The sequence below is a fragment of the Streptomyces longispororuber genome (assembly GCF_014656095.1).
Lineage (GTDB): Bacteria > Actinomycetota > Actinomycetes > Streptomycetales > Streptomycetaceae > Streptomyces > Streptomyces longispororuber.
Genome location: NZ_BNBT01000055.1, coordinates 1 through 49,154 on the forward strand (window position 1 = coordinate 1; position 49,154 = coordinate 49,154).

The window sequence follows — 49,154 nt, forward strand, 5'->3', positions numbered from 1 at the left end:
AACCAGGGGGCTCCGCCCCCTGGACCCCCGAAAATCGCGCTGACGCGCTCGTCCTCAAACGCCGGACGGGCTGAAGATCTCCAGCGCGGCCACGGCTGAAGATCTCAGCCGCGCTCGGCGGAAAGTTCCAGCCCGTCCGGCGTTCGAGGACGAGGCGCGGAGCGCCGAAAAGGCGGGGTGGGGCGTACAACAGGCCCTAACGCGTCTGCGGCCACGGCCTTAGCTTCTCCGGGTTGCGGACCACCCAGATCCGGGCGACGCGCCCGTCGACGACCTCGAACGAGGCCACGGTCACGACGGTGCCGCCCTGCCGGGCCACCAGGCCGGGGGTGCCGTTGACCGTCCGCTCCAGGAGTTCCAGGCCCGGGGCCCGGTCGGCGAAGGCGACCATGTACGGGGCGATGCGCGCGCCGCCCTCGACCGGGCGCGGGACGGCTCCGGCCATGCCGCCGCCGTCGGCGGTCATCACGGCGTCCGGGTCGAGGAGGCCGAGCAGGCCCGCGATGTCCTTGGCCTCCCAGGCCTCCTTGACCCGCCGCACCACGTCACCCTGGCCGGCCGCCGGCCCCGGGGCGCGCGCGGCCTCCGCCCGCCGCCGGGCGGACGCCGCCAGTTGCTTGCAGGCCGCCGGGGTCCGGCCGAGCACACCGGCGATCTCGGCGAACGGGTACCGGAAGACGTCGTGCAGGACGAACGCCACCCGCTCGGCGGGCGTCATCGACTCCAGGACGACGAGGAAGGCCATGGTCACCGACTCGTCGAGCACGATCTGGTCCGCGGGGTCGGACGTGCCCCCGTGCCGCCACTCGGCGCGGTCCGGCAGCGGCTCGGGCAGCCACGCGCCGACATAGCGTTCGCGGCGGGCCCGCGCCGAGCCGAGCAGGTCCAGGCAGATGCGGCCGGTCACCGTCGTCAGCCAGGCCCCCGGGGAGACGATCTCCCGCCGCCTGCTCCGCGACAGCCCGTACCAGCGCGCGTACGCGTCCTGGACGGCGTCCTCGGCCTCGGTCACCGAACCCAGCAGGCGGTAGGCCACGTTGAGCAGGTGGCGCCGCTCGCCGATGACCTCGCCGGCACCGTCTCGCCCGTCCCCCACGCCCCGGCCACCCCCTCGCCTTACCTTTCGCGGGCCTGCGTCGTCGGCCTGGTGAGACCTTATCGATCTCCCGCCCGCGGGCGGGAAGAGGGGACGACGCCATGGCCACCGAGGTGACACCGAACGCGCGACGCGGCCCGCGGTTCCTGCGGGCCGCGGTCGGCCTGCAGACCCTGACCATATTCCTCCAGGCGGTCTCCGCCGGACTGCTGCTGACCTCGTCCTACGGGGAGGCGCTGCACAGCGTCGGAGCCCGGGTGATGTACGGGGCGTCGATGCTGTACCTGCTGGTGGCGGTGGTGGCGTGGAAGCCGGGCGGCGGCTCGCCGCGACCCGTGGGCTACGCCACCGGGTTCCTGGTGCTCGCCTCGGTCCAGGTCGTGGTGGGCATCGCGCACGTGCCGTCCGTCCACCTGCCCCTGGGGGTCCTGATGTTCGGGCTCAGCGTGCTGGCGCTGGCCCGGCGCTGAGGTGCGGCGCGGCCCGTACGGGGCATTGACCTTGGTCGCAGCAACCGCTTACCTTCGGGCAGCAGCCGCGCGCGGCCGCGCGGCCGCGCCGGACCGTAGGAGGTCGTGCCCGTGCGCCCCACCGTCCCCGCCCCTCTCCTCCTCGCAGCCGTCCTCGCCGCCGGAGCCCTCACCGCGTGCGGCGGCGGCTCCGGCGACGACCCGGACACCGTGAAGGTGTCGTACAAGCAGTCCATGGACAACCAGATCCGGGTGATGGACGACTACCTGGAGTCGGTGAAGAAGCAGTTCGAGAAGGCCCACCCGGGGAAAAAGGTGAAGCTGGTGCCCATCAAGGCGCCGGACGCCGAGTACTACACCAAGGTGCAGCAGATGCTGCGCTCCCCGAAGACCGCGCCCGACCTCGTCTACGAGGACACGTTCCTCATCAACTCCGACATCACCAGCGGGTACTTGAAGCCGCTCGACCCGTACCTGGACAAGTGGTCGGAGTGGCCGAAGTTCCTCGCCACGGCCAAGCGGGCGGCGCGCGGCGAGGACGGCAAGACGTACGGGGTCCCGGACGGCACCGACACGCGCGGGCTGTGGTTCAGCAAGGACGTCTTCAAGAAGGCCGGACTGCCCGCCGACTGGCAGCCCAAGGACTGGGACGACGTGCTGGACGCCGCCAGGACCGTGAAGAAGAAGGTGCCCGGCGTCGTCCCGCTGAACGTGTACACCGGCAAGCCCGGCGGCGAGACCTCGGCCATGCAGGGCATGGAGATGCTCCTGTACGGCACCGGCAAGGACCCGCTGTACGACCCGAAGGCAAAGAAGTGGGTGGTGGGCGGCGAGGGGTTCAAGGACGCGCTGCGGTTCGTCGAGACGGTCTACAAGGAGAAGCTCGGGCCGGACGTGTCCGACGCGCTCGACCCGAACATGGCCACCCGCGTCCGCGGCGAGTTCCTGCCCAAGGGCAAGCTCGCCATCAACCTCGACGGCTCCTGGCTGCCGCAGGACTGGCTGGAGGGCTCCGGCCACGAGTGGCCCGAGTGGTCCGAGGAACTGGGCCTGGCCGCCATGCCCACGCAGCACGGGCAGCCGCCCGGCAAGGTCAGCATGTCCGGCGGCTGGACCTGGGCGATCCCGGCGAAGGCGGCCCACCCCGACCTCGCGTTCGACTTCATCAAGACGATGCAGACCAAGGAGAACGCGAAGAAGTGGTACATCGCCAACTCCGGCATCTCGGTCCGCGAGGACGTCGCGAAGGACCCGGAGTACATCAACGCGCAGCCCGGCATCCGGTTCTTCACCGGGCTCGTCCCCGTCACCCACTTCCGGCCCGCCTACCCCGCGTACCCGAAGGTCTCCACCGCGCTGCAGGAGGCCATGGAGAAGGTCACCACCGGTGACGGCTCGGTGGACGACGCGGCCGGTGACTACGACGAGGAGGTCAGGTCGGCCACCGACGGCGAGGTGATCGAGAGGTGACGGCCCCGGCGACGGCGCCGCGCAGGACACCGCGGGCGGCCGCCGCGCCGGGCGGCCGCCGGCGCCTGCTCCGGTCCCTGTCCCGCGCCCTGCCCGTCTCCCCCGCCGTCGTCCTCATGGCCCTGTTCCTCGCGGGCCCCATCGGCTACTGCGCGTACATCGCCTTCACCGACCTCCAGCTCACCGGGCAGGCGCGGGAGAGCTTCGTCGGCTTCGAGAACTTCCGCACGGCCTTCGGCGACGAGGACTTCGTCAACGCCGTGTGGCTCACCCTGGTCTTCACGTTCCTGTCGTCGATCGTGGGCCAGAACACGCTCGGCCTCGCCCTCGCCGTGCTGATGCGGCGGGCCTCGAAGCCGGTGCGCACGCTGACCGGCGCGGTCGTCGTCACGGCCTGGGTCGTCCCGGAGGTGGTGGCGGGCTTCCTGCTCTACGCCTTCTTCCGCCGTGACGGCACGCTCAACGCGGTCCTCGACGTGCTCCATCTGCCGTCGCAGAACTGGCTGTTCACGCTGCCGATCCTCGCGGTGTCGTTCGCCAACGTGTGGCGCGGCACGGCCTTCTCGATGCTGGTCTACTCGGCGGCCCTGAGCGAGATCCCCCGGGAGATCACCGAAGCCGCGGAGGTGGACGGCGCGGGTGGCTGGCGCCGCCTGTGGCACATCACGCTGCCGATGATCCGCCGCTCCATCGGCACCAACCTGATGCTCAACACCCTCCAGACACTGTCCGTCTTCGGCCTCATCTGGGTGATGACGCGCGGCGGCCCCGGCAACCGCAGCCAGACCCTGCCGCTGTTCATGTACGAACAGGCCTTCCAGAAGAGCATGATCGGCTACGGCACCGCCGTGGCGCTGCTCCTGCTCCTGGTCGGCTCCCTGTTCTCGGTCGTCTACATGCGTCTGCTGCGCACGGAGGTCTGAGTGTCCGCACGCCGCGCCCGCAGCCGCGCGCTCGCCGCCGACCTGGGCCTGCTCACCCTGGCCGCGGCGTTCGCGCTCCCGCTGGCCTGGGTGGTCCTGTCCGCGCTCGACCCGAAGGCCGATGTCGGCGTGAAGGCCCCGGACGGTCTCACCCTGGACCACTTCGACGCCGTCCTCACCGACGAGATCACCTTCACGCCGATGCTGAACAGCCTGCTGCTGTGCGGCGGTGGCACGCTGCTCACGGTGGTGAGCGCGGCCCTCGCGGCGTACCCCCTGTCGCGCTACTCCTCCCGCCTCAACCGCCCCTTCATGCTGACGATCCTGTTCGCGACGAGCCTGCCCATCACGGCGATCATGGTGCCGGTGTACGCGCTGTTCGTCCGCGTCGACCTCATCGACACGATGGAGGGCACGATCTTCTTCTTCGCCGCCTCCCAACTGCCGTTCGCCATCTGGCTGATGAAGAACTTCATGGACGGCGTCCCCAAGGAGCTGGAGGAGGCGGCCTGGACGGACGGCGCCTCGCCGCTGCAGTCCCTGGTGCGGATCGTGCTGCCGCTCATGGGCCCGGGCGTCGCCGTCGTGACGGTCTTCTGCTTCGTCATGATGTGGGGCAACTTCTTCGTCCCGTTCATGCTGCTGCTCTCCCCCGACCAGATGCCGGCGGCGGTCAGCATCAACGACTTCTTCGGCAGCAAGGGCGCCATCGTCTACGGCCAGCTCGCCGCGTTCTCCCTCATCTACTCGACGCCGGTGATCCTCCTGTACGTCCTGATCGCCCGCCGCCTGGGCGGCGGCTTCGCCCTGGGCGGCGCGGTGAAGGGGTGAGGCGGCCCGGGCGGCGTGCGGCGGCCCGGGCGGCGTGCGGGGCGCACAACGGGGCGCCCCGGCCGCTGTGGCTTCGCATGAGCCCCGGGCTTGGACGAACGCACCGTAGTCGTCCACCCCGCACACCCCTAGCGTGTGCCCCGTGCGACCGAGCCGGCCCACCGGGCCCTTCAACTTTCCCGCCGTGCGCCGACTGCGCGAGGCACTGGGCATGGACCCCGGGCACGTCGCGTACGGCATGCGGGCCGGCTACGGCCTCGGGCACGTCACGCCGGACACCGTCATCGCCTGGGAGCGCGGCCTCGCCACGCCCGACGCCACCGAGCTCGCGGCGCTCGCGGGCACGCTCTGGTGCTCGCCCGGCGACCTCATGGGCGCCGCGACCACCCTGCGGGAGCACCGCCTCGCCCGCGGCCTCGCCCCGGAGGACGTGGCGCGCGGCGCGGGCGTCGAGCTCCAGGCGTACCTGCGGATGGAGGAGACCGGCCGGTGGCGCGGCAGCCCCCGGCAGTCCGCCGACCTGGCGCGCACGCTGCGCCTCACGCTGCCGGACCTGGTCACGGTCACGGGGCGCGCCGACGAGCTCGCCGAGCTGCTGCGCAGCGCGGTGACCACCCGCTGGCAGGGGTACACGCGCCCGGTCAGCAAGCTGCTCGCCGTGGACAAGCGCACCGTGGAGGGTCCGCTGCGCCGGCTGCACGAGACGTACCAGTCGCGGATGGTGCGCACGCTGAGCTGGGGCGGGGGCGCGAGCGCGGACGCCTCCGGGCACGCGGGCCGGGACTTCCTCGACCGGATCCTGGACCACTTCTGGCCGCTGCTCCCGGACGCCTCCTGAGCACCCGGCCCCCCGGGGAGCCGCCCGCCGCCCGGCCGCGGCCGCCGCTCCGGTGAGGGCGTCTAGAAGACCGACTCGGCCTCGTCCATGCGGTCCTTCGGCACCCGCTTCAGCTCCGTGACCGCCTCGGCGAGCGGCACCATCTCGATGTCCGTGCCGCGCAGCGCGGTCATCCGGCCGTACTCGCCGCGGTGCACGGCCTCCACCGCGTGCCAGCCGAAGCGCGTGGCGAGCACGCGGTCGTACGCGGTGGGGGTGCCGCCGCGCTGGACGTGGCCGAGGATGACCGGCTTGGCCTCCTTGCCGAGCCGCTTCTCCAGCTCGTACGCGAGGGCCGTGCCGATGCCCTGGAAGCGCTCGTGGCCGAACTGGTCGATGGCGCCCTTGCCGTAGTCCATGGTGCCGTCGGCGGGGTGGGCGCCCTCGGCGACGCAGATCACCGCGAACTTCTTGCCGCGCGCGAACCGCTCCTCGACCATCGCGACCAGGTCGGCCGGGTCGAAGGGGCGCTCGGGCAGGCAGATGCCGTGGGCGCCGCCCGCCATGCCGGACTCCAGCGCGATCCAGCCCGCGTGCCGGCCCATGACCTCGACGACCATGACGCGCTGGTGGGACTCGGCGGTCGTCTTCAGCCGGTCCATCGCCTCGGTGGCGACGCCGACGGCCGTGTCGAAGCCGAAGGTGCGGTCCGTGGAGGAGATGTCGTTGTCGATGGTCTTGGGCACGCCGACGACCGGCACACCGGCCTCGTGGAGCATCTTCGCCGCGGTGAGCGTGCCCTCGCCGCCGATCGGGATGAGCGCGTCGAAGCCGCTCTTGTCGATCAGCTCCTTGGCGTTGACGCAGGCCGCGCGGAAGCGGGCGCGCTCCAGGCGCGAGGAGCCGAGGATCGTTCCACCGCGGGCCAGGATGCCGCTGACCGCGTTCAGGTCCAGGGGGCGGTAGCGCCCGTCGAGCAGACCCGCGTACCCGTCCTCGAAGCCGATGACCTCGTCGCCGTAGTTCGTGACCGCTCGGTGCACGACCGACCGGATCACGGCGTTGAGGCCGGGGCAGTCGCCGCCCGCGGTGAGAATTCCGATACGCATCGCGCTGAGTCTCCTGCTCGCTGCTGTGACGTGTGAGCCGGTCCGATTGTTCCACGGCGCGCGGAGCGACGCCGCTCGCCGTTGGTCGGGCCGTCATGGGGTACGAGGCCTTTGGCCCTGGTGAACCCAGAGCCATGTCCGGCGGGCGACGTAGCCAGCCGCAGAGGTATTGTCAAGAGGGCACAGCCAACAATATCGGGTGTTTTTCCGGCTCAGCCGCGGCCCATGCCGGGGCCCTCACCTGCGGTGATGCCTGGCACCCGGCCACCGCGACCGCGAGCGGCGCGCACGAGGCCGCCCGCCCCGGCGGCCCTGCCGTCCCGCACGACGTACGACGGACGAGACGTACACGGCGTACGGGGGGCAAGACGTACGGGACGACACCAGCCACCGCAGACACAGCAAGCACAGCAGAGACAGCAAGCACACAGCAGACGTAGGAACGGAGAGCGCGCGTGACCCGCAGCGTGTACGTGACCGGGATCGACCGTGGCGACGGCCGCCAGGTCGTCGAGCTGGGAGTCATGGAGCTCCTGACCCGCCAGGTCGACCGGGTGGGCGTCTTCCGCCCGCTCGTCCACGACGGCCCCGACCGCCTCTTCGAGCTGCTGCGCGCCCGCTACCGGCTCGCGCAGGACCCCGCGTCGGTGTACGGCATGGACTACCACGAGGCGTCCGCGCTCCAGGCCGAGCAGGGCACGGACGAGCTGGTCTCCCGGCTCGTCGACCGCTTCCACAAGGTGGCGCGCGACTACGACGTGGTGCTCGTGCTCGGCACCGACTTCGCCGCCACCCAGCTCCCGGACGAGCTGGCGCTCAACGCGCGGCTCGCGAACGAGTTCGGCGCCTCGGTGCTGCCCGTCGTCGGCGGCAAGAACCAGAGCGCCGAGTCGGTCTGCGCCGAGACCCGCAACGCGTACCGCGCCTACGACGGCCTGGGCTGCGACGTCCTCGCCATGGTCACCAACCGCGTCGCCCCGGCCGACCGCGACGAGATCCACCAGGGCCTCGCGACCCTGCTGCCGGTCCCCTGCCACGTGCTGCCCGACGAGCCCGCCCTGGCCGCGCCGACCGTCTCGCAGATCACGCACGCGCTCGGCGGCGAGGTGCTCCTCGGCGACGACTCGGGCCTGGCCAGGGACGCCCTCGACTTCGTCTTCGGCGGCGCCATGCTGCCGAACTTCCTGAACGCCCTGACCCCGGGCTGCATGGTCGTCACCCCCGGCGACCGCGCGGACCTGGTCGTCGGCGCGCTCGCCGCGCACAGCGCGGGCACCCCGCCGATCGCGGGCGTGCTGCTCACCCTGAACGAGCGGCCCGGCCCCGAGATCCTGCGCCTCGCGGACCGGCTCGCGCCCGGCACGCCCGTGATCGCCGTCTCCGGCGGCTCCTTCCCGACCGCGGCCGAGCTGTTCGCCCTGGAGGGCAAGCTGAACGCGGCGACGCCGCGCAAGGCGGAGACGGCCCTCGGCCTCTTCGAGCGGTACACCGACACCGCCGACCTGACCCGGCGCCTGTCGGTGTTCGGCAGCGACCGGGTCACGCCGATGATGTTCGAGCACAAGCTCCTGGAGCGGGCCCGCGCCGACCGCCGCCGCGTCGTGCTGCCCGAGGGTACCGAGGAGCGCGTGCTGCGCGCCGCGGACGTGCTGCTGCGCCGCGGCGTGTGCGACCTGACGCTGCTCGGCCCCACGGAGACCATCCGCAAGAAGGCCGCCGACCTCGGCATCGACCTCGCCGACTCGCAGCTCGTCGACCCGCACACGTCCGAGCTGCGGCAGGGCTTCGCCGAGGAGTACGCCCGGCTGCGCGCCCACAAGGGCGTGACCGTGGAGCTGGCGTACGACGTCGTGGCGGACGTCAACTACTTCGGCACGCTGATGGTCCAGGGCGGCCTCGCCGACGGCATGGTCTCCGGCTCGGTGCACTCCACGGCCGCGACGATCCGGCCCGCCTTCGAGATCATCAAGACCAGGCCCGCGGCGTCGATCGTGTCGTCCGTGTTCTTCATGTGCCTGGCCGACAAGGTCCTCGTGTACGGCGACTGCGCCGTCAACCCGGACCCGAACGCGGCGCAGCTCGCGGACATCGCCATCCAGTCGGCGACCACGGCCGCGCAGTTCGGCGTCGAGCCGCGCATCGCGATGCTGTCGTACTCCACCGGCACCTCCGGCTCGGGCGCCGACGTCGACAAGGTCCGCGAGGCCACCGAGCTGGTCCGCGACCGGCGCCCGGACCTGAAGATCGAGGGGCCGATCCAGTACGACGCCGCCGTCGAGCCCTCGGTCGCGGCCACCAAGCTGCCGGAGTCCGACGTCGCGGGCCAGGCCAGCGTGCTGATCTTCCCGGACCTGAACACCGGCAACAACACCTACAAGGCCGTGCAGCGCTCGGCCGGCGCGATCGCCGTCGGCCCGGTGCTCCAGGGCCTGCGCAAGCCCGTGAACGACCTGTCCCGCGGCGCGCTCGTCCAGGACATCGTCAACACGGTCGCCATCACGGCGATCCAGTCCCAGTCCCAGACTCAGTCCCAGACCCAGTCCCCCGCCTCGTGACCGGCCCCCGCCCCTCACCAGAAAGCACTTCCTCCGTGACCGCGACCCGCGTACTCGTCCTCAACTCCGGCTCCTCGTCGGTGAAGTACCAGCTCCTGGACATGAGCGACCGCAGCCGCCTGGCGGTGGGCCTCGTCGAGCGCATCGGCGAGGAGACCTCCCGGCTCAAGCACACCCCGCTGACGGGCGGCGACGAGCGGGAGCGCACCGGGCCGATCGCCGACCACGAGGCCGCCCTGAAGGCGGTCGCCGAGGAGCTGGCCGCGGACGGGCTGGGCCTGGACTCGCCCGACCTGGCCGCGATCGGCCACCGGGTCGTGCACGGCGGCAAGCACTTCACCGCGCCGACGGTCGTCGACGACGCCGTGCTCGCCGAGATCGAGCGCCTCATCCCGGTGGCCCCGCTGCACAACCCGGCCAACCTCACCGGCATCCGCACGGCCCAGGCGCTGCGGCCCGACCTGCCGCAGGTCGCGGTCTTCGACACCGCCTTCCACACCACGATGCCGGAGTCGGCGGCCCGCTACGCGATCGACGTGGAGACCGCCGACCGGCACCGCGTACGGCGCTACGGCTTCCACGGCACCTCGCACGCGTACGTGTCGCGGGCCACCGCCGAGCTGCTCGGCAAGGCCCCCGAGGAGGTGAACGTCATCGTGCTGCACCTCGGCAACGGGGCGTCGGCCTCCGCCGTGCGCGGCGGCAAGTGCGTGGACACCTCCATGGGGCTCACGCCGCTGGAGGGCCTGGTGATGGGCACCCGCTCCGGCGACCTGGACCCGGCGGTGATCTTCCACCTGGCGCGCGTCGGCGGCCTTTCCGTCGACGAGATCGACTCGCTGCTCAACAAGAAGAGCGGCCTCGTCGGCCTGTGCGGCGACAACGACATGCGGGAGATCCGCCGCCGGATCGACGAGGGCGACGAACAGGCCCGGCTCGCCTTCGACATCTACATTCACCGGCTGAAGAAGTACATCGGCGCCTATTACGCCGTGCTCGGCCGCGTGGACGCGGTGGCCTTCACCGCAGGCGTCGGCGAGAACGCGGCGCCCGTGCGCGAGGCGGCCCTCGCGGGCCTGGAGGAACTGGGCCTCGCGGTGGACGGCGACCTGAACGCCGTCCGTGGCGACGAGCCCCGGCTGATCTCCCCGGAATACGCTCGCGTGAAGGTCGCCGTCGTGCCGACCGACGAAGAACTGGAAATCGCGACGCAGACTTATGCCCTGGCCGGAAAGAACAACTGAGCAACCACCCGCCCATTTGTAGATTCCGCCAGACGGAATATTCCGTAGCGAAACAAACCGATAGGATCGCCCCATGCGCCGTTCCAAAATCGTCTGCACCCTGGGCCCCGCCGTCGACTCCGAGGACCAGCTCGTCTCGCTGATCGAGGCCGGCATGAACGTGGCCCGCTTCAACTTCAGTCACGGCACGCACGCCGAGCACCAGGGGCGGTACGACCGCGTCCGCGCCGCCGCGGAGCGCACCGGCCGCGCCATCGGCGTCCTCGCCGACCTCCAGGGCCCGAAGATCCGCCTGGAGACCTTCGCCGAGGGCCCGGTCGAGCTGGTGCGCGGTGACGAGTTCACCATCACCACCGAGGACGTGCCCGGCGACAAGTCGATCTGCGGGACGACGTACAAGGGCCTGCCCGGCGACGTCTCCAAGGGCGACCAGGTCCTGATCAACGACGGCAACGTCGAGCTGAAGGTCGTCGAGGTCGACGGCCCGCGCGTGAAGACGATCGTCGTCGAGGGCGGCGTCATCTCGGACCACAAGGGCATCAACCTGCCCGGCGCGGCCGTGAACGTGCCCGCCCTGTCCGAGAAGGACATCGACGACCTGCGCTTCGCCCTGAACATGGGCTGCGACCTGGTCGCGCTCTCCTTCGTCCGGGACGCCGACGACGTCAAGGACGTCCACCGCGTCATGGACGAGGTCGGCCGCCGCGTCCCGGTCGTCGCCAAGGTGGAGAAGCCGCAGGCGGTGGCGAACATGGAGGCCGTCGTGGCGGCGTTCGACGGCGTCATGGTCGCGCGCGGCGACCTGGCCGTCGAGTACCCCCTCGAAAAGGTCCCGATGGTGCAGAAGCGCCTCGTGGAGATGTGCCGCCGCAACGCCAAGCCGGTGATCGTCGCGACCCAGATGATGGAGTCGATGATCACCAACTCCCGCCCCACGCGCGCCGAGGCGTCCGACGTCGCCAACGCGATCCTGGACGGCGCGGACGCGGTGATGCTGTCGGCCGAGTCCAGCGTCGGCGCGTACCCGATCGAGACGGTCAAGACCATGTCGAAGATCGTCACGGCGGCCGAGGAGGAGCTGCTCTCCAAGGGCCTCCAGCCGCTCGTGCCCGGCAAGAAGCCGCGTACGCAGGGCGGTTCGGTGGCCCGTGCCGCCGCCGAGATCGCGGACTTCCTGGGCGGCAAGGCCCTGGTGGCCTTCACCAAGTCCGGTGACACCGCCCGCCGTCTGTCCCGCTACCGCGCGGCCCAGCCGATCCTGGCCTTCACCACCGACCAGGAGACGCGCAACCAGCTCGCGCTGAGCTGGGGTGTGGAGTCCTTCGTCGTGCCGCACGTGGACAACACCGACGCGATGGTCGAACTCGTCGACGCCGAGCTGCTGAAGCTGCAGCGCTACAACGAGGGCGACACCATGGTCATCACCGCCGGTTCGCCCCCCGGCGTCCCCGGCACCACGAACATGGTCCGGGTCCACCACCTGGGCAACGGCTGCCGCGACTGACGTCGTCCGTACGACCGCACGAGGAGGGCGCCCCCGGCCGGGGGCGCCCTCCTCCGCCGTTCGGTGTCCGTGGGTGCTCGGCCGCCGTTCAGTCGGTGATCGACTGGTGCAGGCCCGGGATGGTGAGGGTGCCGCCGAACTGGCCCGCCTGCTGGACCTTCACGTGCGTGAAATAGATCAGCGGGATGTTCAGCGGCGGCGGGTGCTCGGGGTCGAAGGTCACCGGGATGAGCCCGAAGAGGTTGCCGGAGATGCGCTCCGTGTACATCGTCGTGGCGCCGTCGGTGATCGTGGACGTGGAGCCCTTGGCCGCCTGCACGTGGTACGTCTTCCCTGCCGGACCGGCGACGCTCTGGTGCAGGTCCCCGATCTCCGTGCCGGCGTTGACGACGTACTTCAGCGCCTGCTTGGTCCGGCCGTCGGGCATCGTCAGGTTCACCACGCCCTGGTAGTCCGCCCCCTTGAGCAGCAGGGAGCTGGCCTCCAGGTGCCAGGGCTGGTCCGGGATCGGCACGGGCGTCCGCTCGTCGTCGCCCTCGACCTTCTTCTCCACGACGCAGGGGAACGGCTTCTTGCCGTCCTCGTCGGGGGCCGTGGGGTCCTCGGGCTGCTCGGAGTCCTCACGCTGCCGGGGCTGCTTGCGGTCCTCGGACTCCTTCGGCTCTGCGGGGGCCTTGGGGGTCTTGGAGGCTTTGGTGTCCTTGGTGTCCTTGGTGTCCTTGGCGTCCTTGGCGTCCTTGGCGTCTTCAGGGTCTTGGGACCGCTGCTGGGGCTGCCGCCCGGGCTTCCGGGTCTCGTCCCGGGTGTCCGCCCGGCCGGATGGCTCGGGGGCCGGTGACGTCGTCCGCGGCTCCTTCTCCTCCCGCTCCCGAGGGGTCAGGAGGTCCTTGAGGGCCTTGCCGACGCCCAACGGGTCCAAGGGGTTCGCGGGCTCGGAGGGCTCCGGGTCGGGGGCCTTCCTGTGCGGGGCCTTGCTTTCCGGGGCCTCGTCGTCAGGGGTCTTGGTCTCAGGGGCCTCAGTGGGCGGGGCCTCGGTGTCGGGCCTCCTGGTCTCGGGCACCTTGTCGGGCGTCTTCGTACCGCCCTTGTCCCGGGGGTGCTCGGCCCTCTTCCCGCCGCGCCCGGCGTCCCGCCCGGCCCCGTCCCGGGAGGGCTTCCTCGCGGTGTCCTTGTCGTCGTCCCCGGGCTGCTCGTCCGGGACCGTCACGCACGGCCCGTCGCGGAAGGGGTTCTTGGGGACGCCCGGCTTCGCCTGCGCGAGCTGCGGGGTCAGGCCCATGCCCATGAGGACGGCGGTGGGCATGGCCGCGAGGGCGATGGCCTTGCCGACGGGGACGCGCGTCAGCAGCGGCTTCCTCGGGGCCGCGTGGCGCGGCCCCGTTCTGCCCCGGGGCGTGACCGCGTCCGTCCCGCGGCGCACCTCGTCAGCCGGCACGGTGCCTCCCGTTCGTCCCGTCGACCGGACCCGCTCCCGGGGCGTCGTCGGCCGGGCCGTCCGCCGCCTCGCGCGCGGCCGGCACCTTGGCGCGCCGCGCGGGCCGTACCGGCTTCTCGTACACCCAGGACACGCCGAGCGCGCCACCGATGAGGGAGAGCAGGTAGCCCATGACGAAGCCGCCGAAGTTGGACACCACCAGCGAGACCAGGGCCAGGAGGATCGCCGCGACGCCCGCGAACACGCGGGACTGGGGCTGGAACCACATGGTCAGGCCGAGCACGATCAGCAGCACGCCGATGATCAGCGATCCGGCCCCGGCGGTGGTCGCCATCCGGATGGTCATCGTGCCGAGCGTGAGGTTCGCGTACGGGAAATACATGATCGGGATGCCGCCGAGCAACGTCAGCAGGCCACCCCAGAACGGGCGCCGGCCGCGCCACCCTCGGAAACCCTGGCGCATCCGGCCGAGTTTGCCACCCAGGCCCACTTGCGCTTCGGCGCTCATGTCGTACAGCTCCTCGGGAAGGGCGTTCGGTTCTGTGTGTGCGGTGTCGGGCACGGGGACGGCTCGCGACGACGTCACGGTGTACGGCGCCCCCGCGCCCGGCCGTCCGGTGCGACGAGTGCTCAGCCGGTGAGGGCCTCGGCGCCGTCCTCGTCCGCGGCTCGACGGCCTCGCCGGGCCTCCGCGCCCACGACGGGCACGGAGCGGAGGAGACGTACGGGGGCGACGCGCCGGGAGACGTGCGAAGAGACGTGCGGGGAGACGTGCGCGGACCGGGGCGTCATCCGTCTCAGTAGCACTCGTGCTTGCCCTTCTTGACCGACATGTGCAGGCCGGAGAGTTTGAAGGTGCCGGCCGTGGTGGCCCACGCGCGCTGCTTGACGTCGGTGAAGCGGACCTTCTCGGCCTGCTGGGCGAACGAGTCGGGGCGGTACTTCTTCTTGTCGCCCGGGTTCGGGCCGGGCCCCTTCGTCGTACGGTCGACCGAGACGCCGATGTCGATGTTGGTGAACTTCGCGTTGGCCTGCAGGTCGTCGGCGTCGATGTAGAGCCGCTTCGCGTAGACCCGCGGGCTGCCCTCGCCGCCGGCCGTCAGCTTCATCGACACGTTGCCGAACAGGGGGACCGGGACGACAACGGACTGGCACAGATTGCGGATCCGCGCCTCGTCCATGCCGACGACGGCGACGGGGCGGTCCTTGCCCGGGCCCTCGTCGAGCGCCCCGTACTGGACGAAGCCCGTGCCGTCGAGCTGCTTGGCCGTCACCTTGAACTGCTGGCCGGACACACTGAACGATGCCGCGAGCGCACCCTGCGAGAGGGCCACGCCTATCGCGGCCGACGCCGCGACGCTCGGCACCATGACCACGGCGAACCGCTTCCATCTGGTTCCGCCACGAGCCACGGATTCCATGACTTTCCTCCTTCTCGGACGTACATCTCCGGCCCGTGCCGCTCCCTCACGGGCCGTACGGCCGGGCGGGGATGGGAGAAGTGCTACGTCCTCGGCCAGGAGAGCGCCGACGCCGTTGGGCGCACCGCGCCTGAGTCACCGGCGATCACCTCCGAGCGACAACCACGGGCCGCGCCTGACGCGTCACGCACGGCCTGCCGGACGGGCCGCGCCACCTTCGGCGGCGGCGACCCCTTGTCCCGGACCGGCGACGGCGTCGCCGGACCACCCGGTGGGGACCCGTGGGACCCGTCTCCCGAATGGCGGCCGGGGTGCGGGGAACGGACCGAGCGTGGCCGATCGTGGTGCATTCTGGGCGCCCGCACAAGGGGGATCGTTACTCACCGGTAACGCTCCGATAACCGCGGTTCGACGGGGTGACACCGACCAGCGACGGACGGTGCTGTCAAGAGATGGACGACATCCGGATATTGAGGAACAGAAACGGACAGAACACCGCCCTGGACTTACTGCGAGTAACAGTGGCCGCGTTTGCCAAGATTTGGCAAAGCGCGGCCACTGTGGCACTGCCTGGACGAAGTTTCCCCTCAGGCACCACCAGCCCCGCCCCCGGGTGACCGGTCAGCGGACGGATCGGCACCCAGGACGGGGCAAAACCGGCGGAACGTCAGGGTCCGGACGGCTGGGGTCCGGAGGGTCGCTCAGAAGAGCACCCGGGCGAGCGCCGTGCGCGCCGCCGTCACGCGCGGGTCGTCCGCGCCCACCACCTCGAAGAGCTCCAGGAGCCGTACGCGCGCCGCGTCCCGGTCCTCGCCCGCGGTGCGCCTGACCGTCTCGACCAGGCGGCCGAAGGCGTCCTCGACGTGCCCGCCGACCAGGTCGAGGTCGGCGGCGGCGATCTGCGCCTGGACGTCGCCCGGCTTCCCGGCCGCCTCCTGGCGGACCGCCTGCGGGTCCATCCCCTGCACCCGGCGCAGGAGTTGGGCCTGGGCGAGGCCGAGCTTGGCCTCGGTGTTGCCGGGGTCGTCGTTCAGCACGTTCTGGTACGCCTGGACGGCGCCGCCCAAGTCGCCCGCGTCCAGGGCCTGGACGGCGGCGGCGAGCGCGGCGTCGTGCGGCCCCGCCGGGGCGGCGGGCCGGGCGTCGGCCTCCGGGGCGTCCCCGTCGACGGTGAGGCCGGTGAGGCCGAAGCGCTCCTCGGCGACCTGGACGAGCTGGTCGAGGGTCTGGCGGATCTGCGCTTCGGGCGCCGCGCCCTGGAAGAGCGGCAGGGCCTGCCCGGCGACCACCGCGAACACCGCGGGGATGCCCTGCACGCCGAACTGCTGCATCAGCATCTGGTTCGCGTCGACGTCGATCTTCGCGAGGACGAAGCGGCCGTTGTACTCCCGCGTCAGCCGCTCGAGCAGCGGGCTGAGCTGCTTGCACGGCTCGCACCACTCGGCCCAGAAGTCGATGACGACGGGGACCTCGGTGGAGCGCTGGAGGACCTCACGCTCGAAGTCCGCCTCGCTGACGTCGATCACCAGGTCGGCCGGGGACACCGCGCCCCCGCCGCCCTGCCTGGCCGCTTCGGCGCGCGCCTGCTCCGCCTTCGCCTTGGCCTCCTGGGCCGCCTTCACCGCGGCGAGGTCGACGACTCCGCTCATGGACATGTTCCGTGGCTGCATGAGTACATCCTCCCCCAAGCCGCGCGGGAACCGCTCCCGTCCGCCGACCCCGCCGGATTGCGGGGCCGCCGGACGCGCCGGGTTCCGTGGTCCCGAGGAGGACCGCCCGTGCCGTTCGTCGCGCGGGGTCCCCACCCCGCGCCGTGGTCGCCGCCCTGTGGGCGGTGGAGTTCTCGCTCGCAGCGACCGCCGCGGTACGGGGGTTCGTGGCCCGGCGCACCCGGCTTTCGCTACGCGTCGTAGCGTAACTGGAGGCCGCCGGGGGCGGCACCGGGCCTCGGGTGATCTGCCTCACGCGCACCTGGTCAGGGCCTCCGTACCGCCCGGTATGGTCGCGGGCATGCAGAGCCGCAGCACACCGTCCGCGCGCGCCGGAGGCCGCCCGCGCAGCGCCGCGGCGGACCACGCCATCCTGGAGGCGACCCGCGCGGCCCTGGTCGACCTCGGCTGGACGAAGCTGACCCTGGGCGACGTCGCGACGCGGGCGGGGGTCGCCAAGACCACCCTCTACCGGCGCTGGGCGGGCAAGAGCGAGCTGGTCGTGGACGCCGTGGCGGAGCTCTTCGACGAGCTGGAGCTGCCGGACAGCGGCAGCCTCGCCACGGACATCGAGGGCGTGGTCCTGCGGTTCGCCGCGCTGCTCGGGCGGCCGGAGACGAAGACGGCGCTGATGGCGGTGGTGGCCGAGTCGACGACGGACGCCCCGCTGCGGGAGCGGGTGCGCGCGTCCATCGTCGAACGGCAGAAGCGGCTCGTGCTGGAAGGGCGGCAGCGGGCGCAGGTGCGGGGCGAGTTGCCGGTGGAGCCCGACCCGGCGGCCGCGGCCCGCACCGCCGACCTCGTCTTCGACGTGATCGCGGGGGCGGTGGTGCACCGCGCGCTGGTGAGCGCCGAGCCGGTGGACACGGAGTGGGCCCGCCGCTTCACCGCGCTGCTGCTGAGCGGCCTGGCCGCCACGGCGGGCACCGGCCCGGCCGGGCCTGACCTCTCCCGGCCTCCGGCCGGGTCTCCCACCCGCCCACCCGTACAGCCCCACTGACCAGCTCCGGCCCCGACCTGGCGGCTCGCACGCCGTCCGTCGGCTTTCCGCCGCTACCGCGGCGCGTCTCCCACCCGCCCACCCGTACAGCCCCACCGGCACGCCCCGCCCCGACCTGGCGGCTCGCGCGCCGTCCGTCGGCTATCCGCCGCTGCCGCGGCGCGTCTCCCACCCGCCCGCCCGTACAGCCCCACTGACCAGCTCCCGCCCCGACCTGGCGGCTCGCGCGCCGTCCGTCGGCTTTCCGCCGCTGCCGCGGCGGGTCTCCCACCCACCCGCCCGTACAGCCCCACCGGCACGCCCCGCCCCGACCTGAGGGCTCGCGCGCCGTCCGTCGGCTGGGTGCAGGTGTCACACCTGGTAGCGGGACGGGGCGAAGCGGGAGAGGTTTTCGGCCACCCAGGCGGAGGTGTGCCGCAGGCCCTCCGCCAGGGAGACCTGGGGGGTCCAGCCGGCCCACTCCCGGGCCCGGGTGTTGTCGGAGACCAGGCGCTCGACCTCGCTGCCCGCGGGGCGCACCCGCGCGGGGTCGGCGACCACCACGGCCTGGCGCCCGCTCGCGGCGATGAGCGCCGCCGCCAGGTCGCCCACCGAGATCTCCCGCCCCACCCCGAGGTTCACCACGTGCCCGAGCGCCCGCTCGCTCGCGGCCACCGCGAGGAACCCGCGCGCGGTGTCCGTCACGTACGTGAAGTCCCGCGTCGGCGTGAGCGAGCCGAGCCTGATCTCCCGGGCGCCGGAGTGGAGTTGGGCGAGGATGGTGGGGATGACGGCCCGGGCCGACTGGCGGGGCCCGTACGTGTTGAAGGGCCGGACGACCGCCACCGGCAGCTCGAAGGCGTGCCAGTGGGACAGCGCGGTCATGTCGGCGCCGATCTTCGACGCGGAGTACGGCGACTGCGGTTGCAGCGGGTGGCTCTCGCCGATGGGCACGGTCCGCGCCGTCCCGTACACCTCGCTGGTCGAGGTGTGCACCAACCGCCGCACCGCGTGCCGCCGGCAGGCCTCCGCCACGTTCTCCGTACCGACGACGTTCGTCTGCACGTACGCGCCCGGGGAGTCGTACGAGTACGGGATGCCGATGAGCGCGGCCAGGTGGAAGACGGTGTCGCAGCCGGCGACGGCGTCGTCGACGCGCCCGGCGTCGCGGACGTCCCCGGCGACGAACTCGACCCGGGGGTCGCCGAGGAGGTGCGCCAGGTTGCCCTTCTCGGCGTACGGCTTGTAGTGCACGAGGGCGCGGACGCGGGCGCCGCGCTCCAGGAGCAGGTCGACGAGGGCGGAGCCGATGAAGCCCTCGGCGCCGGTGACGAGGACGGTGCGGTCGCGCCAGTCGAAGGCGGGCGCGGGGGCGGCAGTGGTCGGCGTGGTCATGCGGCGTTCTCCAGGGGGTCGTGGGCGGGGTGCGGTCCGTGGCCCGCGGCGCGGGCCAGGTCGATGACGCGCGCGGCGAGCAGGTCGGCGGCGCGGGCGTGCGGGCCGCGGGCGGCGGCACCGCTCATGGCGGCGAGCCGCGCGGGGTCGTCGAGCAGCGGCCCGGCGAGCGCGGCGAGCCGGTCGGCCGTGGCCTCGGCGTCGGGCAGGAGCAGCCCGGCGCCGGCGTCGCTGAGGACCCGGGCGTTGTGGGTCTGGTGGTCGCCGGGCGCGTGCGGGTAGGGCACGAGGACGGCCGGTACGCCGGTGCTGGCCAGCTCGGCGACCGTCGCGGAGCCCGCGCGGCACACCACCAGGTCGGCGGCGGCGTACGCGAGGTCCATCCGGTCCAGGTAGGGCACGGCGCGGGCGACGGCGTCGGCCCCCGTGCGGGCCAAGCGGTCCCGGGCCTCGTCGAGCGCCGCCGGGCCGGTCTTGATCAGCAGGTGGACGTCGCCGCGCCACCGCCACCGCTCGGCGAGCCCGAGCGCGGCCTCGGTGAGCCGGGCCGCGCCGAGGCTGCCGCCGTTGACGAGCAGCAGCCGCGCCCCCTCCGGCACGCCGAGCGCACGGAGCGCCCCGGCGGGCAGGGCGGTCTCCGCGTGCCGGGCGAGCGCGGCGGCGATGGGCATGCCGGTGACGTGCGCGCGGTGGCCGCCCGGCAGGTGGTCGCGGCTCCGGTCGAAGGCGACGGCGATGTGCGGGGTGAGGCGGGCGGCGAAGCGGTTGGCGCGGCCGGGCACGGCGTTGGACTCGTGGATGAGGCTGGGCAGCCCGGCCGTGCGGGCGCCGAGGACCACCGGGGCGCTCGGGTAGCCGCCCATGCCGACGGCGACGTGCGCGCCGCGCTCCCGCAGCACGGCGCGGGCCTGCGCGGCCGACCGCAGCAGGTCGGCGGGGAGCAGGAACCGGCGCGCCCCGAGCGCGGGGTCGAACGGGATCATGTCGACGGTGTGCAGCCGGTATCCGGCGTCGGGGACGAGCCGGGTCTCCAGGCCGCGCTCGGTCCCCACGAACGAGACCACGGCCCCGGGCACGGCCCGCCGCAGCGCGTCGGCGAGGGCGAGCCCCGGGTAGATGTGCCCGCCGGTACCGCCCGCGCCGATCACGACGGACAGGGGCCGGGCCGGGCCGGAACGGGTGACGGAAGTGACGGCTGGCTTCATACCGCCCCACCCTCGACACCCGCCCTAAGAGGGTTTTAAGAGCCGACTGAGGCACCGTGGACCCATGAGCAAGACGCCCCCCCAACACCACGAGCGCCCCAAAGGGACACCGGGCCCCAAAGGGACACAGGCCCCCGAAGGGACACCGGCCTCCGAAGGGACACCGGGCCCCGAAGGGACACCGCCCTCCGAAGGGGCGCGGGGAACTGCGCGCCCAGCCCCACACAACCCGCAGACAACAACCGCACCCCAGACCCCCCAAGGGGCGCGGGGAACTGCGCGACCGGCCCCAGACGACCCGCACCCGCCGGACGGCGCAACGCACGCCCCGGCAGGGGCCACCACCCCGGCAGGGGCAACCACCCCGGCCCCGGCAGGGGCAGCCCTCCCGGCCCAGGGAAGGCCCACAGCCCAGGTGACCACCCCGTGAAGACCGCCCCGCCGAGGAAGGTGCTGGTCGTCGACGACGACCCCGAGGTCCGCGCGGCCGTGGAGGACGCCCTCACCGTCGCCGGCCACCTGGTCCGCGGCGCCCCCGACGGCCACCGCGCGCTCACCGCCGTCGCCCGCTGGGAGCCGGACCTCGTCGTGCTCGACGTGATGATGCCGGTCCTCGACGGCCTCGCCGTGTGCCGCCGGCTCCGGGCCGCCGGGGACCGCGTCCCCGTGCTCGTGCTGACCGCCCTGGACGCGGTGAGCGACCGGGTCGACGGCCTCGACGCGGGCGCCGACGACTACCTGGTCAAGCCGTTCGCGCTGGACGAACTGGTGGCCCGCGTCCGCGCGCTGCTGCGCCGGGCGGCCCCCGACCCGGACGGCCCGGACGGGCCGGGCGGCGACGGCACCCTGGCGTACGGGGACCTCACCCTGGACCCCCGCACCCGCACCGGCCTGCGCGCCGGGCGCCGCGTCGAGTTCAGCCGCACCGAGGCCACGCTCCTCGAACTGCTGCTGCGCAACGCGGGCCAGGTGCTGCCGCGCGAGCTGATCCACGAGGCGGTGTGGGGCCGGGACTTCGGGCCGGACTCCAACTCCCTCGCGGTGTACGTGGGGTACCTGCGCCGCAAGCTGGAGTCGGGCGGCGAGACCCGCCTGGTGCACACCGTGCACGGCGTCGGCTACCGGCTCGGTACACCGTGAGCGCGGCCCGCGCCGAGGGCGAGACCCGCACGGAGGGCGAGGGCCGCGCCCGCCGCGCCCTCGGGGCCCGCTGGCGCCGCCGCCGCCCGCTGCGCACCCGGCTCGCGGTGGCCGCGTCCGCCGCCGTGGCCGTCGTGGCGGTCGGCGTCTGCGCCGCCGCGTTCCTCGTCATCCGCTACAAGCTGTACCAGCAGCTCGACCAGAACCTCGCCCAGTCCGCGACGCTCATCGCCCAGCAGCACCGGGGCCGGGACCGCGGCGTCGTCACCGGCGAGTGCCGCTTCCTCGGCGCGCCCGCCTGCTCCCAGCTCGTCCCCGCGGACGCGGCCGACGACCCGGACGAGCCGTGGCTGCTGCCCGTGTCCGCCGCCACCCGCCGGGTCGCCGCGGGCGAGCGGGCGCCGTACTACACGAGCCTCACCCTGCCCGGCGGCAAGCCGGGCCGCATGCTCACCACCACCTACGGCAAGGGCACCGCCGTGCAGGTCGCCCTGCGCGCGGACATCGCCGAGCGCGGGGTCCGGCAGACCGCGGCGATCCTGTCCGTGGTGGGCGGCGCGGGGGTCCTGCTGTCCGCGCTCGGCGGCTCCTGGGTGTCCCGTACGGGGCTCGCGCCCGTGGCCCGGCTCACCGCCACCGCCGAGCGCATCGCGGCGACCCGCGACGCCCGGCACCGCATCGAGCTGCCGCCCGGGCCGCCGGGCCGCGAGGACGAGATCACGCGTCTCGCCGCCGCGTTCAACACCATGCTCGGCGAGCTGGAGGAGTCCGTCGCGGCCCGCCGCCGCCTCGTCGCCGACGCCTCGCACGAGCTGCGGACACCGCTGACCGCGCTGCGGACCAACGCCGAGCTGCTGGCCCGGGCCGACCTGCTGAACGAGGCCCAGCGCGACCGGGCCTCGGGCGCCCTCGCCCGGCAGCTCCGGGAGGTGACCGGTCTGGTCAACGACCTCATCGAGCTGGCGCGCGAGGAGGAGCCGCGGCCGCTCCTCGAAGACGTGGCGGTGGCGCCGCTCGTGGCGCACGTGGTGGAGGCGGCGCGCGGGCACTGGCCGGGGGTGGTCTTCACGTTCGACGCGGCGCCGGACGCGGCCGGGTTCACCCTGCCGGGCGTGCCCGGCAGGATCGCCCGGCTCGTCACCAACCTCCTCGACAACGCGGCCAAGTTCAGCCCTCCGGGCGGGCCGGTGGAGGTGGCCCTCTCCCGGCGCGAGCTGACCGTGTGGGACCACGGGCCCGGCATCGCCGAGGAGGACCTCCCCCACGTCTTCGACCGCTTCTACCGCGCCGAGAGGGCCCGCGCCCTGCCCGGCTCCGGCCTCGGCCTCGCCATGGCCCGCCAGATCGCCCACGCCCACAACGCCGAACTCCACGCGGAACGGGCCCCTGGCGGCGGCGCCCTCTTCCGCCTCACCTGGCCGTAGGCCCTCGCGGGGGGCGCCCCGGACCCGCCCCTTTCCCGAAACTGGGGCTCCGCCCCAGACCCCGCTCCTCAAACGCCGGAGGGGCTGGAACTTTCGCCGGGCGGCACCGGAGAGTTTCAGCCCGTCCGGCGTTTGAGGACGAGCGCGTCAGCGCGATTGTCGGGGGTCCAGGGGGCGGAGCCCCCTGGTTTCGGGAAGGGGCGCCCGCGCGCGGAGCGCGCTGATGGGCACAGTGGGGAGAGCCCCCAGCCGGGTCAGAAGCCCGCCGGCTCCGTGTACACCCCCCACTCCTCCCGCAGGACCCCGCAGATCTCCCCGAGCGTGGCCTCCGCCCGCACCGCCTCCAGCATGGGCCCGATCATGTTGGACCCGTCCCGCGCGGCAGCGACCATCGCGTCCAGGCACGCCCGCACCCGGGCGTCGTCCCGCGCGGCCTTGCGCGCGGCGAGGAGCTTCACCTGCTCGCGCTCGACCTCGTGGCTGACCCGCAGGATCTCCAGGTCCCCGGTCACGGACCCGTGGTGGACGTTGACGCCGACGACCCGCTTGTCGCCCTTCTCCAGGGCCTGCTGGTAGCGGAACGCGGACTCGGCGATCTCGCCGGTGAACCAGCCGTCCTCGATGCCGCGCAGGATGCCGGAGGTCATCGGCCCGATGGGGTGCTGCCCGTCGGGGTGGGCCCTCAGGCCCCGCTCCTTGATCTGCTCGAAGATCTTCTCGGCCTCGGCCTCGATGCGGTCGGTGAGCTGCTCGACGTACCAGGAACCGCCCAGCGGGTCGGCCACGTTGGCGACGCCGGTCTCCTCCATGAGGACCTGCTGGGTGCGCAGCGCGATCTCGGCGGCCTGCTCGCTGGGCAGGGCGAGGGTCTCGTCGAGGGCGTTGGTGTGCAGGGAGTTGGTGCCGCCGAGGATCGCGGCGAGGGCTTCGACGGCCGTGCGTACGACGTTGTTGTACGGCTGCTGGGCGGTGAGCGAGACCCCGGCGGTCTGGGTGTGGAAGCGCAGCCACTGCGCCTTGTCCGTCCGGGCGCCGTAGACCTCCTTCATCCAGCGGGCCCAGATCCGTCGCGCGGCGCGGAACTTGGCGATCTCCTCGAAGAAGTCGACGTGGGCGTCGAAGAAGAAGGACAGGCCGGGGGCGAAGACGTCGACGTCGAGGCCGCGGCTCAGGCCCAGCTCCACGTACCCGAAGCCGTCGGCGAGGGTGTACGCGAGCTCCTGCGCGGCCGTCGCGCCGGCCTCGCGGATGTGGTAGCCGGACACGGAGAGCGGCTTGTACGCGGGGATCTCACGGGCGCAGTGCTCCATGAGGTCGCCGATGAGGCGCAGATGGGGCTCGGGCTCGAAGAGCCACTCCTTCTGCGCGATGTACTCCTTGAAGATGTCGGTCTGCAGGGTGCCGTTGAGGATCCCCGGGTCGACGCCCTGGCGCTCGGCGGCGACCAGGTACATGCAGAAGGCGGGAACGGCGGGGCCGGAGATCGTCATCGACGTGGTGACGTCGCCGAGGGGTATGTCCCGGAACAGGACCTCCATGTCGGCCGCCGAGTCGATGGCGACGCCGCAGTGGCCGACCTCGCCCAGGGAGCGCGGGTCGTCGGAGTCGCGGCCCATGAGCGTGGGCATGTCGAAGGCGACGGAGAGGCCGCCGCCGCCCGCGGCGAGGATCATCTTGTAGCGCTCGTTCGTCTGCTCGGCGTTGCCGAACCCCGCGAACTGGCGGATCGTCCACGTGCGGCCGCGGTATCCCGTGGCGTGCAGACCGCGCGTGAACGGATACTCGCCCGGCCATCCGATCCGTTCGAAGCCCTCGTACGTGTCCCCGGGCCGGGGCCCGTAGGCAGGCTCGACCGGGTCACCGGAGAGCGTCGTGAAATCGGCGTCGCGCTTCTTCGCGGCGTCGTACCGGGCCTGCCAGCGGCGGCGGCCCTCCTCGATGGCGTGAGCGTCCATGCCTCGAATTTACTAGGACGTCCTAGCAAATGTCGATGGGCGACCGCCACGGGACGCCCCGTGGCGGTGCGGTTACGCCTTGGCGACGGCGGCCGGCGCGTCGGCGATCAGCGGCTCGACCTCGCGCACGACCTTGCGCTCGACGAAGAACGCCGCCGTCGGGATGGTGCCGGAGACCAGCACCCACAGGAGCTTGCCGAACGGCCACTTGGCCTTGGAGCCCAGGTCGAAGGCGAAGATCAGGTAGACGATGTAGAGCACGCCGTGGACCTGCGAGACGACGAGCGTCAGGCCCTCACCCGTGTCGAAGCCGTACTTGGCCACCATGCAGGCGCACAGGATGAGGAGCATGACGGCGGTGACGTAGGCCATCACGCGGTAGCGGGTCAGCACGCTTCGTTTCATGCGTATGAGCGTAACCGTCCGGTTTACGCGATCTTCGGGCGACCCTGGGGGGACGCCGGGCCCCCGCTCACGCGTCCTCGAAGTCCTGCGCGGCCACCCGCAGGGGCCGCAGCATCGCGAAGATCTCCCCGCACTCCTCCGCGTCGTACACGCCGAGGCCGAAGTCCATCGCCATCAGCTCGCGCGTGGCCTCCTCGACGACCTCGCGGCCCTTGGCGGTGATGGAGGCGAGGGTGCCGCGGCCGTCGTTCGGGTTCGGGCGCTTGGCGACCAGGCCCGACCTGACCAGCCGGTCGACGGTGTTCGTCACGGAGGTGGGGTGCACCATGAGGCGCTCGCCGATCTTGGACATCGGCAGCTCGCCCGCCTTGGAGAAGGAGAGCAGCACCAGGGCCTCGTAGCGCGCGAAGGTCAGTCCGTAGGGCTTGACCACCGCGTCGACCTCGGCGAGCAGGATCTGGTGGGCGCGCATGATGGAGGTGATGGCGCCCATGGCGGGCACGGACCCCCAGCGCTGCTTCCAGAGCTCGTCGGCACGGGCGATGGGATCGAAGGGGAGGCTGAGCGGCTTCGGCACAGCGTCGACCTTAGCCGCCGGTCAGGGGGTGGTCAGCCCCGGTCTCACGATTCGGCCGTACGTTCGTTTTCCGGGGTGCGGTCACCGGTGGCGGGGCACGGGACGGCGGGCGGCGGGCGCCGCCGGGCCGTCGCCCGGACCTCCGCGGCGAGCGCCAGGCAGCACGCCGTGCCCAGCGCGCCCGCCGCCGCGACCACCGTGCTCACCGCGAAGAACTCCGCGGCCAGGCCCGCGAGCGCCATGCCGGCGCCCTGGAGCGTCATCAGTCCCGTCGTGTGCACGGTCATCGCGCGGCCGCGCAGCTCCCGGGGCACCGCGTCCACGAACCAGCGGTCGAGCCCGAGCGTGTACGCCGACCCGGCCCCGGCCAGCACCAGCGCGGGCACGGCGAGGGCGAGGCCGGGCGTGGCGGCGTACACGAGCAGCGGCAGCAGCGTGGTGGCGGCGAGCGGCAGCACGATCCGGGCGCGGGCCCGGGCGGTGAGCGCGGAGCCCGCGTACAGCTCGGCCGCGATCGTGCCCACCGGCATCGCGCACATCAGCAGGCCGACCCCGGCGGGGCCCGCGCCGATCTGCTCCGCGTACGGCGCGGCCAGCGCCTCCGGCGCGACGACGAACATCGGCGGCGCCCAGAACAGCAGCAGGAGCGCCCGCAGCCGGCGGTCGCCGAGGACCTCGCGCGTCCCGGCCAGGGAGTGGCGCAGCAGGGCCGTCCCGCCGCCGGGCCGGCGCCCGGCGCCGGGCGCGGCCCGCCGCCGCGTGCCGCAGCGCAGCAGCACCGCCGAGGCCGCGAACGTACCGACGGTGATCACCAGGGCGCCGCGCGGCGGGACGAGGGTGAGCAGCACCCCGCCGAGCCCGAAGCCGACGAGGACGGCGCTCTGCGACACCATCCGCAGCAGCGAGCGCCCGAGGACGAACAGGTCGCCGTCGCCGAGGACGTCGGCGAGCGTGGCCATCCGCGTGCCGTTGAAGACGGGCGCGACGGCGGCGATCGCGCAGCGCAGCCCGAGCAGCGCGGCGACCGGCGTGGCGGGCAGCGCCATCAGCGCGGCGCACGCGGCGCACAGCAGGTCGCAGGAGACGAGGACGCGCCGGGGCGGGTACCGGTCGGCGACCCCGGCGAACAGCATCCCGCCGACGAGGTACGGCAGCATGCCGAGGGCGAAGGCCAGCGCGCTGAGCAGCGGCGAGCCGGTCAGCTCGTACACGAGGACGGTCAGCGCGATCTCGCTGACGACGACGCCGAGCAGCGACAGGGCGTGGGCCGCGAAGACGGCGCGGAACTCGCGGACGGCGAAGACGCGCCGGTAGCCGCCGGGCTCGGCGGCCGGGGGCGCGTCCTCGGCGTCGGGTGCGGCGGCGCGGGTGGCTTCCTCAGGCATGCGCCCACCCTGGCGGGGGCCGGGTAGGGCTCCTAGAGTTTCGGCTGCGGCCGAATCATGGCCGCCCGTCCCCGTCCACCGCCGCCACCGTTCCCGTCGCCACCGCCGTTTCCCCGTCGTTCCCGCTGTCCCCGCCACCGCCGCCGTCCCCGTCGCGGAGGAGTCCCGTGCCCTTCGAGCTGCACTTCGGCGAGGCCGACCTGCTGCGCTGCCGGTTCGCCGTGTCACCGCTGTGGGAGACGCAGGCGGCGGTGCGGGCGCTGAAGCCGCCCGGGCGGCACGGCCCCCACACGTGGTGGCTGCGGCGGACGCGGGCGGCCGCCGACGCGCTCGACCTCGCGGCCCTGTGGCTGCTGATGCCCGTGCGCGGGCACAACCCCGACTTCCTCGGGCCGCCGCCGCTGGGCCCGGCCGCCTCCTTCGCCGAGGAGATCGCGGCGGTCCGCGCGGCCGACCCCAAGGCCGCCCGCGCGGACCTGGCCAAGGCCCTCGCGGACACGCCCGGCGCGGCGGACAGCCCGCTCGGGCGCCGGCTCCTGGAGGACCCGGCGCGCTCGGTACGGGAGCTGGCGGGGGTGCTGGAGGCGGCGTGGCACGCCTTGGTGGAGCCGCACTGGCCCCGGTTGCGGGCCCTGCTCGACGCGGACGTGGCGTACCACTCGCGGCGCCTCGCGGAGGTGGGCCTCGGGGCGCTGCTGCCGGAGCTCGACCGGCGGCTCGCCTGGGAGGCGGGCACCACGCTGACCGCGCGCTGGCACGGCCGCCACGCGCGCCGCCTGGACGGGCAGGGCCTGGTGCTCATGCCCAGCGTGTTCAGTTGGCCGGAGGTGATCAGCGGGTTCGAGCCGCCGTGGCAGCCGACCCTGGTGTACCCCGCGCGCGGCATCGCGGAGTGGTGGGCGGCGCCCGCGGAGCACACCCCCGAGGCACTGGCGCGCCTCCTGGGCCGCAACCGCGCCGCCGTCCTGACGGCGCTGGCGCAACCGGCCACCACGTCCGCGCTCGCCCGGCGCCTCGGCCTCGCCCCGTCCTCGGTCTCCGCGCACCTGTCGACCCTGCGGGCGGCGGGCCTGCTCCACGCGCGCCGGTACGGCCATCAGGTGCTGTACGAGCGCACGCCGCTCGGCGCCGCCCTGGCGACGGGCGGCTGAGCAGCCGCTGTGCGCCCCGCGCGCACGCGGAGCGCCCGTACGCCCGCGCACGCTGTCCGACGGGCGGCTGACACCCGCCGCCGCGGTGGTGTCGCACCCCCGAGCGATTAATGCCCTATGCCAGGATTGCCCGGCACCGACCCGTACGTCACCATCGCCCTAGGGGGCTGGATGCACCGGCTGCTCCGTACGTTCACGGCACTCACGGCCGTCGCGGCCCTCGGGCTCGCGGCGGGGTGCTCGTCCGGGCCGGACTCCGGCGACTCCGGCGGCTCCGGCACGAAGGAGCAGGGCGCCGCCCCCTCGGCCACCGCCACGAAGAAGCCCGCGCACCCCTTCTGGGTCGACCCGGAGAGCGCCGCCGCGCGGCAGGTGCGCGAGTGGGAGCGCAAGGGCCGCACCCGGGACGCGCAGGCGCTCAGGAGGATCGCCGAGCAGCCGATGGCGGTGTGGCCGGCGGGCGACGACCCGGCCCCGGACATCCGCGAGGCCACCCGGGGCGCCGCCGACGGGGGCCGCACGGCGGTGCTCGTGGCGTACAACATCCCGCACCGCGACTGCGGCCAGCACTCCGCGGGCGGCGCCCACGACGCGGAGTACTACCGCACGTGGCTCGGCTCCTTCGCCGAGGCCATCGGGGACAGCCCGGCCCTGGTGATCCTGGAGCCGGACGCGATCCCGCACATCGTGGACGGCTGCACCCCGGCCCAGTACCACGAGGAGCGCTACCAGTTGCTCTCCGAGGCGATCCAGCGGCTCAAGCGGCAGCCGCGCGTCAAGGTCTACCTGGACGCGGGCAACCCCGGCTGGATCACCGACGCCCGCAAGCTCACGGAGCCGCTGCGGCGGGCCGGCGTCGCGAAGGCCGACGGCTTCTCGCTCAACGTCTCCAACTTCCAGAGCGACGAGACCACCAAGCGGTACGGCCGGGCGCTCTCCGCCACCGTCGGCGGCAAGCACTTCGTCATGGACACCAGCCGCAACGGCCGCGGCCCGCTCGCGGGCGACCGCGAGGACGCCTGGTGCAACCCGCCGGGCCGCGGCCTCGGCACCCCGCCCACCGACAGGACCGGCGACGCGCTGCTCGACGCCTACCTGTGGATCAAGCGCCCCGGCGACTCCGACGGCCCCTGCCGCGGCGGCCCCGCGGCCGGCGAGTGGTGGCCCGACTACGCCCTCGGCCTGGTGCGCAACGCGAAGGCGTAGCCCACTTGCCGACCGCCCTGGCCAAAAGGCGCCCGGGACTGGCAGCCTCGGGGCCCATGCGCGAAGACTTGTCGCAAGCGGGCCACGGCATCCGGTTCGAGTGGGGCCCGGCCGGGGCGAAGCAGCTCGCCCCGGCGGTGTCCTGCCTGGTGATCGTCGACGTCCTGTCGTTCACCACGTCGGTGTCCGTCGCCGTGGAGTCGGGCGCGCGGGTCTTCCCCTGCCCGTGGCGCGACGAGAGCGCGACGGCCTTCGCCCGTGAGGTCGACGCCCACCTCGCGGTGGGCCGCCGGGCCGTCACCGCGGACTCGCCGTGGTCCCTCTCCCCGGCCGCGCTGCGCCGCGCGCCCTTCACGCCCCGTCTCGTGCTGCCCTCGCCCAACGGCTCGGCCATCGCGGCATCGGCGGGCGCGGCGACCGTCGCCGCCGGGTCGCTGCGCAACGGCACCGCCGTCGGGCGGTGGCTCGCCGGGCAGGGGCACGGCACCGCCGAACGCCCCGTCGGGGTGATCGCGGCGGGCGAGCGGTGGCCCGACGGCAGCCTGCGGCCCGCCGTGGAGGACCTGCTCGGCGCGGGGGCCGTGATCGCCGCGCTGCGGGCGCAGGGCCGCACCGGGCTGTCCCCGGAGGCCGCCACGGCCGCGTCCGCGTTCGCCGCGGCCGTCGACGTGGGCGCCGCCGTGGCGGGCAGCTCCTCCGGCCGGGAGCTGGCCGCGGGCGGCTTCGCCGAGGACGTGGCGGTGGCGACGGAGCTGGACGCGAGCACCCAGGTGCCGGTGCTGCGGCACGGGGCGTTCGTCCCGGCCTGAGCCGCACCGGCCGCCGAGGGGTGCCCCGGTCGAGGCCTGGTGGCGCGGCTAGGTGACGTGCACCCACTTGGCCTCCGAGGAGGCCCCTTCCGTGTCCGTCACGAAGAGCATGTACCAGCCGGGCGGCACCAGCGCCGCGTCGCCGCGCGGTACGTCCACCGTCACCGAGCCCTGGCCCTTGGTCACGCCGAGGGCGATGGAGCGCTGCTCGACGTCCGTGGTGTGGGTGACGGCGCTCGGGCGCATCAGCCGGGCCGAGGCGATCCTCTCCGGGTGCGCGGTGCGGAAGGTCGCGCGGCCGTCGTCCGGCAGCACCTGCGGTCCGGCGCCGAGGACGGGCCGGTCCTTGCCCGAGCGGTGCAGCGCGGGCGGCGTGTAGATCTCCATGCGCTGCTCGAAGTGGCCGAGCTTGGTGTTCTGCTCGTTGTCGAAGAGCGGGTCGGAGCCGAAGGTGGCGACGCGGCCGTCGGGCAGCAGCAGCGCCTCGGAGTGGTAGTTGCGGCCCACGGTGGGCTCGGCGGCGGTGCGGAAGGCGCCCCGGCCCGCGTTCGCCCTCGGGTCGTAGAACTGCGCCTTGAGGATGTTGCTGGCGCTGCGGCCGCGGTAGTCGGAGGAGCCGTTGGTGGTGAAGACGGTGTCGTCCGGCATGATCACGCTGTTCAGGTAGCGGGTGCCCTGGGGCAGTCGCGGCCCGGTCCGGAAGGACGGGTTGTCCTGCTTGAGGTCGACGACGGCCGTGCGGCGCGTGGCCTTGTCCGACTCGCCGACGCCGCCCCCGCCGAGGATCATCACCTTCTGGTCCTGGGCGGGCGGGAGCAGCACGGACGCGGACGTCTCGGTCTGGTCGAGGTCGGCGAGCCCGGGCACCTTGGTGAACTTGTTGCTCTTCAGGTCCCACAGGCCCGGCTCGCGGCCCTTCTCGGCGGGGCCGTACCCGGCGTTGGAGGCGGGGTAGAAGAGCTTGCCGCCCTTGGTGAGGAACAGCGCCGGGTAGGTGGGGAAGTAGCGCTTGGGCCCCTCCGTCCACTTCTTGGTCTTCGGGTCGTAGATCTCGTTGTCGCCCGGGTCGATGACGCCGACGTCGTCGAGCCCGGACACCGCGAGCACCCGGCCGTCCTCCAGGCCCACGAGCGTCGGGTACCAGCGGGCCTTCTTCATCGGCTCCACGGGAACGTACCGCTCGGCCACCGGGTCGAACTCGTAGGCCGCCTTGATGCCCTGGAAGTCCTGCTTCTCCAGGGTGAGCTTCTCGGCGATGCCGTAGGTGTTGTCGGCCGCCTTGCCCTTCAGGCCCTCGATCTCGTACTGCGCGGACTCCTCGGCGACCGACTCCTCGCCCTTGCGGACCGCCTCCACGAAGACCCGCGCCTCGCTCGCCAGGATCTTCGTCTTCCAGGGTTTCATCTCGCCGGACTTCGCGTACGAGATCTCGAAGTCGCGCTCGGCCTTCGGGACCTCCACGTCGAACTTGCTGACGTACTCGACCCCGGACGGCGAGCGGAACTTGGTGCCCTTCTTCAGGACGATCGACTTGTCCGGGTTCTCGTTCTTGACGCGCATGCCGCCGCCGGCGCGCTCCACCTCGCCGTCGAGCAGCTCGTACCGGGCCGTGCCGCCGGCGACGAGCAGCCGTCCGTCGGGGAGCTGGGCGTGCCCGGCGCAGAAGAAGTCCTCCGGGGTCGGCACCTTCTTGAAGGTGTTCTTCTTCGGGTCCCACAGGACCGTGTCGAAGGACCCGGCGTCGAACTTCTTCTGCTCGTTCCCGGAGCCCGCGACGATCAGCACCTTGCCGGTGTGCAGCAGCGCCGCGTGGATGGCGTTGGTCCGGAACTCCTTCGGGATGTCGAGCTGCTTCCAGGAGCCGTACTTCTTCTTGTAGCCGGGCCGGGAGATCTTGTACGCGTGGTACTTCTCCTCGGCGAAGGAGATGGCCGCGGGGGCGTTGAGGCCGATGAGCAGCGCGCCGGCGCCCGCGCCGAAGGCGATCTTCCTGGTGCGCTGGGAGAGTCTGGTGAACCGCGGGGCCATGGGTCAGTTACCTCCCGAGGTCGTGCCGGTGGCGAACGCGGGCTCCGGCTCGCCGTCGGTCCCGGGCTCCGCGGACCGCTGCCGCGCCGCGGCCCTGCGGCCCCGGCGCTCCTGGGCGGCGGTGACGCTCCACACCGCGACCGGGGCGAGGGAGATGGCCATGGCGAGCACGGCCCAGGTGCGCATCGCCACGTGCGTGTGGCCGAGGACGAACGAGGCGACGAGGGAACAGCCGAGCACCGCCGTCCAGAACAGGTGGATGCGGAAGGTCAGGAGCCGGTCGGCGGTGGTGCCGCCGCCCTTGGGGGTGACGACGAAGCGGCAGGGGCGGCGCAGGATCGCCGAGCCGAGCGACTTGGCGTAGATGGGCGCGGACAGGGCGGACATGGCCATGCCCGCGAGTCCGCCCGAGCCCTCGGGTTCGTGCGGCGAGACGTTGTGCCGCCGGTTCCACAGGTAGAGCCCGATCTGCAGGGCCGCGGCGTCGCTGTAGAGCATGAGCCACACGGAGGCCGCGACCTGCGTGCCCGACGCGCCGAACCACAGGAACAGCACGCAGCTCAACACGCCGAGCAGCCAGTTGACGGCCGTCATCGGGTAGTAGACGAGCATCAGCGTGTACGAGAACAGCCGTCCGGGGGGCATCGAGAACGGCGCCTTCCAGTACTGCTGGAACACCGTCTCGTACGTGCCGCGCGACCAGCGCATCTGCTGCGTGAAGAAGTCGGTCCAGGAGGCGGGGCCCTCGCCGACGGCGAGCACGTCCGGGGTGTAGACGCTGCGCCAGTGCCGCCCGGTCGCCGGGTTCCTGTGCCGGTGCAGCTCGAAGCCGGTGGCCATGTCCTCGGTGATGGAGTCGTACAGGCCGCCGACCTGGCGCAGCGCGGAGATGCGGACGACGTTGTTGGTGCCGACGAACATCGGCGCCCGGTAGCGGTTGCCGGCGCGCTGGATCAGCGCGTGGAAGAGGAACTGCTGGGACTCGGCGGCCTTGGTCACCGGCGAGGTGTAGTTGCCGTACACCTGCGGTCCGACGACGAACGCCACGTCCGGGTCGCGGAAGAAGCCCATCATCCGGGTCAGGAAGTTCGGCAGGGGCACGTGGTCGGTGTCGACGGAGGCGAAGAAGTCGTAGGCGCCGCCGTGCCGGGCGAGCCAGGCGTTGTAGTTGCCGTGCTTGGTGCGGGCCTTGTGCGGGCCCTTCGCGCGGTTCCACTCGGGCACGCCCTTGCGGGTGAAGTGCCGCACGCCGAGCTCCGCGCACAGGGCCTTCGCCTCGTCGTCGTCGCCCTCGTCGAGCAGCCACACGTCCATGGGTCCGGTGTGCTCTATGCGGACCGCGCCTTCGAGCGTGGCGCGCACCATGGCCAGCGGCTCCTTGCCGGGGACGTACGTCGTCAGGAACGCCACGCGGGTGCCCGGCTCGGGCACGACGGGCACGGGGTCGCGGGCCACCATCGTCGCGTGGGCGATCGACACCACGTTGACCAGCATGAACACCTCGATCAGCCCGATCGCGACCAGCATCGTGACATCCAGGCCGACCAGCCAGCGGTCGCCGCCCTCGCGTTCGGTCCAGTGCGCGGGCCAGACCAGGTACACGAGCAGGGCGCCGGTCAGGAGGGGGGCCAGCGTCATCAGGAGGACGGCGCGTATTCGGTGGGGTTCGCCGGCGAGGAGCGACCGGTACTGGACCCGGTAGCCGCCACCGTCCTCCGGTTCGGTCAGCGGTCCGGCCAGCCGGCTGTGGGTGTCGTAGTCGTAGCCCTCCGGCCGCACAGCGCCCTCCTCTGGTCATCGAACGAGCCGATACCCACACGAAAAGGGACATACGACGGCGTGTCGAACTGGGCGGGGCTGCCTGGGTGGTGTACGCGAGGTCCGGCCGCCCCGGCTTGCACCCGGGCCCACCACCCCGGGCCCTACCGCCCCGGGCCCTACCGCCCCGGGCCCTACCGCCCACCCGCCCACCCGACTCTCCCCGGCTCCGACAGCCGGACCCCGACGCAAAGCGCCACCCGTGGCGCCCCCGGTACCGCCGCGTCCGCGGCGGACTTTCCCACCCACCCACCCGACTCTCCCCGGCTCCGACAGCGGGACTCGGGGGCACTTCTCGGCGGGGGCGGGGCACCCCGAAGCGAGCGCCCCGTCGTCGCTGTGGGCAAACGTCCCGCAGGGCGGGACGGGTGGGCACAGCGCCGAGGTGCCGCCCGGCCGTTGTACAGGGGCCCGGTTGCGCCGAGGTGCCGACCCGCCGTCACGCGGGGGCTCGGCCCCGCCGAGGTGCCGCCTCGCAGGGGCACAGGGCCCCGGCCCCGCCAGGGCACAGGGGCCCGGCCCCGCCGAGGGGCCGCCCGGGTGTCGGGTGGGGTTCCGGGGCCGCCCGGGCCCCCGTTGCCCCGCGCGGTCAGCGCGTCGCGCGGCGGAGGCGGTGGCGCAGGGCCCGCTGGGCCACGGGCCCGAGGTCGTCGAGGGCGGCGACCAGCGCCCCCAGCTCCTCCAGGGCATCGAGCGCCCGCCGAGCCCCCTCCGCGTCCACCCCCTCGTACAGCTCGATCCCCACGAACGACGCCGCCACCGCCCGCGCGAGCCCCACCACGTCCACGAACCCGCCCAGCGGCGACGCGCCCAGCACCCGCGCGAGGACCTGTTCGACCTCCGCCACCCACAGCGAGAGCCCCGCGGCCGTCGCCGCCGCGAGCCGCGGCTGCGTCTGCGCCCCGGCGAGGAGCTGCCCGAGCACGGCCACCGCCCCCGCGGCCCGCTCCTCCTCGTGCATCACCCGCCCGAACTCCAGGAGTTCCCCGAGCGTCGACACCGCGGCGAGCCGCTCGCGGTAGCGGGCGACCCGCTGCTCGGTGCCGTACCGGCACGCCTCCGAGAGCAGCTCGTCCACCGACCCGAAGTGGTAGAAGACCAGCGCCTGGTTCACCCCGGCCGCCGCCGCGACACTGCGCGCGGACGTCTTGGCGATGCCCTGCTCGGTGAGCGTCCGCAGGGCCCCCTCCAGCAACTTCTCCCGCGTCGCGGCGCTCACGCGCGCGCCTCCTCGCGCACCGGCCGCAGCCCCGGCCGCACGCCGCACCGCCGCACGTCCCGGTACTCGGCCCGGAAGGACCCCTCGTACCCGAACAGCGGCCCCACGTACCGGTTCACCACCCGCACCTGGACGCGGAAGCACCCGGCGGCGTCGTCGTACGACTCCCGCACCTCGGCGTCGCCGCCGACGACGTCCGGTACGCGGACGTCCACCGGTCCCTCGCGGAACCGGTGTTCGCCGGAGCGGATGACCAGCGAGCCGTCCGGCCGCGCCGTGAAGTGCAGGTCGCTGGCGAGGTGTTGGTGGGTGCCGAGGTAGTCGAGCACGCGGTCGCCCTCGGGGGCGAGGACCATCTGGGCGTCGAACCGCCGGGCCCGCCCGGGGAAGTGGAAGGTGCGCACGAAGCTCACCGTCTCACGGCCGAACGTGTCGGCGTACGGCACGTTCTCGATGGTGAACGGGATGTTCCGGCCCGTGCGCGGGACGAGGATGTTGCGGGTGCCGCCCAGCGCGAGGAACGGCTTCACGAAGCCGCGCCCGTGCCAGATCCGGTCCATCACTCCCCGCCCGACGCAGGCCTCGCCGCTGTCGAGCCCGACGGAGAACCGCCGCTGGAGCTGCGGGTGGAGCCGCTCGAAGCCGTCGCCGAGGACGGTACGGAAGATCGAGGTCATGCGGACTGCTCCTTGGGTTCGGCGAGGGTCGCGGCGGCGGGCAGGCGGTCGAGGAGGCGGGGCGCCCGCGCGCGCTCCCGCGGGGCGCGCAGACAGCGCCGCGCGGCGGGCGTCCCGGGCAGCGGCGGCACCAGGACCGCCGCCACCTCGGCGGCGAGCCCGGCCACGGGCCCGCCGACCGCCACCGCGGCGGCCACGCACAGCGCACGCGCCCCGGCTTCGGCAACGGCCCGCACGAGCCCCCGCTCGGGCGTGACGCCGCGCTCCAGCCAGAGCCGCAGCCGGTCGAAGGACCAGGCCGTCGCCCAGCCCATCAGCGGGCGGAACAGGAACCGGTCGGCCAGCGCCCCGGCGCGCCCCCAGCGCGGCCGGTAGTCGTAGCCGGTGAGGAAGCGCACACCGTCGCCGGTCGGCACGTACCGCCAGTAGCCGCTGCCCTCGGCGAGCAGCGACAGCGGATGTGCCGAGGCGAACCGCAGCGCCGAGGTGCGGGTGCCGTCGGGCCGCCGCTTCTCGCCCGCGCTGACGCCGACCCCGGAGACGGTGAGGAAGGGCAGCACGCGCGTGGCGTACCGGAAGCGCTGCGGCTCGCCCGCGGCGGCGGGCAGGTGATCGATCTCCGTGAAGCGCAGATCCCACCGCTGGTGCCGAGCGGGCTCCTGGGTGTGCTCCCAGAGCACGTCGACATCGACCCGGATCAAGGCCTCGATGTACAGGCTCACGACGACTACCCCCCAGCTCACAGCCTTGTTTGAGCGACTGCTCAAACACCGTCGCGCGCAAGCTACCAGCATTTTGAGCACTCGCTCAACCGCCCTGGGACGTCCCGCAGGCCTCGTACGGCCCCCGGCGGGCCCCCGCGGGCATGCGAAAGCCCCCCGCCGGAGAACCCGGCAGGGGGCCAGAAGACTGGGGCGCGTCGGGGCTCAGCCCGTGGACAGATGCCGCTCCACGGTCTCCACCTTGGACGTCAGGCCGTCCGTCACCCCGGGCCGCACGTCGGCCTTGAGGACGAGGGAGACCCGGGGCGCCCGGGCCTCCACCGCGGCCACGGCCCGCTTGACCACGTCCATCACCTCGTCCCACTCGCCCTCGACCGAGGTGAACATCGCGTCGGTGCGGTGCGGCAGCCCGGACTCGCGCACCACGCGCACGGCGTCGGCGACGTACTCCCCCACGTCCTCGCCGACGCCCAGCGGCGTCACGGAGAAGGCGACGATCACGCGTTCACGACCCCCTCGCGGCGGGCGCGGGAGGCGATGACCGCGGCCTCGGCCTCCCGCTTGAGCTTGCGGTCGGCGAAGAAGCCGCCGGCGGGCAGCACGGAGAGGACGAAGTACAGGGCGGCGGTCTTCAGGCTCCACTTGGTGCGGTTCCAGGCGTCGGCCCAGAACAGCACGTAGAGGATGAAGAGCACGCCGTGGATCATGCCCATCGCCGGCACGGCGTTGAAGTCCGTGGTCCGCTTGAGCACCGAGCAGACGATCAGGAGCAGGAAGGACACGGCCTCCGGAACGGAGATGAGGCGGAGGCGGCGGAGTGCGGAAGCGGTGTTGATGTCCACGGGTCACCTTCGAGGGGCGGGTCGACGTCGATCTTGTGAACGGATGCACAAGCGTCCCTCATTGTGGCATCAGGGTCGCGCCAGGGTTCGGCCAGGGTGCGATCAGGGTCGGAAACCCTGTCGCCGGACGCCGCGCCCCGGCTACCTTCGCTGTCGTGGCTACGTTCCGGGTGCAGGACAGCAGAGTGCTCGCCGTCGAGATGACGGGCGACTCGGTCAAGGCGAAGAACGGCTCGATGGTCGCCTACGACGGCACGATGAACTTCAAGAAGCTGACAGGGGGCGGCGAGGGCATACGCGGCATGGTCACGCGCCGGCTGACCAACGAACAGATGACGGTGATGGAGGTGCGGGGCCACGGCACGTGCTGGTTCGCCGACCGCGCCGCGGAGATCAGCCTCGTCCACCTCCAGGGGGAGAAGCTGTACGTGGAGTCGAGCAACGTCCTGTGCGTGGAGGCGACCCTGCGCACCGGCACGACGTTCACGGGCCTGCGCGGCGCCAGCCAGGGCAACGGCGTCTTCACCACGACCGTGGAGGGCACCGGGCAGGCGGCGATCATCTCCGACGGCCCCGCGGTGCTCCTGCGCGTGACGAAGCAGCACCCGCTCACCGTCGACCCGGGCGCCTACGTGGCGCACCAGGGCAACCTCAAGCAGAGCTTCCAGTCCGGCGTCACCTTCCGCCACTTCTTCGGCGAGGGCGGCGGCGAGGCCTTCCAGATCCGCTTCGAGGGCGAGGGCCTGGTGTACGTCCAGCCCAGCGAGCGGGACACGATCGCGGGAGACGTGTGACATGCCGTTCCGTGAAGTCACTCCGAAGATGATCGAGGCGACGGTGCGCCCCGGCGTGAAGCTGTTCAGCCAGCGCGGCGCGATGCTCGCCTACAAGGGCGAGGTCTCCTTCACCCCCAACCTCACCGGCGGCCAGGGCGGCCTGATGGGCATGATCGGCCGCCGCGTCGCCGACGAGTCCGTCCCGCTGATGACCGTCGAGGGCGACGGCACGGTGATGTTCGGGCACGGCGGCCACCACGTCCACGTGATCACCCTGACCGGCGACACGCTGTACGTGGAGGCGGACCGCCTGCTCGCCTTCGACGGCACCCTGCGGCAGGGCACGGCGTTCCTCGGCTCGCAGGGCGGCGTGATGGGCATGGTGCGCGGCCAGGTCTCGGGCCAGGGCCTGTTCACCACGACCCTCAAGGGCGACGGCGCCGTCGCCGTCATGGCCCACGGCGGCGTCGTCGAGCTGCCCATCACCCCGCAGCGCCCGGTGCACGTCGACCCGCAGTCCTACGTGGCGCACCAAGGCGATGTGCGCAACCGCCTCTCCACGGCGCTGAGCTGGCGCGACATGGTGGGCCGTGGCTCCGGAGAGGCCTTCCAACTGGAGCTCAGCGGCACCGGCGTGGTGTACGTCCAGGGTTCGGAGGAGAAGCTGTGACCACACCCGTGATCTTCGACCCGGCGACCCTGCCGAGCGACGACAACGTCAACGCGTACACCTTCTGCGTGGAGCTCCGCGGCAGCCAGTGGTTCCTGCAGAAGGGCAAGATGATCGCCTACTACGGGCGCATCGACTTCAACGGCGTCGGCCACGGCCGCCTCGACCGCCTCCTGCGCACGTCCTTCCACTCCCCGCTGCACGCGAGCGACTGGGTGGTGGCCGAGGGCGAGGGCAAGATGCTGCTCGCCGACCGCGCCTTCGACGCGAACTCCTACGACCTGGAGGACGGCAACCTCACCATCCGCGCGGGCAACCTCCTCGCTTTTCAGCCAAGTCTCTCACTCAAGCAGTCCATCGTCCCCGGCTTCCTGACGCTGATCGGCACGGGCAAGTTCGTGGCCGTCTCCAGCGGACCGGTGGTGTTCATGGAGCCGCCGATCCGGGTGGACCCGCAGGCGCTGGTCGGCTGGGCGGACTGCCCCTCCCCCTGCCACCACTACGACCACGGGTACATGACCGGGGTGCTCGGCGGCCTGCGCGCGCTGACCGGGATCGGCGGAACGTCGGGCGAGGAGCACCAGTTCGAGTTCGTCGGCGCGGGCACGGTGCTGCTCCAGTCCTCGGAGTCGCTGATGGACGAGGTGGCCACCGGCGCGGTGCCGCAGCAGGCCGGGGTGCCCGGCGCCCGCGGCTCCGACGACGGCCAGGGCGGTTCCGGCTCCTCCGGCCGCCGGGGGCAACCTGGCCATCGTGGACAGCAGCCGTCCGGACCGCGCCTTCCCGGACAACTAGGAGACCTCCAGCGTCGCTTCGGCCTGTGAGCGGTAGTCTGCGGAGTGTGACGGCGAACGCCTGTGCCCCTCGGTCACCCGGGGGGTGCGAGCCGTCTCACACCCCAACACTCGTTCACCATTCAACTTCTTAGGTAGAATCGATTCCATGGAGACCGAGACGGCCCCGCAGTGGCTGACCGACGAGGAACAGTGCGCCTGGCGTACCCACGTGGAGGTCAACAGGATGCTGACGTACCAGTTGGAGAAGGATCTCCAGCCGTTCAACCTGACCATGAACGACTACGACATCCTCGTACATCTCTCCGAGTCCGAAGACCTGCGGATGCGCATGAGCGACCTCGCGGCCGCCACCCTGCAGTCCAAGAGCCGGCTCTCGCACCAGATCACCCGCATGGAGAACGCGGGCCTGGTCCGGCGGGAGAACTGCGAGTCCGACCGGCGAGGCCTGTTCACGGTCCTCACCGACGAGGGCATGGCGACCATGAAGCGGGTGGCCCCGCACCACGTGGCCTCCGTGCGCCAGCACTTCGTCGACCTGATCTCCCCGGAGGCGCTCAGCGACCTGCACAAGGCCCTGACACCGATCGCGGAGCACCTGCGCGGGCTGCGCGGCAAGCCCTGACGCCGCCGCTGCGCCTCGGCGGGGCTCCGGGGTGAGGCGGCCTGGCCCGTGCCCTTCAGTGCCGGTCGTCCGTGGCCGGCCGCGCCGTTCCCCGCGGCCCTTCGGGGCGCTCCCGTGACGCTCGGGGCAGAGTCAGGGTGAACAGGGCGCCCCCGCCAGGAGCCTCGCCGACCGTGAGGGAGCCGCCGTGGCGCGCGGCCACGTCGCGGGCGATGGCGAGGCCGAGGCCCGCGCCGCCCTCGTCCCGGGTGCGCGCGTCGTCGAGGCGCACGAACCGCTCGAAGATCCGTTCCCGCTCCGCCGGCGGCACACCGTCCCCGTCGTCGGCCACCGCGAGGACCGCCCGGTCCCCGTCGGTACGCGTGGTGACGGTGACCCGGGAGCGGGCGTGCCGCTGCGCGTTGGTCACCAGGTTGCCCAGCACCCGCGCCAACTGCCCGCGCGATCCGGCCACCTCGACGCTCTCCAGCTCCAGGGTGACCGGCACGCGGTCCGACGGGCGCTGCGACAGCTCCTCCCGGGCCAGGGCCGCGAGCTCCACCCGTCCCTGGCCGGGCTTCTCCCCCGCGTCGAGGCGGGCGAGCAGCAGCAGGTCGGCGGCCAGTTCCTGAAGCCGCACGGTGTCCTCGACGGCGCCCGCCACGTCGAGCAGCTCGGGGTGGGCGGCGCCCACCTCGAGCTGGGTGCGCAGCGAGGCGATGGGACTGCGCAGTTCGTGCGAGGCGTCGGCGACGAAGCGGCGCTGCCGCTCCACGGACGTCTGCAGGGCGGCCAGCGTCTCGTTCGTGGTCCGGGCGAGCCGGGCGATCTCGTCGTGCGTGTCCGGCTCGGGCACCCGGCGCGCCAGGTCCTCGGACGCGGTGATGGCGGCCATCTCGGCGCGGATCGCGTCGACGGGCCGCAGCGCGCGGCGCGTGACCAGCCAGGTCACGGCCGCGATCACGGCCAGCAGCAGCGGGAAGCCGATCAGCATCGCGGTCAGCGCGGTGGTGACGGCGTTCTGTTCGGCGGTCAGCGGCGCGCCCGCCACGACGGTCAGCTCACCCTTCGACTCCGTGTTCACCCGGACTGCGGCGAAGCGGTGGTCGCGCGTCTCGCCGTCGACGGTCGCGGTGCCCTCGCTGACGTGGGTCTCGTCGTCGATCTCGCCGGGCCCGAGGCGGTCACCGTCCTCCCCGGCCGCCTCCGCCTTCTCCTCCGCGGCGTCCCGGCGCTCCTCTGCGGCGTCCCGGGCCGCCTCCTCGCGGTCCTCGGCGGCGTCCTCCGGGTCATCCGTGTCCTCCGGGTCGCCGGCGTCCGTGTCGTCGTCGCCGGGCTCGCGGGTGCCGGGCGTCGGCGCGGCGGCGCCGGGCCGGGACACGGAAGCGGACGCGGACGCAGGGGTGGACGGGGAGGCGGAGGCCGGGGCGTCGGCACCGGCCGTGGGGCCGGGGCGTACGGCCGCGAGCCGGTGGCCGGAGATCCGCTCCAGCTCGTCGCTGTGCGCGACGACGCGGCCGTCCTCGTCCAGGACGCGGACCGGGTTGTCGTCGCCGTCGGGCAGGTCGAGATCGCCGTACGGGACGTTGGTGGCGAGCTGGGACGCCACCTCGCGGGCGGCGGACTCCGCCTGGGTGTCGGCCTGGTCGACCAGGCTCGACCGCAGCGAGAGCAGCACGGCCGCGCCCGCGGCGACCAGCGCGAGCGCGACGACGGCGGTCGCGGCCACGGCGGCGCGGGCGCGCACCGAGCCGAAGAGCCTGCGCACGCGGCCGGAAGGCTCGCGCACGCGGCCGGAGGGCTCGCGCACGCGGCCGGAGGGCTCGTGCACGCGGCCGGAGGGCCTGGTCATCGCGGTGCCTCCAGGCGGTACCCGGCGCCGCGGACGGTCGTGATCAGGGGGGCGCCCAGCTTGCGGCGCAGCGTGCTCACGTACACCTCGACGATGTTCGGGTCGCCCTCGTACGCGAAGTCCCAGACGTGGTCCAGGATCTCCGCCTTGGAGACCACCTGCCCCGCGCGCACCACGAGCTGCTCCAGGACCGCGAACTCCTTGGCGGTGAGCTGGATCTCGCTCGCGCCCTGCCCCGCCGCCTCCCGGAACACGCGGCGGGCCGCGGTGTCGATCCTCAGGTCCCCCACGCGGTGCACCGGCGAGGGGGCCGCGGCGCGGCGGCGCAGCAGCGCCTTCACCCGGGCCACCAGGACGACGTAGCTGAAGGGCTTGGTCAGGTAGTCGTCCGCGCCCGTGTCCAGGCCCTCGGCCTCGTCGTACTCGCCGTCCTTCGCGGTGAGCATGAGGATCGGTACGTCGTCGCCCGCCGCGCGGAGCGCGGAGCAGACCCGGTAGCCGTTCAGACCGGGGAGCATGATGTCCAGGACGATCAGGTCGTACGTCCCCTCCGTGGCCCGGTGCAGGCCCTCGGCGCCGTCGTGGACGACGTCGACGGCGTAGCCCTCGGCCATCAGGCCCTTGGCGAGGGAGAGGGCGAGGCGCTTCTCGTCCTCGACGATCAGCAGGCGGCAGGGGTGACGCGAGACGTCCCCGGCCGGGGGGTGGAAAGAGGCTGGCGGGCGCATGTGCTCAGCATGCCGGAGCGGACCTGAAGAGTTCTTCAGGCTTCTTCAGGGGGGCTTCAGGAACGTTCAGGCAGCGTGGTCCTCGTCGAAACGGACGGCTCCGGAACGGATCGGGGCCAGCCAGTCGGGAGGAACACCCATGAAGCGCAACATCGTCATCGCCACCGTCGCCGTCGCCACCCTCATCGGGGGCGGAACGGCCACGGCCTTCGCCCTCGGCGGCGACGGCGAGACGTCGGCGGCGGGCACGTCGAGCGTCCAGCCCAAGGACGACGACCGCCACGACAGCGCGCGGGACGCGCAGGACGACCGGGACGACAGCGACGACCGGGACGACCAGGACGACCAGGACGACCGCGAGGAGGACGCGCGGGACGCCGCCGCGGCCCAGGCCGCCAAGGTGAGCGCCGCGGACGCCATCGCGGCCGCGCTCAGGTCGGCGCCGGGCACCGCCGTCTCCGCCGAGCTGGACGACGAGGACGGCGGCATGGTCTGGGACGTCGACGTCCTCGGCAAGGGCGACACCTGGCACAGCGTGGAGATCGACCCGGGCACGGGCAAGGTGCTCGGCACCCACACCGAGCGGGACGCCGAGGACGCCACGGAGGCACGGGCGGCCCTCAAGGGCGTGAAGGGCACCGCCGCCGAGGCGGCGAAGGCCACCGCCGGCAAGGGCCGGGTGACGTCCGTCGACCTCGACGACGACCGGTCCGGCAAGGGCGCCTGGGAGGTGGAGACGGTGTCCGGCAAGGGCGCCGAGGGCCACTGGACCGTGGACCCGGGCTCCGGCCGGGTGACCTCCGGCCCCACCGACTGACCTGGCCCCTGGGCCTTCACCGGGTCCCGCCGCTGCCGCGGCGGGGCCCTTCTTTCCCACCCACCCACCTGTCACACCCGGCTTCGCCCCACCGGCCCCGACGCGAAGCGCTTCCCCACCGTCCGCCCCCGCCCGTCCCCGCTGTGGGCAATCGTCCCGCAACCGGACAGACAAACGCCCGCCCCGCGCAGGGGCACACCCCCCAGCCGGAGGCTAAGCCGTCGTCAAGCCCTCCACGAGGGTGTCCGCCGCCGCGTACGGATCCAGTTCGCCGGCCACGATGCGCTCCGCGAGCGCGCTCAGGCGCGCGTCCCCGTGCAGGTCGGCGATCCGCTCCCGCAGGGCCGTGACGGCGATCGTCTCGACCTCGCGGGCCGCGCGGGCCGCGCGCCGCTCGGCGAGGACGCCCCGCTCCTCCATCCACGCGCGGTGCTTCTCCAGCGCCTCGACGACCTCGTCGGTGCCCTCGCCGCGCGCCGCGACGGTCTTGACGATGGGCGGCCGCCAGTCCCCGGGCCCCCGCGACTCCCCGAGCCCGAGCATGTGGTTGAGCTCACGCGCGGTGGCGTCCGCGCCGTCGCGGTCGGCCTTGTTCACCACGTACACGTCGCCGATCTCCAGGATTCCCGCCTTCGCGGCCTGGATGCCGTCGCCCATGCCGGGCGCGAGCAGCACCACGGAGGTGTCGGCCTGCGAGGCGATCTCGACCTCGGACTGGCCGACGCCCACGGTCTCCACCAGGACCACGTCGCAGCCCGCCGCGTCCAGGACGCGGATGGCCTGCGGCGCGGCCCAGGCGAGCCCGCCCAGGTGGCCCCGGGTCGCCATGGAGCGGATGTAGACGCCGGGGTCGGAGGCGTGCTCGGACATCCGGACGCGGTCGCCGAGCAGCGCGCCGCCGGAGAAGGGCGACGAGGGGTCCACCGCCAGGACGCCCACCCGCTTCCCGGCCCGCCGGTAGGCGCTGACCAGCGCCGACGTGGACGTGGACTTGCCGACGCCGGGCGAGCCGGTCAGCCCCACGACGTAGGCGTGCCCGGCCAGGGGGGCGAGGGCCGCCATCACTTCGCGGAGCTGCGGCGACGCCCCCTCCACCAGCGAGATCAGCCGGGCCACGGCCCGCGGCCTGCCCTCGCGGGCCTGCGCCACCAGGGAGGGGACGTCCTGCATGTGCGGCTCCGTTCCGTACGTGCTCGGCGGGGAGTATGTGCTCGGCGGGGAGCACCTGCTCGGCGGGGATACGAGAATGGGGGGTTCGGCGGCGGGCGGCGGCCGGGCGGGCCGCCGCCGGGCCTGCTCAGGCCTTGGCGACCTTCAGGATGAGGGCGTCGCCCTGGCCGCCGCCGCCGCACAGCGCCGCCGCGCCGATGCCGCCGCCGCGCCGCTTGAGCTCCAGGGCCAGGTGCAGCACGAGGCGCGCGCCGGACATCCCGATCGGGTGACCCAGCGCGATGGCGCCGCCGTTGACGTTCACCTTTTCCGTGGACACCCCGAGGTCCTTCATTGACTGGACCGCGACCGCCGCGAAGGCCTCGTTGATCTCGATGAGGTCGAGGTCGTCGACCGTGAGGCCGTCCTTCTTCAGCGCGTGCCGGATGGCGTTGGACGGCTGGGACTGCAGGGAGTTGTCCGGGCCCGCCACGTTGCCGTGCGCGCCGATCTCCGCGATCCAGGCGAGGCCCAGCTCCTCGGCCTTCGCCTTGCTCATCACGACGACGGCGGCGGCGCCGTCGGAGATCTGCGAGGACGTGCCGGCCGTGATCGTGCCGTCCTTGGCGAACGCCGGGCGCAGCTTGCCGAGCGTCTCCGCGGTCGTCTCGCCGCGGATGCCCTCGTCCTTCGAGACGAGCACCGGGTCGCCCTTGCGCTGCGGGACCTCGACGGGGGTGATCTCGGCGTCGAACACGCCGTTCTTCTGGGCCGCGGCCGCGCGCTGGTGGGAGAGCGCGGCGATCTCGTCCTGCTCGGGGCGCTTGATCCCGAGGCGGGCGTTGTGCTTCTCGGTGGACTCGCCCATGGCGATGCCCTCGAAGGAGTCGGTGAGCCCGTCGTACGCCATCGCGTCGAGCATCTCGACCGCGCCGTACTTGTACCCCTCGCGGGACTTGGGCAGCAGGTGCGGGGCGTTGGTCATCGACTCCTGGCCGCCGGCCACGACGATGTCGAACTCGCCCGCGCGGATGAGCTGGTCGGCCAGCGCGATGGCGTCCAGGCCGGAGAGGCAGACCTTGTTGACCGTGAGCGCGGGCACGTTCATGGGGATGCCCGCCTTGACCGCGGCCTGGCGCGCCGGGATCTGCCCCGCCCCGGCCTGGAGCACCTGCCCCATGATCACGTACTGCACCTGGTCCCCGCCGATCCCCGCCCGGTCGAGGGCCGCCTTGATCGCGAAGCCGCCGAGGTCCGCGCCGGAGAAGGACTTGAGCGAGCCGAGCAGGCGCCCCATGGGCGTGCGCGCGCCCGCGACGATCACTGAGGTGGTTCCGGTCGTTCCAGACATGTGGCACGGCCCCTTCCAGCTCGGGAGCTGAGGAGTTGTGAACGAGTTGGGGGGTCTGGGGGGATCCCCCCAGAGAGAAGGTGTACTTGAATGTACTGAGCGGTACGGCGCGCGTCACCGGGCGGCGAGTGTGATCGCGCGCACGTTGCGTAATCACGGCCGCAGGCGCTGCACTTGGGAGATGCTGACGCGAATCGACCACATCGGGATCGCCTGTCGTGACCTCGACGCCACCGTCGAGTTCTACCGTGCCACGTACGGCTTCGAGGTGTTCCACACCGAGGTCAACGAGGAACAGGGTGTGCGCGAGGCCATGCTGAAGATCAACGAGACCTCCGACGGCGGGGCCTCGTACCTCCAGCTCCTGGAGCCCACCCGGGAGGACTCCGCCGTGGGCAAGTGGCTGGCCAAGAACGGCGAGGGCGTGCACCACATCGCCTTCGGCACCGCGGACGTGGACGGCGACGCGGAAGCCATCCGCGGCAAGGGCGTGCGCGTCCTGTACGAACAGCCGCGGGTCGGCTCCATGGGCTCGCGCATCACCTTCCTGCACCCCAAGGACTGCCACGGAGTTCTCACCGAACTCGTGACCTCGGCACCCGCCGAGGGGGCCGAGCACTGACCTCCCCTTATCGGGGCCGGTAGGGTGAGGGGCGGCCGTCCGCACCGTGGGCGGTCGCTTGCCGGGGTCCGGGTTTCGGGGGACGAGCGTCGGGGCAGCAGCCCAAGCTCCGCTGTTGATCTGACACCATTCCCCGGGGGCCTCGTTCGCCGGCGCGGACGAGGCTCGTACGTCGAAGACTTACGACCAGGGGACGGATGGGACCGCGCAGTGCGGGGCTACGAGAGCCAGGACAGCCGACGACCGGCTGAGGCCGACCACCTCTCGCGGTTCGAAGCCGAGATGGACCGGCTGAAGACCGATCGGGAGAAGGCGGTCCAGCACGCCGAGGACCTCGGCTACCAGGTCGAGGTGTTGCGCGCCAAGCTGCACGAGGCGCGCCGCAACCTCGCGTCCCGGCCTGCCTACGACAGCGCGGACATCGGCTACCAGGCCGAGCAGATGCTGCGGAACGCGCAGATCCAGGCCGAGCAGTTGCGCGCCGACGCCGAGCGCGAGCTGCGCGAGGCCCGCGCCCAGACGCAGCGCATCCTCCAGGAGCACGCCGAGCAGCAGGCGCGCCTCCAGGCCGAGCTGCACGCGGAGGCCGTCTCCCGGCGCCAGCAGCTCGACCAGGAGCTGAACGAGCGCCGCCAGACCGTCGAGTCGCACGTCAACGAGAACGTGGCCTGGGCGGAGCAGCTCCGGGCCCGCAGCGAGGCGCAGGCCCGCCGCCTGCTCGACGAGTCCCGCGCCGAGGCCGACCAGGCCCTGGCCGCCGCCCGCGCCGAGGCCGAGCGGCACGCCGCGGCGGCCCGGCAGCGGCTCGGCGCGGACACCGAGAGCGCCCGCGCGGAGGCCGAGGCGATCCTGCGCCGCGCCCGCACCGACGCCGAGCGGCTCCTGAACGCGGCCTCCACGCAGGCCCAGGAGGCCGCCGACCACGCGGAGACGCTGCGCTCGACGACGGCGGCCGAGTCCGACCAGGCGCGCCGCAGGTCCACGGAGCTCAGCCGCGCCGCCGAGGAGCGGATGGCCGAGGCCGACGCGGCGCTGCGCGAGGCGCGCGCCGAGGCCGACAAGCTCGTCGCCGAGGCCAAGGAGGCCGCGGCCAAGCAGCTCGCCGCCGCCGAGGCCGCCGGGGAGCAGCGCACGCGCACGGCCAAGGAGCAGGTGGCCCGGCTCGTCGGCGAGGCCACGAAGGAGGCCGAGGCCGCCAAGGCGGAGGCCGAGCAGAAGCTCGCGGACGCCGCCGCCGAGGCGGAGAAGCTGATCTCCCAGGCGGCGGAGAAGGCCCGGTCGATCACGGCCGAGGAGACCGCCTCGCAGATCGCGAAGGCCGCGAAGACCGCCGAGGACGTGCTGACCAAGGCGTCCGAGGAGGCGAAGGCGACCACGCGCGCCGCCGCCGAGGAGGCCGAGCGGGTCCGCGCCGAGGCCGAGGCCGAGGCGGACCGGCTGCGCAGCGAGGCGCACGACATCGCCGAGCAGCTCAAGGGCGCGGCCAAGGACGACACCAAGGAGTACCGCGCCAAGACCGTCGAGCTCCAGGAGGAGGCGCGGCGGCTGCGCGGCGAGGCCGAGCAGTTGCGGTCCGACGCGGTCGCCGAGGGCGAGAAGATCCGCGGCGAGGCGCGGCGCGAGGCTGTCCAGCAGATCGAGGAGGCGGCCAGGTCCGCCGAGGAGCTGCTCACCAAGGCCAAGGCGGACGCCGCCGAGGCGCGGGAGGCCGCGGCCGCCGAGGCCGAGCGGGTCCGCGCCGAGGCCGTGGAGCGCGCCACGTCGCTGCGCCGGCAGGCCGAGGAGACCCTGGAGCGCACCCGCGCCGAGGCCGAGCGGCACCGCACGGAGGTCGACGAGCAGGCCGAGGCCGTCCGGGCCGAGGCGGAGACGGCCGCGCGCGAGCTGCGCGAGGAGGCCGAGCGCACCATCGCGGCCCGCAGGGCGGAGGCCGACGCGGAGCTGGCGCGGCTCCGGTCGGAGACCGAGGAGAAGCTGGCCGCGGCCGAGCAGACGCTCGGCGACGCGCGCGCCGAGGCCGAGCGCATGCGGCGCGAGGCGGCCGAGGAGACGGAGCGGCTGCGCACGGAGTCCGCCGAGCGGATCCGGACGCTGCAGGCGCAGGCCGAGGCCGAGGCCGAGCGGCTGCGCGCCGAGGCGGCCGCCGAGGCCTCGCAGTCGCGCGCCGAGGGCGAGGCCGTCGCGGTGCGGCTGCGCTCGGAGGCGGCCGCCGAGGCCGAGCGCCTGAAGACGGAGGCGCAGGACAGCGCGGACCGGGTGCGCGCGGAGGC

At 73.3% G+C, this 49,154-nt stretch carries 45 protein-coding genes; 21 read left to right on the forward strand and 24 right to left on the reverse strand.

Translation table 11 applies throughout. The features are described 5' to 3' along the window. Window positions 1-196: 196 nt before the first annotated feature. Window positions 197-1,096 (reverse strand): RNA polymerase sigma factor SigJ, encoded by a 900-nt coding sequence (sigJ, locus tag IE330_RS18600; RefSeq protein WP_190137169.1) that lies wholly within the window; start codon window positions 1,094-1,096, stop codon window positions 197-199. 101 nt (window positions 1,097-1,197) lie between these two features. Here sigJ and IE330_RS18605 point away from each other — a divergent pair, with 101 nt between their 5' ends. The 5 genes from IE330_RS18605 (at window position 1,198) to IE330_RS18625 (ending at window position 5,628) form a co-directional block, all read left to right on the forward strand. Beyond that, a complete protein-coding gene (locus IE330_RS18605; protein WP_190137170.1) occupies window positions 1,198-1,566 on the forward strand; it encodes a hypothetical protein in 369 nt (122 codons plus the stop codon). 105 nt (window positions 1,567-1,671) lie between these two features. Then, window positions 1,672-3,036, forward strand: coding sequence for an ABC transporter substrate-binding protein (locus tag IE330_RS18610; protein ID WP_190137171.1), 1,365 nt, complete (start codon window positions 1,672-1,674; stop codon window positions 3,034-3,036). A gap of 116 nt (window positions 3,037-3,152) precedes the next feature. Continuing rightward, the gene (locus IE330_RS18615) at window positions 3,153-3,959 is read left to right on the forward strand and encodes a carbohydrate ABC transporter permease (RefSeq protein ID WP_190137210.1); all 807 of its coding nucleotides are present in this window, start codon (window positions 3,153-3,155) and stop codon (window positions 3,957-3,959) included. Next, window positions 3,960-4,790, forward strand: a complete 831-nt coding sequence (locus tag IE330_RS18620; RefSeq protein WP_190137172.1) for a carbohydrate ABC transporter permease — start codon at window positions 3,960-3,962, stop codon at window positions 4,788-4,790. It abuts the gene before it with no gap. A gap of 211 nt (window positions 4,791-5,001) precedes the next feature. Then, on the forward strand, window positions 5,002-5,628 hold the full coding sequence (locus IE330_RS18625) for a helix-turn-helix domain-containing protein (protein ID WP_373314682.1): 627 nt from the start codon (window positions 5,002-5,004) through the stop codon (window positions 5,626-5,628). A gap of 62 nt (window positions 5,629-5,690) precedes the next feature. Here IE330_RS18625 and IE330_RS18630 read toward each other — a convergent pair whose 3' ends face one another. Continuing rightward, window positions 5,691-6,716 carry an ATP-dependent 6-phosphofructokinase gene (locus IE330_RS18630; protein ID WP_190137174.1) on the reverse strand — a complete coding sequence of 342 codons (1,026 nt, stop codon included), beginning with the start codon at window positions 6,714-6,716 and terminating at the stop codon, window positions 5,691-5,693. A gap of 455 nt (window positions 6,717-7,171) precedes the next feature. Here IE330_RS18630 and pta point away from each other — a divergent pair, with 455 nt between their 5' ends. The 3 genes from pta (at window position 7,172) to pyk (ending at window position 12,019) form a co-directional block, all read left to right on the forward strand. Beyond that, on the forward strand, window positions 7,172-9,271 hold the full coding sequence (gene pta, locus IE330_RS18635; RefSeq protein ID WP_190137175.1) for a phosphate acetyltransferase: 2,100 nt from the start codon (window positions 7,172-7,174) through the stop codon (window positions 9,269-9,271). A 35-nt stretch (window positions 9,272-9,306) separates the two neighbouring features. Then, window positions 9,307-10,515 (forward strand): acetate kinase, encoded by a 1,209-nt coding sequence (locus tag IE330_RS18640; protein ID WP_190137176.1) that lies wholly within the window; start codon window positions 9,307-9,309, stop codon window positions 10,513-10,515. A gap of 73 nt (window positions 10,516-10,588) precedes the next feature. After that, window positions 10,589-12,019 carry a pyruvate kinase gene (gene pyk / locus IE330_RS18645; RefSeq protein ID WP_190137177.1) on the forward strand — a complete coding sequence of 477 codons (1,431 nt, stop codon included), beginning with the start codon at window positions 10,589-10,591 and terminating at the stop codon, window positions 12,017-12,019. A gap of 88 nt (window positions 12,020-12,107) precedes the next feature. Here pyk and IE330_RS18650 read toward each other — a convergent pair whose 3' ends face one another. From IE330_RS18650 to IE330_RS18670, 5 genes are all read right to left on the reverse strand, one after another. Next, window positions 12,108-13,454, reverse strand: a complete 1,347-nt coding sequence (locus IE330_RS18650; RefSeq protein WP_190137178.1) for a hypothetical protein — start codon at window positions 13,452-13,454, stop codon at window positions 12,108-12,110. Continuing rightward, on the reverse strand, window positions 13,444-13,962 hold the full coding sequence (locus IE330_RS18655; protein ID WP_190137179.1) for a DUF6114 domain-containing protein: 519 nt from the start codon (window positions 13,960-13,962) through the stop codon (window positions 13,444-13,446). The genes IE330_RS18650 and IE330_RS18655 overlap by 11 nt, the downstream gene beginning before the upstream one ends. 122 nt (window positions 13,963-14,084) lie before the next feature. Further along, entirely contained in the window at window positions 14,085-14,246 is a 162-nt protein-coding gene (locus IE330_RS18660; RefSeq protein WP_190137180.1) for a hypothetical protein, read from the reverse strand. Window positions 14,247-14,251: 5 nt separating this feature from the next. Next, complete coding sequence (locus tag IE330_RS18665) at window positions 14,252-14,875, reverse strand: DUF6230 family protein (RefSeq protein ID WP_190137181.1); 624 nt, start codon at window positions 14,873-14,875, stop codon at window positions 14,252-14,254. Between the two features lie 701 nt (window positions 14,876-15,576). Then, window positions 15,577-16,545: a tetratricopeptide repeat protein gene (locus IE330_RS18670; RefSeq protein WP_190137182.1), complete on the reverse strand. Its 969-nt coding sequence runs from the start codon at window positions 16,543-16,545 to the stop codon at window positions 15,577-15,579. Window positions 16,546-16,885: 340 nt separating this feature from the next. Between IE330_RS18670 and IE330_RS18675 the strand changes: the two genes are divergently transcribed. Beyond that, window positions 16,886-17,584: a TetR/AcrR family transcriptional regulator gene (locus IE330_RS18675; protein ID WP_190137183.1), complete on the forward strand. Its 699-nt coding sequence runs from the start codon at window positions 16,886-16,888 to the stop codon at window positions 17,582-17,584. Window positions 17,585-17,935: 351 nt separating this feature from the next. Here IE330_RS18675 and IE330_RS18680 read toward each other — a convergent pair whose 3' ends face one another. Both IE330_RS18680 and IE330_RS18685 read right to left on the reverse strand, forming a co-directional pair. Then, on the reverse strand, window positions 17,936-18,958 hold the full coding sequence (locus IE330_RS18680) for an SDR family NAD(P)-dependent oxidoreductase (RefSeq protein ID WP_190137184.1): 1,023 nt from the start codon (window positions 18,956-18,958) through the stop codon (window positions 17,936-17,938). Then, the gene (locus tag IE330_RS18685; RefSeq protein WP_190137185.1) at window positions 18,955-20,163 is read right to left on the reverse strand and encodes a UDP-N-acetylglucosamine--N-acetylmuramyl-(pentapeptide) pyrophosphoryl-undecaprenol N-acetylglucosamine transferase; all 1,209 of its coding nucleotides are present in this window, start codon (window positions 20,161-20,163) and stop codon (window positions 18,955-18,957) included. The genes IE330_RS18680 and IE330_RS18685 overlap by 4 nt, the downstream gene beginning before the upstream one ends. Before the next feature lie 426 nt (window positions 20,164-20,589). On the opposite strand from IE330_RS18685, the gene IE330_RS18690 reads away from it, so the two are divergent. Both IE330_RS18690 and IE330_RS18695 read left to right on the forward strand, forming a co-directional pair. Further along, window positions 20,590-21,303 (forward strand): response regulator transcription factor, encoded by a 714-nt coding sequence (locus tag IE330_RS18690; RefSeq protein WP_190137186.1) that lies wholly within the window; start codon window positions 20,590-20,592, stop codon window positions 21,301-21,303. Beyond that, window positions 21,300-22,727: a sensor histidine kinase gene (locus tag IE330_RS18695; protein WP_373314681.1), complete on the forward strand. Its 1,428-nt coding sequence runs from the start codon at window positions 21,300-21,302 to the stop codon at window positions 22,725-22,727. Before IE330_RS18690 ends, IE330_RS18695 begins: the two co-directional genes overlap by 4 nt. A 254-nt stretch (window positions 22,728-22,981) precedes the next feature. Here IE330_RS18695 and icmA read toward each other — a convergent pair whose 3' ends face one another. The 4 genes from icmA to IE330_RS18715 all read right to left on the reverse strand — a co-directional run bounded on the left by icmA (window position 22,982) and on the right by IE330_RS18715 (window position 27,049). After that, on the reverse strand, window positions 22,982-24,682 hold the full coding sequence (gene icmA / locus IE330_RS18700) for a coenzyme B12-dependent isobutyryl-CoA mutase large subunit (RefSeq protein ID WP_190137187.1): 1,701 nt from the start codon (window positions 24,680-24,682) through the stop codon (window positions 22,982-22,984). Between the two features lie 72 nt (window positions 24,683-24,754). After that, on the reverse strand, window positions 24,755-25,087 hold the full coding sequence (locus tag IE330_RS18705; RefSeq protein WP_190137188.1) for a DUF3817 domain-containing protein: 333 nt from the start codon (window positions 25,085-25,087) through the stop codon (window positions 24,755-24,757). A 67-nt stretch (window positions 25,088-25,154) separates the two neighbouring features. Then, window positions 25,155-25,664, reverse strand: a complete 510-nt coding sequence (locus IE330_RS18710) for a MarR family winged helix-turn-helix transcriptional regulator (protein ID WP_190137189.1) — start codon at window positions 25,662-25,664, stop codon at window positions 25,155-25,157. Window positions 25,665-25,708: 44 nt separating this feature from the next. Then, a complete protein-coding gene (locus tag IE330_RS18715) occupies window positions 25,709-27,049 on the reverse strand; it encodes an MFS transporter (protein ID WP_190137190.1) in 1,341 nt (446 codons plus the stop codon). A 167-nt stretch (window positions 27,050-27,216) separates the two neighbouring features. Here IE330_RS18715 and IE330_RS18720 point away from each other — a divergent pair, with 167 nt between their 5' ends. The 3 genes from IE330_RS18720 to IE330_RS18730 all read left to right on the forward strand — a co-directional run bounded on the left by IE330_RS18720 (window position 27,217) and on the right by IE330_RS18730 (window position 30,215). Then, window positions 27,217-28,200, forward strand: coding sequence for an ArsR/SmtB family transcription factor (locus IE330_RS18720; RefSeq protein WP_190137191.1), 984 nt, complete (start codon window positions 27,217-27,219; stop codon window positions 28,198-28,200). Between the two features lie 171 nt (window positions 28,201-28,371). Next, complete coding sequence (locus IE330_RS18725) at window positions 28,372-29,406, forward strand: glycoside hydrolase family 6 protein (protein WP_190137212.1); 1,035 nt, start codon at window positions 28,372-28,374, stop codon at window positions 29,404-29,406. Between the two features lie 56 nt (window positions 29,407-29,462). Beyond that, window positions 29,463-30,215 (forward strand): 2-phosphosulfolactate phosphatase, encoded by a 753-nt coding sequence (locus tag IE330_RS18730; protein ID WP_190137192.1) that lies wholly within the window; start codon window positions 29,463-29,465, stop codon window positions 30,213-30,215. A 48-nt stretch (window positions 30,216-30,263) separates the two neighbouring features. On the opposite strand, the gene glxA is transcribed toward IE330_RS18730, so the two are convergent. From glxA to IE330_RS18765, 7 genes are all read right to left on the reverse strand, one after another. After that, entirely contained in the window at window positions 30,264-32,243 is a 1,980-nt protein-coding gene (gene glxA / locus IE330_RS18735; protein WP_190137193.1) for a radical copper oxidase GlxA, read from the reverse strand. Between the two features lie 3 nt (window positions 32,244-32,246). Further along, window positions 32,247-34,022 (reverse strand): glycosyltransferase family 2 protein, encoded by a 1,776-nt coding sequence (locus tag IE330_RS18740; protein ID WP_190137194.1) that lies wholly within the window; start codon window positions 34,020-34,022, stop codon window positions 32,247-32,249. Window positions 34,023-34,650: 628 nt separating this feature from the next. Then, window positions 34,651-35,280: a TetR/AcrR family transcriptional regulator gene (locus tag IE330_RS18745; protein ID WP_190137195.1), complete on the reverse strand. Its 630-nt coding sequence runs from the start codon at window positions 35,278-35,280 to the stop codon at window positions 34,651-34,653. After that, window positions 35,277-35,957, reverse strand: coding sequence for a DUF4166 domain-containing protein (locus IE330_RS18750; protein ID WP_190137196.1), 681 nt, complete (start codon window positions 35,955-35,957; stop codon window positions 35,277-35,279). Before IE330_RS18750 ends, IE330_RS18745 begins: the two co-directional genes overlap by 4 nt. Further along, entirely contained in the window at window positions 35,954-36,679 is a 726-nt protein-coding gene (locus tag IE330_RS18755; protein ID WP_190137197.1) for a hypothetical protein, read from the reverse strand. Before IE330_RS18755 ends, IE330_RS18750 begins: the two co-directional genes overlap by 4 nt. Before the next feature lie 204 nt (window positions 36,680-36,883). Continuing rightward, on the reverse strand, window positions 36,884-37,180 hold the full coding sequence (locus tag IE330_RS18760; RefSeq protein WP_190137198.1) for an MTH1187 family thiamine-binding protein: 297 nt from the start codon (window positions 37,178-37,180) through the stop codon (window positions 36,884-36,886). Beyond that, entirely contained in the window at window positions 37,177-37,521 is a 345-nt protein-coding gene (locus IE330_RS18765) for a DUF3817 domain-containing protein (protein ID WP_190137199.1), read from the reverse strand. The genes IE330_RS18760 and IE330_RS18765 overlap by 4 nt, the downstream gene beginning before the upstream one ends. A 155-nt stretch (window positions 37,522-37,676) precedes the next feature. Here IE330_RS18765 and IE330_RS18770 point away from each other — a divergent pair, with 155 nt between their 5' ends. The 4 genes from IE330_RS18770 to IE330_RS18785 all read left to right on the forward strand — a co-directional run bounded on the left by IE330_RS18770 (window position 37,677) and on the right by IE330_RS18785 (window position 40,386). Next, window positions 37,677-38,315, forward strand: a complete 639-nt coding sequence (locus IE330_RS18770; protein ID WP_190137200.1) for an AIM24 family protein — start codon at window positions 37,677-37,679, stop codon at window positions 38,313-38,315. A 1-nt stretch (window position 38,316) separates the two neighbouring features. Continuing rightward, entirely contained in the window at window positions 38,317-38,967 is a 651-nt protein-coding gene (locus tag IE330_RS18775; protein ID WP_190137201.1) for an AIM24 family protein, read from the forward strand. Beyond that, complete coding sequence (locus tag IE330_RS18780; protein WP_190137202.1) at window positions 38,964-39,791, forward strand: AIM24 family protein; 828 nt, start codon at window positions 38,964-38,966, stop codon at window positions 39,789-39,791. Before IE330_RS18775 ends, IE330_RS18780 begins: the two co-directional genes overlap by 4 nt. Before the next feature lie 118 nt (window positions 39,792-39,909). Next, window positions 39,910-40,386: a MarR family winged helix-turn-helix transcriptional regulator gene (locus IE330_RS18785; protein WP_190137203.1), complete on the forward strand. Its 477-nt coding sequence runs from the start codon at window positions 39,910-39,912 to the stop codon at window positions 40,384-40,386. 55 nt (window positions 40,387-40,441) lie between these two features. Here the strand turns inward: IE330_RS18785 and IE330_RS18790 are convergent, their stop codons facing one another. Together IE330_RS18790 and IE330_RS18795 are read right to left on the reverse strand one after the other, a co-directional pair. After that, a complete protein-coding gene (locus IE330_RS18790) occupies window positions 40,442-42,217 on the reverse strand; it encodes a sensor histidine kinase (protein WP_190137204.1) in 1,776 nt (591 codons plus the stop codon). After that, a complete protein-coding gene (locus IE330_RS18795; protein ID WP_190137205.1) occupies window positions 42,214-42,945 on the reverse strand; it encodes a response regulator transcription factor in 732 nt (243 codons plus the stop codon). Before IE330_RS18795 ends, IE330_RS18790 begins: the two co-directional genes overlap by 4 nt. Before the next feature lie 139 nt (window positions 42,946-43,084). Between IE330_RS18795 and IE330_RS18800 the strand changes: the two genes are divergently transcribed. Continuing rightward, complete coding sequence (locus IE330_RS18800) at window positions 43,085-43,762, forward strand: PepSY domain-containing protein (RefSeq protein WP_190137206.1); 678 nt, start codon at window positions 43,085-43,087, stop codon at window positions 43,760-43,762. Window positions 43,763-43,975: 213 nt separating this feature from the next. Here the strand turns inward: IE330_RS18800 and meaB are convergent, their stop codons facing one another. Both meaB and IE330_RS18810 read right to left on the reverse strand, forming a co-directional pair. Beyond that, window positions 43,976-44,932 carry a methylmalonyl Co-A mutase-associated GTPase MeaB gene (gene meaB / locus IE330_RS18805; RefSeq protein WP_190137207.1) on the reverse strand — a complete coding sequence of 319 codons (957 nt, stop codon included), beginning with the start codon at window positions 44,930-44,932 and terminating at the stop codon, window positions 43,976-43,978. A gap of 127 nt (window positions 44,933-45,059) precedes the next feature. Further along, complete coding sequence (locus IE330_RS18810; protein ID WP_190137208.1) at window positions 45,060-46,262, reverse strand: acetyl-CoA C-acetyltransferase; 1,203 nt, start codon at window positions 46,260-46,262, stop codon at window positions 45,060-45,062. Window positions 46,263-46,443: 181 nt separating this feature from the next. Between IE330_RS18810 and mce the strand changes: the two genes are divergently transcribed. Next, complete coding sequence (gene mce, locus IE330_RS18815) at window positions 46,444-46,884, forward strand: methylmalonyl-CoA epimerase (protein WP_190137209.1); 441 nt, start codon at window positions 46,444-46,446, stop codon at window positions 46,882-46,884. Between the two features lie 210 nt (window positions 46,885-47,094). Then, window positions 47,095-49,154: polarized growth protein Scy (scy, locus tag IE330_RS18820; protein ID WP_308439024.1), on the forward strand; the 2,060-nt coding region annotated here is incomplete at its 3' end.

Coding starts and splice junctions, on each gene's coding strand:
- IE330_RS18775 (WP_190137201.1), top strand. CDS start 38,317: ATGCCGTTCCGTGAAGTCACTCCGAAGATGATCGAGGCGACGGTGCGC.
- mce (WP_190137209.1), top strand. CDS start 46,444: ATGCTGACGCGAATCGACCACATCGGGATCGCCTGTCGTGACCTCGAC.
- IE330_RS18665 (WP_190137181.1), bottom strand. CDS start 14,875: ATGGAATCCGTGGCTCGTGGCGGAACCAGATGGAAGCGGTTCGCCGTG.
- IE330_RS18705 (WP_190137188.1), bottom strand. CDS start 25,087: ATGAAACGAAGCGTGCTGACCCGCTACCGCGTGATGGCCTACGTCACC.
- IE330_RS18790 (WP_190137204.1), bottom strand. CDS start 42,217: ATGACCAGGCCCTCCGGCCGCGTGCACGAGCCCTCCGGCCGCGTGCGC.
- IE330_RS18605 (WP_190137170.1), top strand. CDS start 1,198: ATGGCCACCGAGGTGACACCGAACGCGCGACGCGGCCCGCGGTTCCTG.
- IE330_RS18795 (WP_190137205.1), bottom strand. CDS start 42,945: ATGCGCCCGCCAGCCTCTTTCCACCCCCCGGCCGGGGACGTCTCGCGT.
- meaB (WP_190137207.1), bottom strand. CDS start 44,932: ATGCAGGACGTCCCCTCCCTGGTGGCGCAGGCCCGCGAGGGCAGGCCG.
- IE330_RS18675 (WP_190137183.1), top strand. CDS start 16,886: ATGCAGAGCCGCAGCACACCGTCCGCGCGCGCCGGAGGCCGCCCGCGC.
- IE330_RS18660 (WP_190137180.1), bottom strand. CDS start 14,246: ATGACGCCCCGGTCCGCGCACGTCTCCCCGCACGTCTCTTCGCACGTC.
- pyk (WP_190137177.1), top strand. CDS start 10,589: ATGCGCCGTTCCAAAATCGTCTGCACCCTGGGCCCCGCCGTCGACTCC.
- IE330_RS18630 (WP_190137174.1), bottom strand. CDS start 6,716: ATGCGTATCGGAATTCTCACCGCGGGCGGCGACTGCCCCGGCCTCAAC.
- icmA (WP_190137187.1), bottom strand. CDS start 24,682: ATGGACGCTCACGCCATCGAGGAGGGCCGCCGCCGCTGGCAGGCCCGG.
- IE330_RS18800 (WP_190137206.1), top strand. CDS start 43,085: ATGAAGCGCAACATCGTCATCGCCACCGTCGCCGTCGCCACCCTCATC.
- IE330_RS18685 (WP_190137185.1), bottom strand. CDS start 20,163: ATGAAGCCAGCCGTCACTTCCGTCACCCGTTCCGGCCCGGCCCGGCCC.
- IE330_RS18655 (WP_190137179.1), bottom strand. CDS start 13,962: ATGAGCGCCGAAGCGCAAGTGGGCCTGGGTGGCAAACTCGGCCGGATG.
- IE330_RS18750 (WP_190137196.1), bottom strand. CDS start 35,957: ATGACCTCGATCTTCCGTACCGTCCTCGGCGACGGCTTCGAGCGGCTC.
- IE330_RS18625 (WP_373314682.1), top strand. CDS start 5,002: ATGGACCCCGGGCACGTCGCGTACGGCATGCGGGCCGGCTACGGCCTC.
- glxA (WP_190137193.1), bottom strand. CDS start 32,243: ATGGCCCCGCGGTTCACCAGACTCTCCCAGCGCACCAGGAAGATCGCC.
- IE330_RS18615 (WP_190137210.1), top strand. CDS start 3,153: ATGGCCCTGTTCCTCGCGGGCCCCATCGGCTACTGCGCGTACATCGCC.
- IE330_RS18785 (WP_190137203.1), top strand. CDS start 39,910: ATGGAGACCGAGACGGCCCCGCAGTGGCTGACCGACGAGGAACAGTGC.
- IE330_RS18670 (WP_190137182.1), bottom strand. CDS start 16,545: ATGCAGCCACGGAACATGTCCATGAGCGGAGTCGTCGACCTCGCCGCG.
- IE330_RS18730 (WP_190137192.1), top strand. CDS start 29,463: ATGCGCGAAGACTTGTCGCAAGCGGGCCACGGCATCCGGTTCGAGTGG.
- IE330_RS18715 (WP_190137190.1), bottom strand. CDS start 27,049: ATGCCTGAGGAAGCCACCCGCGCCGCCGCACCCGACGCCGAGGACGCG.
- IE330_RS18810 (WP_190137208.1), bottom strand. CDS start 46,262: ATGTCTGGAACGACCGGAACCACCTCAGTGATCGTCGCGGGCGCGCGC.
- IE330_RS18680 (WP_190137184.1), bottom strand. CDS start 18,958: ATGACCACGCCGACCACTGCCGCCCCCGCGCCCGCCTTCGACTGGCGC.
- IE330_RS18725 (WP_190137212.1), top strand. CDS start 28,372: ATGCACCGGCTGCTCCGTACGTTCACGGCACTCACGGCCGTCGCGGCC.